The organism is Pelosinus fermentans DSM 17108 (assembly GCF_000271485.2).
Lineage (GTDB): Bacteria > Bacillota > Negativicutes > DSM-13327 > DSM-13327 > Pelosinus > Pelosinus fermentans.
In genome coordinates, this window is sequence record NZ_AKVN02000001.1 from 4,914,557 (window position 1) to 4,972,227 (window position 57,671).

Sequence of the window (57,671 nt, forward strand, 5' to 3'; positions counted from 1 at the left end):
TTGGCAAGTTCTCTCGGCTTTCATAAACATCCGGAATTTCTTATAATTGCTTCCCATTGGTTTCAATCACTTTTTTATACCAGAAATAGCTGTTCTTCTTAATTCGCCTCATATCTTTCTCACTATCTTCATCCCGGTTTATATATACAAAACCATAGCGTTTTTGATAACCATTTAGCCAGCTCAATAGATCTGTATAAGACCAAACGCAATAGCCTAATAAATCTACTCCGTCAGTAATTGCCTGCTGGCATTCTTCAAGATGTCTGCGAATAAAAGCAATTCGATATTCATCATTTACTACATCATTTTCTTCTAGAACATCAAAAGCCCCTAAGCCGTTTTCTGAAATAAGAATTGGCAGTCTGTACCGGCTGGTAATTCTGCGCAAGGCAATTCGTAAACCCATAGGATCAATTTCCCAATCCCAGTCTGTTGCCTCCAGATTGGAATTCTTAATAGTTTTAAATAAGCCTGGCACACCTGTATCCGGTGTGGTTCCTTTTTTGCCCGTCGTATTCATCTTACCGAAACTAACACCATCAAGTAGATTCCTCTCATAAGTAGTCGTCCGATAGTAATTGACTCCCATAAAGTCCGGCTTACCCTTTTTTAATACTTCCAAATCACCCTCTTCCAGGCTAGGGGCAAGCCCCTCTCTGGTAAGATAATTCCAAATTACCTTTGGATACTCACCCCAGGCATATACATCCATCCACCAATGATTGTTGAACTCTTCTGCATTCTCACTGGCCAGTACGTCCTCTGGCTTATCCGTATGGGCATAGGCAGGACCATAGGCAAAGCTCGGACCGATTTTTCCTTCAGGAACATCGTTTCTAAAGGACGCAATGACTTTTGCATTTGCTAAGCTGGCGATATGGTTTGCCTGATACATTCTCTTAAGATCGGCAACTTTAGGCGGATGAATGGCATTTAAATATCCATGCATAATAAAAACATTTTGCTCATTTAGTGTTATCCAATATTTAACTCGATCACCATACCTTTTAAAGAGGGCCACGGAGTAGTTATGAAAGTCTTCAATAATTTCCCGTGATTCCCACCCGCCATAGGCATCCTGCAGCTCCTGAGGCAAATCCCAGTGATATAAGGTAATAATCGGTTCTATCTGGTTCTTAAGCAGTTCATTAATTAGATCATCGTAAAATCGTAAACCAGCCTCATTAATCTCGCCTCGCCCTTTGGGGAAAATACGAGTCCAGGCAATGGAAAATCGATAGGCTTTCAGCCCCATTTGGGCCATTAACGCAACATCTTCTTTATAGCGGTGATAGTGGTCCACCGCCACATCCCCATTGGTTCCTTTAAAAGTTGTTCCAGGAAATCTTACATACACATCCCAATTAGATGGTCCCTTACCGTCTTCATTCCAAGCGCCCTCTACCTGATATGCCGCAGAAGCTGCTCCCCACAGAAACTCTTTCGGAAAATCTGCGATTGTTTTATGAATCATATCTTTACCTCCTTGTACTTTTTAAGTTTGAAAAGACCGTTAACAACTTGTTAGCGGTCTTTTGCATATGTGAATTAGAAGTGAAGGTCAAACTGGGTCCGGAACAGTTTTCTATTGTATTCTGCAGCGGAATTAGAAATATTTACTTTTTGATCAGAGTAAATATTGGTCCATTGAATATTTTTCCCAACCACATAATCCACACCTACCATCCAGCCCCTGGAATCACTTTTCAATGAATCCCACTCATCATCATGGGATGGATCGCCATTGGCACCAAATTTGAAGAATCTGGCATACACTCCATAAGATCCTGTTTTATTCAAATCTGTTCCCTTGTAATCCAGTCTGATGTGATGAGTTTTGTTGAAATCATCAGCGTTGGTTTTCGCATACGTCCCTGTCAATTTCAGATCTTGGGCTATCTTTGCAGCAACTGTCAGGCCGCCCCAGCGACTCATTTGCTGTTCACCATCATCTTTATTGCCACCCAAGAGTAAGTTCATATTTACATTTTTCGCTATGTCTCCGTTAAAGTTTGCGCCGTAAATATTGGTATCATAAGCATCCTTAAGACTTACTGCACCATTTCCTTGGGTAGGCTTGGCAGCAAATACACTCGTTTTAAACTTCCCTGTAGGAACATCCAGCCAAATCCCGGTTGCTTCATGACCCCACACCATATTATCCCCATACCCGAACCATTTTCGACCAGCTGCAACACCTACTTCACCAACAGAACCAGAGGCCCAGATTCTAAACCAGGTACCATCCCCCTCATTGGTATCAGGAGGGTTTACGCCGCCCCAGCCGCTAGTCGTGTAGTCATGTCTTGTTTCACTTGCGAAATGTCCTTCCCATCGATCATTGATTTTAGCAGTTCCTTCCAATGCCAAGAAATAATGCTTGTTACCGCCGCTAATATTATGACCATCACTGGTATCGCTGTCATATTTCCCGCGGACAAAGCCGCTCCATTTTACATTATCAACTTTATTTTCCACAGTCGTCATACGAGCACCCAATTTATCAAGCTCGCTGGCATATTCATTGGATAATCTTTCAATAAGAGCTTTGTTGCCTGCATCAGCTTGATCAACTTTCGACATTGCCTTTGCTACGATAATCGCCATTTCATAACGGCTGATGGTTTTATCACCGCGAAACGTTCCATCACCATACCCGTCTAAAATACCATCATGAGCCAACTTTGTAACAGCGTCATAAGACCAGTGTTTTGCAGGTACATCAGAGAAAGGATTTACTACCGCTGCGAAGGACGTACCTGCTACACCAAGTATCATTGCAGCTGCCAGGGAAGCGACTAACTTTTTTTTCATTTACAATCTCTCCTTAGGTTTAATTTACCTGTTCATTGCTTGTACGACTGACCTTTATTGGAGAGGGATCTATCTAAGTTTCTACATTTCCTTACATCTCCCCTAACCAACAAGCTCATATCTACCATTACCTCATTTACTGACCTTACGTCTAACATTAGGCCTCCTTCCTCGACCAGCATGATGCCATTAATGAACTTCATAAAAAGCTCTGGCATTGCCCTATGTTTCTTGGATTCAATCGTTCTCTTTATAATTGCTTTTTACATTCACTCTTACTTTTTGCAAGTACTATGCCAATGTTTTTAAAAGAATCTTTCATCTTTAAAGAAAAGTTCAAGAATGGCTCTTTCCTATAAAGGATACAAGCCTTGGGGGCCTTTTAAAAAATGAAAAAGCTGCCAAAATATGTATTGGCAGCATGAAATGATCTTCCGGCAAAAGATGTGTGTATTTTTCTAAATTTGAATGTGTATTCTTTTCGTCCTTTTTTCACTCTTTTACATCACATAGTGTATTAACTTTGGCAATTACAATATTCATCGAAAACGGAGACCACAGAGGCGCAGAGAAGAGAGAGAGAGGTGATAGAAATACACTCTGCTCTCTGTGCCCAGCATACTCTTAGAAGATATAACGTCTCAATATGATAAGAAAATGCTAAAACTAATATTGAATTCTTACTGGGGTACCGATAGATACCAACCGAGATAGTACAAGAACATCATTATTATGCATACGAATGCAGCCATGAGATACCGTCTTACCAATTGATGATGGATTATTGGTTCCATGGATTCCATAATGAGGAATATTTAACCCCATCCACATAACGCCAAATGCTCCACCCGGATTTGCCATCTTGCTCGCAATGTAATAGTTACCGATTGGTGTTGGAGTATTTTTTTTACCAACACCAACAGGGAAAGCTCGGACTTGGGAACCATCCCGATAGAGGGTAAGTCGCTTGGCTGACAAATTTACAGTAATTGAATACGCCAATTTATCACCTCCTCTATAACATATGCAAGTGGGCTATATAATGCCTAATCCAAAAACATAATTCTATTATGTAATATTTACCTGACAGATCCTGTCATTCTATATGACATAATAGATAGCATAAAAAATAGTCTGCTATCCAGGCAGACCATTTTTTATATGCTAAATAGCTATCATCAGAAAACTATTTCACTTATAATTCTTATAGTTAGCGATCAAGTGTTTCTTCTTCTGTGCAGGAAGCTCAATCTTTTTTTGGAATGGAGACTTTATATACGTATCGATAACTCTCCACATTAGTTTATTTTCTTCCTTTAATTCCTTAATTAATTGTATATGCTCTTCAACCAAGCTTTTATCTAAGGCGGTATTGGATTCCTGGTTCTCTGCGTTGTTCCCAGCTACTCCCAGATCTTTTAAAGTACTCCTGCTTTTTCTTTGATCCATTTGCTTTCTTATTTTCTGAACCCTTTGATTTGCCATAGGCTCTTGCAATACACTCCTTACTCCTGTAATTTCAGCAGAAAGCGAATCTAATGCCACAAGATCATCAGCGCTAAGCTCTTTTAAAGATGCCTTGCCTAAGGCGCGCATTGCTTCTTCCATTTCCAAAATCATGGATGTCAGCACATTTTCCACGCTGGTTGCAGCTTGATTAATATTAAGCTGCGTTTTTGTTGGGGAGTTATAATAGACCAATGTGGTGGGTGGCTCCCAAGGGATTACTTTTTCAAGTTGATTATGCCCTAGAGCAAAAAGAGGTACCGTCGCTAAATAAATTGCATCCGCTCCTAAAGCCAATGCTTTGAGGCATTGGCCAGGTGTAAAGTAACCGCCGGATATGATAATACTAACAGTGCTTCCCTGCAAAAAGCGTTTTGCACGTATTAGTGCAAGCAGGCTGGGTATGCCAAAATCATCCTGTTTGGTGGGTACTGTCGCATGAGATCCTCCCTCAGCCCCATCAATCACAATGGCATCAAAACCTAGTTCAACAGCAACAGAGAGCTCTTCTTCAAGACGGTCTGTCGCCATGATCTTTAATGCTATGGGAATCCCTTTTGCTCTTTGACGCAGCTTTTTCATAAAATTAGGCCAATCCTCAGGCTTCTGAACTCCCGGAGGCGCATTTAGAGCTACAGCAGGCTCGCCAGGTTCCAAACCGCCAAGGATGCGTGCTCTGCCCGCAAGCTCTGAAGCCTCTATGGTGGCGACCCCTATATCTGATCCTTGTCCCATTTGTACTTCTAGCATATCAGCAGAAGTAATTTGTTCATTCGTTCTCCCGCCCCATGACCAACGACAAATTTGTAATACGAACTTACCCGCTTCACCTGGCTCCTCGGGTAAAAAAGGACCTTCTCCAGAATTCGTAGCAGTTTGCAATGTTTTTGATGCTCTAGCCAATGCCAGCTTTGCTTCTTCGCTAAGTGCCAGTCCATAGGCCATAGCACCAATCATGAGAGGGATCTTTATCATCAGCGGTTTTTCTGCATTGCTGCCAATCACTACACTCATATCAATTTGCGCACTTTCAGGCAAGGATAATTGCGTCATTTGACGAGGAGAAAACATTAGCTGGTCATATCCCAGAAAATGCTTCGGCGACCCTAGAGGACGTGTTAACACTTTACCACTTTGCGCCCGCAAACTCATCTCAATGAAATTAATTACTGAAAAGCGCTTTAATGACGGCAGTGTCTCAGCAACATTCTGCGTATAATCATCCGAGAGCAGCTTTTTCACTGCATCATTTGCGACGATTTTAATAATATAACGCATAATTGGTTTTATTAAAATTAGAGCTGCGATTAACGCAAAAACTACTAAAAAGAATATTAAAAACGGCCAGTTTATAGAAGGTATAACAATTTGCATCTCTTTTTCCCCAATTATTTTCAAGCATTTTTCTAATTCCTTGTACTCTAGTATTCGATTTTCCAGGAAAAATTAAACCCTTCCTTTAAGAAAAAGGTTCCTTAAAAGTCAATAAAACATAAAGGAACCACAGAGGCGCAGAGAACACTGAGAAAGAATAGATACTTCTATGTGTCCTCTGTGAATCTCTGCGCCCTCTGTGTTTAACGTTCTCTATTTTCTAAGCTTACGATAAAATCTTACAATGGCATAAAACAAGGCATCGCCCCCATGGGTATTAAAAAAATGTAGAATAAGAATACTATCTCTTAGAAGGACTTTAAAACATTTTTATAGAATCAGTATCATACCTTTAAAGCTTTATCAAGATAAAAAGGATACTCATAAGTCCACTTCATCTAAGAGAGTCTATCATTAATCATAAAAAGGTATACAGTAAGTATGCCTTTTTATTGTATTCAGGAAGGAGAGTCCCCTATTTGCTACGCTACATGCTAATCCGCATCTTTAATTCTCTGTTAGTCCTGCTCGCCATCATTACGATTACATTTTTCTTAATGCATGCCATCCCAGGCGGACCTTTTACTAGCGAAAAGAATATTCCTGCAGCTGTTTTGAAAAATATTGAAGAGCGTTATCGCCTGCATGACCCATTATGGAAACAATACATAGACTATTTGGGTAATCTGATTCGCTTTGACTTAGGGCCTTCCTTTAAGTACGCAGGCCGTACGGTTAACGATCTCATTCGTGAAAGCTTTCCTGTCTCCTTGCAGTTGGGTGTGGTGAGCATTGCTTTATCTATTTTATTAGGAATTCCCGCTGGTGCCATAGCAGCCCTGCGCCAAAATAAGTGGCAGGATTATGCTACTATGTTCTTTGCCACCTTAGGTGTCTCTGTACCTAGTTTTGTTCTTGCTACCCTGCTTATCTATATTTTTGCAATCAAACTTTCCTTATTGCCTGCTGCCATGTGGGGCGGTATTACCTATATGATTTTACCAGCCTTAACCCTCGCGGGACAGCCGACAGCTTTCATCGCCCGGCTTACCCGCTCCAGCATGTTAGAAGTCCTGGCCCAGGATTATATTAAGACAGCCCGGGCAAAGGGGCTGTCTCCGTTCCTCATTCTCTACCGTCATGCACTGAAAAACGCCTTAATTCCAGTCATTACCTATATCGGTCCTATGGCTGCAGGGATTCTGACGGGAAGTTTTATTATTGAAAATATCTTTGCGATTCCTGGTTTAGGACGGCATTTCGTTACCAGTATCTACAACCGGGACTATACCGTAATTCTCGGTGTGACCATATTTTACAGCGTCTTGATTATTGGTTTAAATTTAATCGTGGATCTGATCTATCCGCTGCTCAATCCCCGTATTAAACTAAACGGGAAACAGGGGGAATAACAGCAATGAATCTTACTAGTCACTCATTTGAACCCATCCTGCAAAAGGATGCTGCCGCAAATCATATCCGTCCTAGTATGACCTATCGGCAAGATGCCTGGCGCCGTTTGAAAAAAAATAAACTTGCCATGTTTGGACTTTATGCCATACTGCTCATCCTTCTTATTGCCCTTGCAGGTCCCTGGCTTTCTTCCCTTTCTTACTCTGACCAAGATCTCATGGCAACCAACCAATCTCCCAGCGCTGAGCACTGGTTCGGTACGGATAATCTGGGTCGGGATTTGTTCATTCGTGTTCTGTACGGTGCACGAATCTCTCTGTCCATCGGTATTGTTGCCAGCATCCTAAATCTTACCATCGGTGTAATTTATGGAGGTATCGCCGGATTTTTGGGCGGACGTATTGATAAAGTCATGATGAATATCGTTGACATCTTATATGGTATACCTGTCTTGCTGTATGTAATATTGCTAATGGTAGTCTTAGAACCTGGCCTAATCAATATTTTTATCGCATTGGGCATTGCGTACTGGCTGCGCATGGCACGGATTGTCCGCGGTCAGATTCTGAGTCTGAAAGAACAAGACTATGTACTTGCAGCAAGAACTCTTGGAGCAGGCAGCTGGCGAATTTTATTCCACCATTTGCTTCCTAACAGTATGGGTCCCATTATCATTACCATGACACTGGCGATTCCCGAAGCCATCTTTACCGAAGCCTTCTTAAGCTTTATTGGCTTAGGAGTTGCCGCTCCTATGGCCAGCTGGGGAGTGTTGGCCTCTGAGGGAATTACCAGTTTGCGCTCCTATCCGTTCCAATTGTTCTTCCCAGCTATGGCAATCAGCATCACCATGCTGGCATTTAATTTTTTAGGGGATGGGCTGCGGGATGCCTTAGATCCCAGAGTACGGCGTTAGGAGGTATAGAATGAATAGTAACCCATTGCTTACAGTAGAAGAATTAACCGTGTCTTTTGATACCTATGCAGGTGAAGTAAAGGCAGTGGATAATATTAGTTTTCAGGTTTACCCAGGAGAAGCTATCGGCATCGTTGGCGAATCAGGCTGCGGCAAAAGTGTTACTGCCCATTCCATTATGCAGCTTATTCCTACGCCTCCTGGCCGCTATGCCAAAGGCAAAATCCTTTTTGGAAAAGATGATCTATTGCAGAAATCTGAGGAAGAAATGTCAAAAATCAGGGGCAATGATATCAGTATTATTTTTCAAGATGCTATGACGTCATTAAACCCGGTCCTTACGATTGGAATGCAGATTGGTGAATCCCTGCAGCTGCATCAGCATATGAATAAACAGGCTGCCTATGCACGGGCGATAGAAATGCTGCGTCTGGTCGGCATACCATCTCCCGAGGAGAGGATTAAAGAATATCCCCATCAATTCAGCGGCGGTATGCGCCAGCGGGTCATGATTGCCATGGCCCTCTCCTGTAATCCGAAACTATTGATTGCCGACGAGCCTACTACAGCCCTGGACGTTACGATACAAGCACAAATTTTAGATTTAATGAAAGATCTTCAGGGGAAACTAAATACCTCCATAATTTTAATTTCCCATGATCTTGGGGCCATTGCCAGTCTGTGCAGCCGTGTCATTGTAATGTATGCAGGTAAAATTGCAGAAGCAGGTACGGCAATGGACATATTTCACCAGCCCCAGCATCCTTATACTTGGGGACTCTTACAATCCTTACCTCGCATCGATATGATACAGAAACAAAAACTCGCGATCATTCCCGGCCAGCCTCCTGATCTTTTGTCACCACCCACCGGATGCCCCTTTCATCCCCGCTGCACTCACGCCATGTCTATCTGTCAGGAGCATTATCCTGAAACAACAGTGCTGACTAAGGAGCATATGGTACACTGTTGGCTGCAGCATCCCGATGCACCTAAGCCAAAACGGGAGGCAACAGCCTAATGGAACAGACAGCGCTATTGGAAGTGCGTAATCTTAAAAAGTATTTCATTACCGACACCGATTTTTGGGGACGCCCTGCTTCTTACCTAAAAGCGGTAGATGACGTGAGTTTTTCCATTAAAAAAGGCAAGACTCTTGGCCTCGTGGGCGAAAGCGGCTGCGGCAAATCCACCACAGGAAAAACAATTCTTCAATTGTATAAACCTACCGCTGGAGAAATTCTCTTTCATGGAAAAAATATCAATCATCTAATGGAAGAAAAGAAATTGCGACGTGAAATGCAAATGATTTTTCAAGATCCCTATGCATCGTTAAACCCTCGCATGACGGTAAGTGACATCGTCGGTGAGCCCCTGGACATCCACAGGTTAGCTTCCTCCGGGGAACGAAAAGAGAGAATTCTAAACCTCTTGCAAATGGTGGGACTCAGTGCAGAGCATACGAGCCGCTTTCCTCATGAGTTTAGCGGCGGACAACAGCAGCGAATCGGCATTGCCCGTGCATTGGCGGTAGAGCCAAGTTTTCTCATTTGCGATGAGCCGATTTCTGCCTTAGATGTTTCGATTCAAGCCCAAGTGGTTAATTTATTAGAACGCTTGCAGGACGAACTAGGACTGACTTATTTGTTTATTGCTCATGACCTAGCCATGGTAAAACATATCAGCAATAGGGTGGCGGTCATGTATCTCGGTAAAATTGTGGAACTGGCCAATAGCGTTGAATTATACCGCAGACCTCAGCACCCTTATACTAAGGCATTGCTATCCGCTATACCCATTCCAGATCCGTTAGCAGAGGCCAATCGGCAGCGTATTCCCTTAACAGGCGATGTTCCAAGTCCTCTTAATCCTCCTGCCGGCTGCCGATTTTCCTCTCGCTGTCCCCACGTCATGACCTTATGTTCTGAGCAAGAACCCGTCTTGCAAGATATCGGAGCCGGTCACATGGCAGCATGCCATCTCATTTCAAAAAGCATTTAAAAGACTCTACGATTTAGGAGAAAATAATGAAAGAATTGCAAAAAAAAATCGAAGCTACCTTAGCAGCATACAGGGGCCGCTGGGGAATGGTGATTCTAAATCATTCCAGTGGACAGCATTTCACAATAAACCCTGATATGGTCTTTCCCGCGGCAAGCATGATTAAAATTCCTATCATGTATGAAGCAATGCGCCAGGCAGCAGCCGGCAGAATCGACCTTGAACAGCTTCTGATTGTAAAGGATGAACTGCGCGTAGATGGAGCTGGTATTCTAAAAGAACTGCGGCCCGGTATCTCTATGACGATTCGAGAACTTGTCACCTTAATGATTATCCTCAGTGATAATACGGCAACCAATATGCTCATTGATCTTCTTAGTATGAGCGCGATCAACCAAACCATGGAGCGTTTGGGATTAAAATCAACAGTACTGCGCCGCCAAATGATGGATTTTGCCGCCGCCGCTGCAGGTCAGGAAAATAAAACCTCCTCAGCAGATATTATACGTTTATTAACAATAATCTACGATCACTCCCATCTTCCTGCTGATTATGGCAAACTAATGATCGATATTTTATCCAGGCAGCAGGTTAGGGATAAATTGCCCTTCTTCCTACCAGAAGAAATAGTAATTGCTCACAAAACAGGAACCCTCCCTGGGGTAGAACATGATGGAGGAATCCTCTTTTTACCCGGCGGTCCTTATATCATTTGCATCATGACTGCTGATCTTCCCGCTAATGTAGAAGGACTTCAGCTAGTTGCCGCTCTTGGCAAGGTAATATACGAACATTTTGGGCTTGCTCAAATCAACTAAGATTCTCTAGCAAGTCATTCATTCCTGATAGGACAGTAACTATGAGCATAACTAACTTTTGCCTGCTTACAGCTATATAGCTGTTTTTGAAAATTTTATTTTGACACTAAGGGGGAAAAACAATGTATAAGAAAATCCTTCTAGCTATGATGATGCTAGTAATGCTCCTTAGCCTAACGGTAGGCTGCAGTAAATCGGACAGCAACGAGCAGGTGCTTCGCTATGCCTTAGAGGCAGAACCGGCAACCTTAGATCCTGCTAAGTCCACAGCCATTCCAGAATCCCTAGTCGAACTGCAGATTTTTGAAGGTCTGACCCGCCTGGATGCAAAAGACCAACCTGCAGCTGGCGTGGCCGAACGCTGGGAGGTTACTCCTGATGGTCTTAAATATGTTTTTTATTTACGCCAGAATGCAAAATGGTCCAATGGTGATCCTGTAACTGCAGGGGATTTTGAGTTTGCCTGGAAGCGAGTCTTAAATCCGGAGTTTGCTTCTGAAAATGCCTATATGTTATTCTCCATAAAAAACGCCCAAGCCTACAATGAAAAGAAAACAGCAGCTGATACTGTAGGAGTGAAAGCCCTAAATGAGCATACCCTGGAAGTAACCTTAGAAAAACCTACAGCCTATTTTCTAAGTTTAGCAGCCTTTCATGCCTTTTATCCAGTTCATCCAAAAACAATAACTGCCAGTCCTGACAAATGGGCCAACGAAGTGAATACCTTAGTTGGTAATGGTCCCTTCAAAATAATCAATTGGGTTCACAGTGGTCAAATTCATTTTGCGAAAAATGATCAGTACTGGGATGCAGCGGCTGTGAAATTAACAAAAATGGAATGGCCAATTAGTGATTCTCAATCTACCCGGCTGTCGCTGATCGAAAATAAACAGGTTGATATGATGGTGGAACCGCCTGTTGTAGAGCATGACCGCCTGAATAAAGAGGGACTTCTCCAAATAGCACCTTACTTAGGCACCTATTACTATGTATTTAATACCCAAAAAGCTCCCTTTGACAATCCTAAAGTACGTAAAGCTCTTACCTTGGGCATTAATCGCGATGCACTCGTAAAAAATGTAATCAAAGGCGGGAAAAAACCAGCTTATGCTTGGGTGGCGCCAGGTCTTACGAATCCTTCTACTGGTAAAGATTTTCGTGAAGAAGGCGGAAATTATACCATTGAAGATATCGAGTCAGCTAAAAATCTGTTGACGGAAGCCGGCTACCCCGGCGGACAAGGATTGCCTCCCATTACTATTCTGTTTAATACTGGCGAGATGCATAAATCCATTGCCGAAGCGATTCAAGAAATGTGGAAACAGAACTTGGGTGTATCCGCGAGCTTAACCAATCAGGAATCAAAAGTATTCTTAGAATCACGAACCCAAGGTGAATTCCAAGTTGCCCGGGCTTCCTGGGTCGGTGACTATGCAGATCCCATGACCTTTATGGATGTATTTAAAGATCCCGGCAATGATGCCAAATACAAGAATCCAGCATATAATAACCTGATCGAAACTGCCCAATCCACAATGGATCAAAGCCTTCGCATGCAGGCCATGCATGATGGAGAGAAAGTTCTCTTTGATGATGCAGTGATCCTTCCCATTTACTACACAACCCAGCCATATGTGGCGAGACCCTATGTAAAAGGCTATTTCTGGTCTGTACTTGGTCTTGCTGATTTCAAAACTGCATATATAGAGAAGTAAGAAAATACTGCGCGTTAAAAATAAGATCTTTTGAAACGCGAAGATGCGAAGAAGAGGAAGAACACGAAGTAAACATACTCGACCTCTTAACTTCGCCTCTTCGCGCCTTCGCGTTTCGTATTTTTGCTCAAAAAATTATATAGGAGGTGATCTTATTTTTTCTATTCCTCAAATTAAACCGAAGCGCCTTTTGCCTGGAGACACGATCGGTGTGGTTGCTCCCGCCAGCCCTGGGGATGAAGAGTCCACCCTGGCAGGTATCGCATGGTTAGAAGCACAAGGCTTTTATGTTCATCTAGGTAAAACAGTCGACCAAACCTTCGGATATTTAGCAGGAGCAGATGCCTTGCGGGCAGCGGATATCAATACGATGTTTGCATCACCTGCCATTGACGGCATTATTTGCTTGCGGGGCGGCTATGGTACCATGCGGCTATTGGAATTATTAGACTATGACATGATACGCACCCATCCTAAAGTATTTGTTGGCTATAGTGATATAACCGCCCTGCACACAAGTATCAGGCAAAAGACAGGTCTCGTTACCTTTCACGGCCCCATGGTGGGATCCGATATGGGCAAAGGTCTGTCGGATTATACTTGGGACTATTTATCCCGAGCGATTACCGTTTCTGCGCCTCTCGGTTCCATTCTAAACCCTGCTGATTCATTGCCGCCCAGCTTTATCGCCCAGGGAGAGGCCCAGGGACAACTGACAGGAGGAAACTTAAGCCTCATTACCGCCACTCTTGGAACCCCTTATGAAATTGATACCCGGGGGAAAATTCTGTGTCTGGAAGAAGTCGCGGAAGCCCCCTACCGCATAGACCGAATGCTGACCCAATTGCTGTTAGCTGGTAAACTGCAAGATACAGCAGGAATTGTATTCGATGTATGCGCCAACTGTGAATTAGAATTAGAACCTCCTGACTTCACTGTGGAAGAAGTCTTGCGGGATCGTTTAGGAGATTTACAAAAACCCGTCCTCTATCATTTGCATTTTGGGCATACTGCTGATAAAGCAACGCTTCCATTAGGAGTCACAGGGGTACTCAATTCTTTTTTAAACAACTTCGAAATTATTGAAACCGCCACTACGAATTAAAGACTGGGGAACTGAGGTGAAAGACAATCATGGATAAAAAAGTATGGAAAGAACAAGTCATTGCCGCAGTGGATGCCATGGCTCCAGAGCTTATTGATATGAGCCTGTTCTTACACAAAAATCCTGAACTGAGCGGTCAGGAATACCAGGCAGCTCAACGACTTATCAGCGCAGCTGAAAAGCGAGGTTTTCTTGCAAAAAAAAATATTAGCGGTTACGAAACGGCCTTTATTGCCCGCAAAGGAACTACCGGACCTAAAATTGCTTTTCTCGCTGAATATGATGCGCTGCCAGGACTAGGTCACGCCTGCGGACACAATCTCATTGCTGCTATGAGCTGGGGTGCAGCAGCAGCATTTGCAGCGGTGGCAAAAGACCGGGCCGTTTCCTATTTGATTGGCTGCCCTGCAGAGGAGACCAGCGGTGCTAAAGTCTCCATGGCTGCCGATGGTATCTTTGATGACTTAAGGGCAGCCCTCATTATTCATCCTGGAGACAGTAACAACATGGGGGGCACGTCTTATGCCACTCATCCCTTAAAAGTAACCTTTCACGGACGCCCTGCCCATGTAGCCAGCAAAACAAATAAAGGGGTTAACGCTTTAGATGCCCTTATCATGTTTTATCAGGGCATTAAACCCTTACGCCAAACCTTTACGCAAGAAACCATCTTAGCAGGAATTATCACCAAAGGAGGAACAGCTCCTAACATTGTAACGGATGAGGCAGAAGGGAAATTCACCATACGGGCTTTATCATCTCACTATTTGGAAGAAACCGTTATTCCTGCCGTACGAAGGCTGGCTGATGGCATCGCACTTGCTACAAATACAAAGGTTGAAGCTGTACATTATGAGCCTTTGTTCAAAGAGCTGATCAATGATCCTGAGTTAATGAAATTCTTCCAAGAAAATATGACCTTGCTGGGTGAAAAAATTACCCTGTTAGAACCAAATGATGCCGATGGCTCCACCGATGTGGGTAATGTCAGTCATGCGGCACCTACCATCCATCCCGATATTTTCATTGGAAGCAGCCTTTCAGCACACACCCCGGAATTTGCCGCAGCAACAGGATCACCCTATGCTCAGGAGCGATTATTAATAGGAGCGAAAGCGATGGCCATGACGGCTATTGATCTGCTTGATTTATAGAGATTATATTTGCTATTACTAAAAAAATAAACATTTTGAACCGCGAAGGCGCGAAGACGGTGAAGAACAGGTCGGAATGTCCATACGATTCCGACCTGTTCTTTGTGTTTCTTCGCGACCTTCGCGGTTCATTATCTTTTTTATTAACGCTTTACATGTCGAAGCATTCCAATTACTTCGATACTTCCCGGAAGATCCATTTGATAGAATAAAGCCTCTTCCATTGCTGCTACAACTACAGTACTTGGTCCTGCAGATTTATGAATATCGATTTGTATCCCACTATGTAAAACCAATTGCATATTATTATTTTCAGCTAACTGATTCGCCTCATACAAGATTCCTTTAGAACCTACAGGAACCAATTCATATACACGTTCAGAGCCAAGCAACGTTTTTATCAATTGATAACCGGCGATACCCCCTTTTTCACTTTTTAGTACTTCTTCTCCAACTTTGGGTTTCCCAATAGTGATCAGCAAAGCATCCTGCTTAACATTATTCACTTTTAGATTTTTATTCTCAACAATTCCTACCGCAGTAACTCCAAAACCAGTTGCAAAAGTTGCAAAATTTTCTTCTGTACTTCCCGTCAATACAATCTTACCTATCCCAGCCTCTTCTAATTCTTCTTCAATACCGGCTATGATCTTCTTACCTGTGACTTCCATTTCATTGCAAATGGTATTAGCCAAACAAACAACCTCTGCCCCTGAACACAGAATCTCAAAAAGAGCAACTCTTGCGGTGTACTTTCCAGTAACAAAAGGCGAAACCTTAAGAACATCATACTCTTTCATTCCGATTCCGCCACAGCTGTCACAAGCAACTACTATGGTTTTTTCCTGATCCAAATCAATCAACGTCAAATCTCTTACTTTTTGTACCTTCATATCTTCTTCCTAACCTTTTTTATCCTATTGGGCAGCAACTTATATACAAGGCATGCAAGGACAATATTAAGTGCCGCAACTCCTGACACCACAGGCAAAAGCGTTATCATTCCTGCTAGCCCGATTGCCGGAAGCAGCAATGGAGTCAGCATGAGCAGTGAGACTGGTCCATTCATAATAACTCCCAAGACGCCCGCTAGGGTGATTGCTTTTAGAGAAAAATCCTCTTCCTCTGCCACCTTGCGGTAAACAAGACTAAAAATTACCATTGTTGCTGCCATATCGATCATAATGACAATATGAACAGGAAAAGATAATGGAAATCCAGACAGCAGCGCAGTCAAAAAATGTCCTATCATACCAATGAAAGCACCATAGACCGGACCAAGCAGCAATGCTCCCAAAAAGCCCGGCATAGAGTCAAAAGCAATGCTCCCCATAATCTTAATATTAGCTCCAATAAAGCTCAATGTAATAAATAGAGCCGCCGAGACGATTTCTTTTGTCTTCAATTTTCTTCTCCCGCTTTCTATATACTAAAAAATAACTATGATTCTGAAATTCTTATCTTACGGAAATAAATATTTTAATTTAGTTAGTTTAAAAAGGAGACCGGTTAAGGGTAGTGCCAGCACGGAAACTAAGATGAGATGGACTGCTGAAATGTTTCCCCCAGAGGGAACAAAAATATGATATTGCCCAAGAAACCAGTTGAATAGAACTAAAATAACGATCCCCATTAGCCGATAACGAAATCGTAATTCCAGGCCGATACACATCGTAATAATCATACTAGTGATCATTAAATGGAGAGCGAAAAAAAGCTGATGATCTTTCTCTGAATCTAAGAACCAATTAACATGAAATCTGAATAATTGTCCCCCTTTATTCAGAGTAAAGACTATTAAGTTGTGGATGAATGCATATATCATATAAATGGTAAGGAGCCTAAAAGCTAAAGAAGGCTCCTTGTCATGCAGCCCTCGCCAAATCCATCTGCTAATTGCATAAAGAATGCAAAGCCCAATCCCAGTATAAAAAGATTTCCACCAGAAGTGCTGATAGATTCCTATTTCTGTAAAATACCAGTCAATCCCCGTAAAAACAGCCGCAATACCAATTATATGGTTCCAGGAAATTGAAAAAGCATTGATTGCAACAGCAGAAGCCGGTACAATCAATGTATTGGATATATAGGAGCCTAAGTAGTTATCCAGCCTTGCATCCTGCAAAATACCAGGTAAGTATTGATATCCATTCAATACGATTAAAACGATGATCTCAAAGGGGTGAATCACAGCACTTGTCTGCAAATGCAATACTAAAATTTTCCAGTCCCTTTTATAAATGAACGATGCTGTTACAAGAACCAGGCTTATGATGATTAATCCATAGTACCAATAAGCAGAAGGCAACATTCCATCCCCTCACCTTTTAATATCGCTATGCGATCATTGATACTATTACCTGATTGGGATGAAATTAAACAATCCAAATACAGTTAAAAATAATTCTCATTCTTTTCCAATGATCCTGCTTGCATTCACACACGCTGCCAGAGGCTTATCTTCCAATCCTGCAAGAAGATTATCGACGGTAAGCTGTGCCATTGCAGTACGAGTTTCTACCGTTGCGCTGCCGATATGAGGTGTAATGAGAATGTTGGAAAGCGTCAACAAGGGATGATCCCGGGCCACCGGTTCCGGATCAGTAACATCAAGGGCCGCATAAGCAATTTCCCCTGTTTGCAAGGCCTCTACCAATGCATCGGTATCCACTACAGGACCTCTTGATACATTAATGAAATAGGCTGTAGATTTCATTTTACGAAACTCTTCCCTACCAAATAAACCTCTGGTCTCTTGAGACAGAGGAGTCAAGACGATGATCGCATCGGCTTTGTTCAATAGAGTCTCAAAAGATTGATATGCTGCACCAATCTTGTCATCATCATGACGGCGATTCCGATTATAATAGATCACATTCATGCCAAATGCCTTTGCTCTTTGAGCAACTGCAGCTCCAATTTGCCCCATACCGACGATTCCGAGAGTCTTGCCGGCAATATCAATACCAAAAGATAACTTATGACCGAGAGCCCAAGAGTTTTCCCTTACAAAATCCCATCCTTCATGAATTCTCCGTGCTGAACATAACAAAAGAGAAAATGCCAGGTCAGCAGTAGTATCAACAAGAACTCCCGGCGTATTGCCAAAGGGTACATTGTATTTCGAACAAGCTTCAATATCAATGTTGTCATATCCCACAGCCATCTGAGCAATCACTTTGAGCCTCGGTGCATTCTGTAACAATTCCTCATTTACTGCCACACTATTATTTACAATCAGACCTTCAGCATCGGCAACCCATTCCAATAAAATATCTCGGGGAATGTCATTTTCTTTCTTCCATTGCTTAATACTGCAAAAATTTTGCAGTCGTTCTAATGCTGGAGTCATCAGTCCACCAATGACCACTACATTCGGTTTACTCATCTTCAACACCTCTATCTTTATCTCAATATCTATATTCCTTCTATTTGCCAAGTCTATACAAAATCCTGCATGACAATAGGACTCTTTATGATTCTTATCTTTGATGAAGCAAACTTTTTTAAATGGACAGTTTCTTTGTGCCTTAAACATTTGATGCTAAAATACTGGCTTAACATGCAGACACCTTCCCAAGGTGCTGCCACTGCCTTTACCAGTGATTATGGACATAAAAACCAGAAGTCTTCACTGCTAGCAGCTGCAACTCCTGGTAGTATGTTTCATATCATCCAGCTTTTTCATGGCTCCCCATCTATCGCATAATGAATCCATCCAATCAATTGGCTACATATCATATAGCTCCCTAGCCAATTGATGATTTGAAATACTTGTATTCATAAAGCCTAGTGCCTTCCAAAAATCACATTTAAACTTTTCCATGATTATATGTATTGTTAGACCTTCCACCTTAAACTCATCTACGATTGTTCGATCTGCCAGATAGGTATCAAGTACTCTTTGTAAACTTGCATCAATGATATTTAATTCATTAAATATCATGTCGATCTCACCCTCATCTGAATACCCTTCTTCTAACAGTATCTTTTTAACAACAGCCTCATCAAAAATAATCATGCTTTTTACCTCCAAATCCCATTCTGTTTTTTATCTGCTTGACCTTGCTCTGAAATAGTTTCATTTTGTATATATCCACTCTTGCTGCACCGCTAACCATCATACAACTACCGAAGTTTTTTCTTTTTAATATACTTACCATTAGAATAAACCATTTTGAAAATCATTACCTCTCCTAAAAGGTGTATATTTTGACATTTTACTAAATTATTCATACAAAAAACTAGATTTGGTCTTCTAGAACATCTTTCCACCAAAATAAAAAACCAGAAGTCTTCACTGCAAGCAGTTACAACTTCTGGTATGATTGACTTTATGGCGGAGAGGGTGGGATTCGAACCCACGAGACAGTTTCCCGCCTACTCGATTTCGAGTCGAGCGCCTTCGACCAGCTCAGCCACCTCTCCGTGACCTGATCTACTTCAATGCTCATGTCTCAGGTATCTATATGGTTCTTATTCTTTTTTCGCCGTTGTTTAAAAAAATCTTTCATAATTTGCGCACATTCGTCTCTACGTATTCCCGATGTAACCACCATGGAATGATTTAATGCATCATTTTGCGCTATATTAAAAATCGATTCAATTGCCCCTGCTTTCACATCAGCACTGCCGTAAACCAATCGGTCAATACGGCTCATGACCAACGCACCAGCACACATCGGACAAGGTTCTATCGTAACATACAATGTAAGTCCAGTCAAACGCCATCGTCCAAGCTTTTGGCAAGCTTCCCGAATAGCAATCATTTCAGCATGAGCCGTAGCATCATGCCAGCTTTCACGCATATTGTGTCCTGCAGCCACTATCTGACTATCCAGAACAAGCACAGCTCCAATCGGCACTTCACCAATCTCATAAGCCTTTTGTGCTTCCTCTAATGCTAATCCCATATAATAATCATCATCCACTATCCGGTTCACCACACAAAATACAATGGTGCGCCCGGGAGGACTCGAACCACCGGCACACGGTTTAGGAAACCGTTGCTCTATCCGCCTGAGCTACGGGCGCAAAATATAATCAGCAACAAAAAATGGTGACCCCGGCAGGATTCGAACCTGCGACCTCTTGATTCGTAGTCAAGCGCTCTATCCAGCTGGGCTACGGAGTCATTCCTTCAATGGAACCCTTGTCCCGTCGACAAAAAACATCTTACCATAGTTATATAGCTAAAGTCAAGTATTTTTATTATTTCGTTCTCTAATTGTGGATAAAAGGATGTGGATAACTTTATCCACATCCTTTTATCCACATGTTTATTCCTCATGAAGCTATAAAATTCCCTCATTTTGAAGTGAAAATCAGAATATGTCCCCATAGTTATCCACATTTGTTATCCTTTTGTGCATAACTATGGGGATAACTAGTGAAATGAAGAGAAAATCAAGATAAAACAAGGCTTATACGAAAGTATAGGCCTTGTTCTTTAAAAATCTGCACCACCAGCTCGTTCTTGTGCTTCTTGATATAATTTTTGCTGACTATTAACGATCTTACCCCGGCGATATACCCGCCGATAGGTTCCGTCACTTTTCATCATATACGCTTTACGATTATCTTTTAGCATAATATGTAAAATATTTTTAATTCGTTCTAGAATTTCTGGATTATCAATGGGAAATAATAATTCGATCCTCTCACTTAAGTTACGATTCATCCAGTCCGCACTGGATAAATAAATTTTTTCCCTGCCACCATTTTTAAAATATAAAATACGATGATGCTCCAAAAAACGTCCTACAATGCTTCGCACCTTAATATTCTCGCTGACATGCTCAATCCCTGGTTTTAGAGCACAAATTCCACGAATAATAAGATCAATTTTAACCCCTTTGCTAGAAGCCTCATACAATTTAAGAATAATATCCTTATCCAGCAGAGAATTCATTTTAGCAATGATATGGCCGTTTTTTCCCTCTTGAGCCAAAGCAATTTCCCGATCAATCAGCTCTTTTATTTTCTCTCGCAAACCAACAGGAGCAACTACCAGCTTCTTCCACGATGGCGGTTCTGAATACCCCAACAGCATATTAAAAAAATCTGAAGCATCCGCTCCTATTTTTTCATTGGCAGTAAACAGACTCATATCAGAATATATGCGGGCTGTAATGTCATTATAGTTTCCCGTTCCCATGTGCACATACCGCTTAATACGAGCTTCTTCCTGCCGAATGATCAATGCCATTTTACCGTGGACCTTGAGACCTAACAATCCATAAATTACATGACAGCCAGATTCTTCTAATTTTCTGGCCCATAAAATATTGTTTTCCTCATCAAAACGAGCTCGAACTTCCACTACAACCGTAACTTGTTTCCCATTTTCAGCAGCTTGAGCCAGAGCGCGGACAATGGAAGAATTACCGCTCACTCTATATAAAGTCTGCTTAATCGCTAACACTTTAGGATCAACTGCTGCCTGACGAATAAAGTTCACCACAGGCATAAAAGATTCGTAAGGATGATGCAGTAAAATATCTTTCTCGCGAATCACGTCAAATAGATCCTCTGCATCGTTTAATCCGATGGGAATCTGTGGAATGAGGGGCTCATAACGCAGGTCATCAAAACCTTGAAGGTCCATGACCTTCATAAAACAAGATATATCAATGGGACCTGTCACTTCATACAAATCCTGTTCATCCATATTAAATATATCCAGCAAGAACTCTTTTAAAAAAGATTTGTTTGTTTTGGTCATTTCCAAACGTACTGCTTCGCCCCGTTTACGCTGACGCAGAGATTTTTCTACCTCGGCCAGCAGATCTTCGGCACCTTCACCATCAATTAACAAATCCGAATTACGCGTAATGCTAAAGGCTACAATATCCTTAATCGTATAGCCGCAGAATAACTCAGAACAATGTTTTTTTATAATGTCTTCTAATAATACAAATTGTTTGCCAACACTTTGGTCAGGCACTTCAATAATTCGTGGCAGTGCATTGGGAACGGGAAGAATTGCTGTCTGCAGCTCCTCTTTTCCCTTCGTTAGCAGCACTGCCAGATTTAAGCTACGATTAGCCAATAGAGGGAATGGATGACTGGCATTTACCGCTAATGGAGTAAGCAATGGATAAATCGTGTTATAAAAATGCTCTTCTACCCACTGCCGCCCGCTAACCGATAAGCTCTCCACATCACTTACATAAATATCATGATTTTGCATAGCACCAAGAATCTTCTTTAGATACCAATACTGCAGCCGCACCATCTCCCGCACTGCTTCATCGATTAACTGAAGCTGCTGTGCTGCATTAAACCCTGCAGGATCTCTCTTACCAATACCGCTTTCCACTTGCTGTTTCAGTCCAGCAACACGAATCATAAAAAACTCATCCAGATTAGAACTGGCAATCGCCACAAATTTTAATCGTTCCAGCAAAGGTTTTTCAGGATCATTTGCTTCTTCTAAAACCCGATGATTAAACTTCAGCCAGCTTAACTCCCTATTTAAGAAATTCTCTTGTTTATCAAACATGGCTTCAACCTGCCTATCTCAGAATTTGAAATTTGGCTTAACTCATTAACTCATTGTAGTAGTTTTCTTTCGACATAATTCCTTATATTACCTGCCGTTTCCTCTAGTATAAGAGCTGTATTTGAATAAATTTACAATAACTTAACAATCCGTTAATTAAGAAAATTATAAAAGAATATGCTTTCAATCCATTAAAATTTCTATAAATCAGCTCTTTTTTTCTCAATTATCTAAATTTTATAACATTTATTTTATCATAATAATCTTTCGTAAATTACTATTTAGGCAGAGGATTTTCCTAAAATATTGCTAATACATATTTTATAAAAGAATTGCACCCTGTACAAAGGAGAAAAGATTTCATGAATCAACGTATCGCGATTATCGATTTAGGATCAAACTCTGCTCGCCTTATTATCGTCGAAATCTATGCTAATGGTTCCTACAATCTAATTTATCATCAAAAAGATGCGGTTCGTTTGGGACAAGAGGCCGATAAAAATCGTCGGCTGCAGCCAGAGGCCATGTCTCGTACAATGAGCCTGCTAAAAAGCTTCGCTCATATGTGTCAAATCTTCAAAACGGATAAAATTCTAGGCGTAGGAACAGCAGCACTGCGTAATGCCGTGAATGGCTCAGAATTTGTAAAAAAAATTCAAAAAGAAACTGGCATTTCCATTAGCATCATTAGCGGAGAAGAGGAAGCAAAATTAGGTTACTTAGGAGCTATTAATACCCTTGATGTTACAGATGCCATATTATTTGACTTAGGAGGCGGCAGTACAGAATTAACATTGATAAAGAACCGCAAAGCTAAAGAAGTAATTAGTTTGCCCTTTGGGGCGGTTACGTTAACAGAACGCTTTAAACTGGAAAACAAAGCAACAGAGGCTCAATTAGCAGAACTTGATGATTTTTTATCCCAGGAGCTTGCTAAAGTACCTTGGTTGAAACACCTTGCTCTCCCTCTAATTGGCATTGGCGGAACCGCCCGCAGCATTGGAAAAATGGAACAAAAAAGAAATCATTATCCTTTATTAAAGCTGCACAACTACCGTACCAGCTCTCTTTCCTTCCACTCCTTATGGGAAGACGTCATAAAAATGTCCTGTGCTCAGCGCCGCAAAATAGCGGGTCTCAGCAGTGAACGTGCTGATATTATTATCTCAGGTTTAGCCATTGTTAAACACTTATTTGAAACAATCGATAGTACACAGTTAATTATTAGCAGCTGTGGTGTAAGGGAAGGATTATTTCTTCAATATTATCTTTCCCAAACTGGGCAAACAGAGCTGTTAGATCCGCTTTCCCATAGCACAGACAATATGCTGTCATTCTATAGCGGCAATACAGAGCACGCGGGTCAGGTAGCAAAGCTAGCTAATGGCCTATTTGATGATTGGCAGGAAATACTCGGCTTACAGCCGCGCAACAGAACACTCTTGCAAGTAGCCGCTTTATTACATGACATTGGCATTACAGTGAGTTATTATGACCATGCACGACATAGCGCTTATTTAATAGAAAATGCCCGTTTATTTGGTCTTTCCCACCGCGAGCAAATCATGGCCGCAATCATTGCCGGCTGGCATCACAGTCCTTCGGTAAAATATTCTTATAACAGAATTTATAATGAATTTCTAGATGCAGCCAACTGGCAAACAGCTCGAAAACTCGCATTATTGCTAGCTTTGGCGGAAGGTTTAGATACTACGCAAATGAGTCTGGTAGAAAAAGTCACAACGAACATCTCAAAAAAACAAGCACAGCTGATTGTAACAACCAAACAAGAATTATTATTGGAACTGCAGGCAGTAAAGAAGCACAGCAAATGGTTTAAACGTGAGACAGGTCTAGAATTAGCGGTCTCAACAGCCTCCTTATAGAATAAAGAAGAAAAGGCATAGCCAAAACGCTGTGCCTTTTCTTCTTTATTTCTCCGGATGTCAAGATACAAAACCGGACTGACTCTCAAAAGAATGCAGGCTTTTTAACAACATTTTGACAACATACAGCTTTGAAGCTTTACTTTTAAATCAAAATAATATTAAAATAAACTATATTCGTTCGCAATAAGGAGGCTATTATGAATTTCTTTGCTAAGTTCTATAGAGTACTCTCTTTAATTATTCCTTTTGTCAGAAGGGTCTTTCCCTTAGTTGACAGCGAACTGCACTACTGGTCTACAAAAGGAATAGCCCATGCCTGTCCCGAGCTTAAAGAACAGGCTCTTGCCAGCATTGCAAACAAAAAATTCCATTGCCAGGGAGGAAGCATTTACAGCCTCTACCCTGCAGTACATAAAACAGACTTTATTTCTCTCGTCGTCGCGTTACAAACCATCAGTGATTATTTAGATAACCTGTGCGATAACGCTGGAATAACAGATGAACAGGCCTTTCGCCAACTGCATTACGCAATGACAGATGCTCTTGACCCCAGCGCCCGCCTTAAGGATTATTATGCTTTTTATCCTTATAAAGAAGACGGAGGGTATTTGAAAGAGCTTGTACTGACTTGCCAGCAAAAGATAAATACATTGCCTTCTTATGATCTGGTAAAACCAAATATCCAGAAATTAGCCTGCCTCTACAGCGAATTACAGACCTATAAACACCTTAGTCCTAGCATTCGTGAAGAAAAAATGCTCACTTGGATTCACAAGCATCTCGAACACTACCCTCAGCTTATGCCTTGGGAATTCGCCGCAGCTACGGGCTCTACCTTAGGTATGTTTATGCTCTGTGCTGCTGCAAGCGATAAGAATCTCACCTCTGGCACAGTTTCAAAAATTGATTCCGCTTACTTTCCCTGGATTAGCGGCTTACATATCCTATTAGACTATTTCATCGACACTGCCGAAGACCAGCAAAGTGGCGATCTCAATTTTGTCGCCTATTATACTGACTCATCCCAAGTAATATCCCGTCTGACATTATTTATTGAGCAGGCTTTTCTTCAAGCCGGCACCCTGCCTGACCCGACTTTTCATAAACTAATCGTCCAGGGACTACTTGCTATGTACCTTTCTGACGCTAAAGCCAATCAGTTTAAAGAACAAATTATTAGCAATACTTTACTAAAAACAGCGGGCAGTACTACTAGATTCCTTTATCTGCTGTGTAAATTTCTTCGATTCAAAAACAAATTATAAAAAAACGAGTTTGAATATGATCTTACACTTAACCGATTATTATTCAAAAAAAACTTGGCGGCCTAATGCAGGCTGCTATTTTTTTCACTGCTGTAAAAATAGAAAGTAGAATAGTGATATTTTTACAAAATAAAAAATTAGAATCCTTATTTATTCTGAAATAGAAAAGTCAGATACTAGAGGTTATTTATCTGAATGTTCTGTACAATTATATTGTAGTTTAGGCAATCTAATAATTAAAGAAATGAGGTAGGAAATTATGTTAAACGGTGAAAGAAAAATTGCACGACCGTTTCGTTGGGCAATGGTCGGCGGCGGACGTACGGGGCAGGTTGGCTATAAGCACAGACTAGGCGCTCTAAGGGATAATACTGCATTCCAATTAGTAGCTGGAGCATTTGATATTGATGCAGCAAGAGGCAAAGATTTTGGTGAAAATATTGGTGTATCTCCAGAACGCTGTTATTCTGATTATAAAACTTTATTTGCCGAAGAAGCCAAACGCCCGGATGGAATTGAAGTTGTATCAATTGCTACACCAAATGGTACGCATTATGAAATTTGTAAAGCAGCTTTACATGCCGGACTTCATGTAATTTGCGAAAAACCACTGTTTTTTACTACTGCACAAGTGCAGGAAATAAAAAGCCTGGCGAAAGAGAAAGGAAAAATCATTGGTGTAACCTATGGTTTCTCCGGCAGTCAGATTTTATTACAAGCTCGTCATATGATTGCTAATGGCGATTTGGGTGACATTCGCATTGTCAACTTGCGCTATTCACATGGTTTTTCTGCTGCAGAATCTGCAGAAAAATATAGCGATGCAGCAAAATGGCGTGTAGATCCAAAAATTGCCGGACCGAGTTTTATTATTGGTGATATATCAACCCATACGTATTATATTTCAGAATTATTATTACCCCATATGAAAATAGAAAAATTATTATGCGACAGACAAAGCTTTATCAAGAGTCGGTCGCCATTGGAAGATAACGCACATATGCTTATGCATTATGATAACGGCGCAGTTGGTACTGCATGGTTTTCAGCAGTTGATACGGGGTATATGGGATCTCAGACCGTACGGATTGTCGGCTCCAAAGCAAGCATAGAGTTCCACGATTACAATCCCAATGAACTTTTATATCAAGTACAGGGGCAGCCATATCAAACTTTGCATCGCGGCATGGATTATTTAGATGCCAGTGCATTGGAAGATGAAAGATTGGGTGCATTACATACGGAAGGTTTATCAGAATCTTGGGCTAATATCTATTTAAAATTTGCCATAGCAATGGATGCGAAAAATCGTGGTGATGAAGACTTCTTAAAGAACTTCATATATCCAGGAATTGATGCAGGATTAGAAGGTGTTCGCTGGATTGAAAATTGTGTCCGATCCGCTGATCAGGGCGCGGTTTGGGTAGATTTTAAATAAGAAAAATGACAGTGTTATAAGAGTTTAGATACAGCAATTATGAATGGAATTGGAGGAATTGGGATGAAATTATCGTACGTAACAGACAGCCTAGGAAAATTACCCTTTGAAGAAATGCTGGACCGAGTTGAGGCAATGGGCATTGACACAGTGGAAATGACTACTGGGGGCTGGTCTCCCGCACCCCATCTAAGGTTAGATGAGTTGCTGGCAGATAAAATTAAAAGGATACATTTCCAAGATGCGCTGAAAAAAAGAAATATAGAATTGTGTGCACTAAATTGTTCAGGGAATCCATTAGATCCAGGGTCATTGGGAAAAATTCATCAGGAAGTAACCGAAAAAACCATGGAACTGGCAAATTTACTTGGTGTTAAAAAAGTAATTATGATGAGTGGTCTTCCGCCAGCGTGCGTGGAGGATAAGACTCCAAACTGGATTAGCTATACAATCAGCTGGCCGCCTGAATTAAAAGATATGTTGAATTATCAATGGAATGATGTAGCGATTCCGTACTGGAAAAAGCTCGTAAAAAAAGCAGCCTCTTGCGGCGTTGAAAAAATTGCATTGGAAAATTTTAGTTCTCAGCTTGTATATAACCCTCAAACCTTATTCAGGCTGCGCGATGCTGTAGGACCAGTAGTGGGATTAAACCTTGATCCTAGTCATCTTTTATGGATGGGTGCTGATCCGATTGCCTCAGCAAGAGCTTTAGGAACGGCCATTCACCATGTGCATGGTAAAGATGTCAGGTTAGAGCGCGGCATCGTTGATATTAACGGCGTGATTGAAACCCAGGAAGTTACGGATGTCGCTACCCGCGCCTGGAACTATGTGGCTGTAGGCTGCGGACAGGATCTTAAATGGTGGAAAGAATTTTTCTCCGTTGTAAGAATGATGGGATATAATGGTCCTGTTTCTTTGGAGATGGAAGATTTGACAATGTCGATAGAAGCTGGTATCGCAACATCTGTGGATGCTTTGAAACAAACGATCAGCCAATAAAAAGAAGTGGTGTTCTGCCAAACAGTGACACCACCTTTCTCCTAACCTGCATGAGTTTTTTTAAAAGTACGTTATCTTCTCTAATCATTTGTAATGAAGCGTTTATCTTTTTAGAATTCAGAGTTTTCTTTTAATTCTTATAATAATGATTTTTTGGATTTTCTTATCTTGTGAACTTATTTCATCCAGATATAGGAGTACGTTATACTGGCAAAATATCGATTAAAGTATGAGGAGGAAAAGTTATGGGTATAAATGAACCTGGAAAGCAGCAAACATCACAATCATTTTTACGAACCGTTATGATTATATCGACCTTCGGCGGACTGTTGTTTGGATATGATACGGGAGTGATTAACGGTGCATTACCGTATATGGCAGCAGAGGATCAATTAAATCTGACACCACTTACTGAAGGCATCGTAGTCAGTTCTTTACTGCTTGGCGCTGCTCTTGGATCACTAGTAGGCGGGAGTCTTTCTGATCGGCACGGCCGCCGAAAAAATATTATTCATTTAGCCCTATTGTTCTTTTTTGCTGCTATTGGCTGCACCCTGGCACCCAATGTAGAAATGATGGTTGCCTGCCGCTTTTTGCTCGGCCTGGCAGTAGGTGGTGCTTCCGTTTCAGTACCCACCTACTTGGCAGAAATGTCACCAATGGAAAATCGGGGTCGCATGGTTACGCAAAATGAGTTGATGATTGTCACCGGACAATTTCTAGCTTTTATTTTTAACGCAATTCTTGGAGTTACACTAGGGGACAACGAACATGTCTGGCGCTATATGTTAGTTATTGCCGCGATTCCAGCCATTGTATTGTATTTCGGTATGCTGAGAATGCCGGAAAGTCCACGTTGGCTGGTTAAGAAAGGAAAGATCAGTGAGGCATTGCAGGTTTTAAAACGAGCCCGTCACACCGAAGAAAAGGCTGTAGCTGAATTAAATGAAATTCAGGCTGCTGTTAACGAAGAAGCCCAGATGGAAAAAGCAACCTGGAAAGATTTAAATACCCCATGGGTGCGCCGACTGCTTTTTGTGGGAATTGGTGTTGCAATTGCAAGTCAAAGTACAGGCGTGAATACTATTATGTACTACGGCACCCAGATCTTGAAAGATGCTGGATTTAGTACAAAAGCAGCCTTAATTGGCAATACCGTCAACGGTTTGACATCCGTCGTGGCCGTTAGCGTCGGCATATGGCTGATGGGAAAAGTAAGACGCCGTCCGATGCTATTAACCGGACTGGCTGGAACGACCTCCGCATTATTCCTGATTGGTCTGTCTTCTATGTTGATGGCTGGATCTTCTCTGCTTCCATATATCGTACTTGCATTGACGGTAATTTTTTTGGCATTTATGCAAGGAGCAATTGGTCCAATATTGTGGCTGTTGCTTGCAGAAATTTTCCCGCTGCGACTGCGCGGTCTCGGCATGGGAATTTGCGTATTCTTTGTTTGGATGACCAATTTTCTGATTGGTCTAACCTTTCCTGTTTTACTTAGCTTGGGGTTGTATATTGCATTCTTTATATTTGTCGCGATTGGCATTATCTCCATGATATTTGTTAAATTATGCGTACCAGAAACGAAAGGACACAGCCTTGAAGAGTTGGAACATCGCTTCCGTAACTATAAGACTTCGCAGATATATAAAAATTGAACCATAATTGGTATAATGAATTTATACAATTTTCCTGCTACTATTATTTTTCTGTAATATGAATGCTGATCTAAACATACATTTTAATAATTATGGAAAGGAAAATATTATGGCTGTACAATTTTATGTAAAACAAAAATTTACACCAGGCTTCGAGAAACAGGTACGGTTGTTGTACGTTTGTAAAGCAGATCAACAACAGACCAGCTTACCTACAGTATTGCATTCACATGAAGATCGTTTGGAACTGGTTTATCTTTATAACGGTCAGGGTATTCATACAATTGGCGGTAATTTATATCACACCAGGCAAGGCAATTTATTAATCTATAACAGTGGTGTGATCCATGATGAATGTGCAACGCCTGATGTCGGGATGTGTGTATATAATTGTGCTGTCAGTGGATTGAAATTATTGGATCTACCAGACAATCATTTGATTGCGAAAGGCATTTGCCCTGTTTTAGATTGTGGCCCCCATCAGGAAACAATTGAGAATCTTTTCCAACTCATGCATCAACAAATTTCGGAAGGTTATGAAAGTGCAGAGGCTGTTTGTAATTATCTACTACGTGCGTTGCTGATGGTCGTATTGAATCAGATTGACTTTAAAATAGGCAATAATGAAATAGAAGAACATAGTTTACAGAAATATATAAAAGAATACATTGACGCACATTATTTAGAAGATTTAACATTAAGCTCGCTCTGCAAAGCTTTACATATGAGTCCTTCCTACCTTTCACACTTATTTAAACAAGAAACTGGTTTTGCGCCGATTCAATATATTATGCGTCGTCGGATCGGCAAAGCACAGTCTTTACTTATTAGTACTGATTATAGCGTTACGTTGATTTCCTCTATGATTGGGTATGATCATCCGAGCTATTTTAATGATCTTTTTAAAAAGACTGTGGGAATGTCCCCGAAAAAATACCGCCAGTATTATATTGGAAGAACTAGCTGTAATCAATTAAAAGTGGTGCGAGGATTAAAGCGTAAAATGATAGTATCATAAATTTATAATAAAGCGTCCTGTGATTTGAAACACAGGACGCTTTACTTTATTTTTTCATATTAGCTGCTGTTTTGATGAGAGCGGTCACTAATTCCGCACTATTATACAAGTCAATCTCTTTTATATATTCATCCTTGGTATGTACTTTACTCATACCCACTCCTAATACAGCTGTAGGTACACCATAATTATTAAAGAAATTCGCATCACTGCCGCCGCCTGTAGCTTTAATTTCTGGAATGAGGCTAATACTTTCCGCAGCCTTTACTGCCAAAGTTACTACAGGATCTGTTTCCGATAAAACATAGGGACCATAAGCAGTTTCTACCTTGACCTCGGCTTGGGCCCCGTTAGCAGTTGCCACTTGCTCAAAGGTTTCTTTCATATGAAGCGTCTGCACTTCTAATTTTTTCATATTTCGGCTGCGAGCCTCGCATTTTACTTCTACCAAATCAGGCACGATATTCGTGGCAATACCACCACTAATAATACCCGCATTGGAAGTTGTTTCAAAATCGATACGTCCAATCTGCATCTCGGCTAACGCTTTACCGGCTACTACAATGGCATTAATCCCCTCTTCTGGCGCTACACCTGCATGAGCCTTTCTGCCATGAATCAACACTGTAATGCTATTTTGACCGGGAGCCATCGTAATAATTTCGCCAGGTCCACCACCGGAATCAAGAGCATATCCAAAGTCAGCTTTTAATGCAGCGGGATCAATCGCCTTCGCACCATTTAAGCCGCCTTCTTCCGCTACGGTAAATACAACCTGAATGGGGCCGTGAGAAATATTTTCTTCATTCACAATACGCAATGCTTCTAAAATGGCTACAACTCCAGCTTTATCATCGGCACCAAGAATCGTATCACCAACGGACGTGATCACACCATCCTTAAGCTGAGGTTCTATCCCGCCACAAGGTTCAACACAGTCCATATGAGCGCTGAGCATCAGAGTAGGAGCATCCTGTATTGTTCCTGGCTTATAAGCAATCACGTTGCCACAATTGCCACCAATGATTTCCCCAACCTGATCTTCTGTCACCTCTAATCCCAATTCTGCTAAACGAACTTTCAGGACATCTGCAACTTCACGTTCTTCCCGAGTCGAACATTTAATCTTTACCAGTTCAAAGAATTCCGCTAATACACGCTCTTTATTAATCATCACCAAACCCCCTACAATTTAGCTAAAAATATTGTATCCATAGAACATTTCATCATACTCTAATCTAATTCTTACTTCGCAATTGTATTCCTGCTTTGAACAAATAAAAAGATATCTTTCCCTATAATCTATAAAGTCAGTACACATACTAGACTAAGAATGAAATAAATTAAAGGAAGATAGTAATGGACAAAACCATCGCATTGCAAGGAAACAACCAAAAACTAACCCATTTGTTGCAGCAGCAGGGCTATACTGTCATCGACATGTATCAGGCCCACCTGCAAAGAGAGTTCGTTGATGCGTATTTGTATACAACCTATCATCCTGCTGCTCTGACTACTTATCATAGTGTAGCCGAACCAGGAGATAGTATGCTAGATTCCGAAGAGGAACTTACTTCATATCCCAGCACTCTTATGCTGAATATTACCAACTTAACACCTAAGCAAATACTTCTCACTTTAGAACGGCAGCTACAAGCTCATTAGAAGCAGCATGCACTTTATTTCGGTTCTTTTCCATTGATCAATCGTCCTTTGGTCACAATGCCTGCGCCAAATCGATTCCTCAGTTTATCAATGGTTTCATACATGGCAGCACGCTTATCTTCCTGCTGATCAAATAAAGATAGCTGACCGCCGCCAGACTGGAGATTGGACACGGTGAGTCCCAGCAGTCGTATTCCCTCTCCCATGGGTATCTGATGACATATTTCCATAGCAACATTATAAATAACATCATCAAACTGGGTATAGTCTAACAAGGTCTTACTGCGAGTAATAGTTTTAAAAGAAGCAAAACGTACTTTAATGGTAATGGTTTTACCACTATAGTCGTACTGCCTAAGCCGCCAGCCGACTTTTTCCGCCAAGGCCAATAGTTCAGTTTCGATTTGAGATACCGTGATGATGTCAACAGGAAAAGTAAGTTCATTACCGATGGACTTAGGCTCAAGATCCGCGACTACTGGTCGATCATCCTGACCATGTGCTAACGCATGGATCTTATATGCCATCTGTCCGCAATGCTTTACTAATAACGCCACATTGGTCTGAGCCAACTGACCGATGGTATAGATTCCTAAGTTTTTTAAAACCTGAGCCATGGATTTACCGACTCCCCACATGGACGTAATCGGCAGATTCCGCAGCATCGCCTCTTCCTCCCCTGGATAAACTACAAACAGGCCATTCGGTTTTTTCATCTCAGAAGCCAACTTTGCTAAAAACTTATTCGGAGCAACCCCCGCAGAAGCAGTAAGGTGCAACTCACTTTCAATACGCTCCTTTATGCAAACAGCAATCTCTTCGGGACTGGCATAGAGCTGCTCCATTCCTGTAACATCCAGGAATGCTTCATCCAAAGACAGCGGTTCTACAACTGGTGAAAACTCGGAAAAAATGCGCTGTAATTCTATAGAAACCCGGCTGTATTTTGCATGGTCGCAGGGCACAAAGTTCCCTTCCGGACAACGGCGTCTCGCCTCCACCATGGACATGGCGGAGTGTACCCCAAAACGGCGTGCTTCATAAGAAGCTGTTGCAACCACACCTCGATTGCCAGTTCCCCCAACAATAAGAGGTTTTCCTCGCAGCGCCTCGTTATCACGCTGTTCCACAGCGGCAAAAAAAGCATCCATGTCAATATGTATAATCCATCGTTGCATGCATTTTCACCTAACTTTCCCATTTGTGCAGATCATACCTTATTTCATTATACAACAAACGCCTCCATCTTTTTAAAGATGAAGGCGTAAAATTTATAATGAATGGCGGAGCGACAGGGATTCGAACCCTGGCAGGCCTTACGACCTCTAACGATTTAGCAAACCGTCCTCTTGAGCCGCTTGAGTATCGCTCCGTATTAGAAATATGGCGGAGGGGGTGGGATTCGAACCCACGGACCCCTTTCGAGATCGCTGGTTTTCAAGACCAGTTCCTTGAACCGCTCGGACACCCCTCCGTGTCGGTTGACACGTTCCCGATGACACATTTACTAGTATACCAGCATTCTTTTTCCTTGTCAATACTAGTCAACATAAAAATTTATAATATATTTTATAAGTTCATTTGTCCACGATTCGCAATCACATGAATGATGCCGCTATCATATTTAAAAATAGGAATACGCCGCAATTCCAAATCTGGAGACTCCTTGATGCAGATACCTTCCCGAACCGTTAATCCGGTTACATAACCCACCTCTTTAGCAATATTTACCACCGTCTCATTATAACTGCCTCGAGGATACGCAATCCCATTTACGGTTTTCCCTAAAACACTTTCTAATGCCGCTTTGGAATTAACCAGCTCATCACGAATCGCTTCGGGGTCTAATGCTCCTAAATCTCTATGGGTCATAGTATGAGACCCGAAAGACATGCCGCCTTGAGACATTTCTACAATATTTTCAGGACTAAGCCGGTCTTGGGTCCACAGCATATCAGTAATCACAAAAAAACTCCCAACCATGCCATGTTTTCGCAGTATCGGATACGCATGTTCAAAATTATCCAAATACCCATCATCAAAAGTGATTAAAACGGGTCTCTCTGGCATTTCTACATTGCGATCATCCAAAAAATTCTGGAATTGTTCTAAGGAGATACTATAATAGCCTCTCTCTTGCAAACTGTCTAAATCACTAGAAAACCTCTCTGGAGTAACCGTAAGGGCATCTGTGGTATATCCCACACGATGATATACTAAAACAGGAATGTTCCGATTCCCCGACCCGCTGCTGGTAGGAGCCTGAAACAGCAATTGGGAACCACTGACAGCAACAATAGCACTAATACATCCTTTGATAAATCTACGCCGCGATATCATGCAATGACCTCTCTTCACTGTAAGAACACTTCATTATCGAATAATACTGTATACACACTTCTCATCATTATTGTAACACTATTTGCCTGCTTTGCACTTGTTTTTTTATTACATTTTTATTATATTTTTATTATATTTTCATATGTTTTGATTAGACTTTGATATTTTTTCTTTATTGCTTGTCTAAACGATAATAGGACCAAACACAATGCAGACCTCTTACAGTCCCACCACACTGACAATTCTCATGACCACATATCCGGGAGCAAACCGTATCGACTCCCGATCGGCTAACGCGCTCTGAAACCTGCTTGACTGGAAGAGCCGGCTGTCCAGCCTTTACTCGATATCCGACCTTATTCTCACCGATCTTACAAAACCAATTCCAAAGTTTCAAAGCTGTCACCCTCTTTTATCTCTTTTGCTTCTTATTATAAACGATTCATTTACTTTTGTACTATGATCTGTATCACAAAATAAGAAAAACCCTTCGTGTCCTTTGCATTTCTTCGCGATCTTCGCGGTTCACGGCGTTTTTCCTAACGCTCTGTGGTTAAAATCTATAGTATAATGATGATATAACCAATCTTTTTTTGTAAAGGGGAGGAACATCATGGAGCAAATGGATAAACATCGACGAGAAGACTTCGTTCAGGAATTATTCGGCAGCATCGCAAAACGCTATGATTTGCTCAATGCAGTCTTCACCTTAAACCAAGATTCCTACTGGCGCAGCTTCGCTGCTGATAAAGCAACTATAAAAATAGGGCAGTCCATCCTTGATGTATGCTGCGGCACAGGAAAACTTTCCATTGCATTAGCAGAAAAAGCAGGGCTTCAAGGACAAATTATCGGTCTTGACTTCTCTGAAAATATGCTGCTGCAAGCCAAAGAAAATATAAAGAAGACGCCCTATTCCCAACGGATAACACTCATGCAGAGCAATGCCTTAGATTTACCCTTTCCAGATCATACCTTTGACTGTACAACCATCGGCTTTGGCTTGCGAAACGTCGCAGATATACCAAGAACCCTGTCAGAAATGTACCGGGTAACAAAGTCCGGCGGTACCGTATTATCCGTAGAGTTATCCAAACCTAGCGCACCCATTCTAAAACAGCTTTATTTCCTGTACTTTGAACACCTGCTCCCTCTAATCGGCAATCTGGGGTTTCATAAAAACAAGCCTTACTATAATCTGCCCGCCTCCCTCAGAACCCTCCCTGAGCACTCTGTGATTCAAAATATCTTCCTACAAGTCGGTCTGGAGCAAGTTACTTCTTATCAATTAACAGGCGGTATCGCTGCGGTGCATCTAGGAATAAAATGAAGCTTGGCTATAATTTATAGCCAAGCTTCATTTACAGCCCGTCGATCAAGTGATGTCCAGCTATTGGCCCGTAAATCGGCAGGAGCAATATGACTAGTTGTTGGCCGAATGCATCTAAGTCTTTATTTTCTTTTATTTACTCTACAAATATGGGCAAATTCTCCTGTTGTAAAATAATTTTGAGGATTTTCGTATAACATATCTAAACACCTCTTGACCGTCCGGTTACGGTATACCTTATTGTAGAATATATGACAGGCTAAGGCAAGAAAAGGAGACAGGTATGCTCAAACTTTTTAAATTCTTAAAACCATACCAAATTTCAGTCGCCACAGTGCTTCTATTTACCTTTATAGAAACATTGGGTACATTGTATGTTCCAACCCTTACGGCTGATATTGTAAATAACGGTGTGACCCAGGGAAATATACCGTATATTATCAAGACCGGGGTATTCATGTTATTGGTTGCAATATTTACAGCAGGCACGGCAGTGTTAAATTCCCGACTGTCAGCCAATATTTCCTCCGGGTTTGCACGAGACATTCGGAAAGCATTATTTATGAAGGCACAGGCGCTTTCAATTAACGACTTTCATAAAATCGGCACAGCCTCAATGATTACCCGAACCACCAGTGATGTGACCTTAATCGGACAGACAACCGTTATGCTGATGCAAATGCTGCTTCCAGCGCCGGTAATGGCGGTTGCAGGACTATTTCTGGCTTTTTCAAAGGATAAGGGCATCGCCTTGATCATCGTAGCAACCATGCTTATTTTCTTGCTGATTGCTGCATTACTGGGGAAAAAAATCATCCCTCTGTTTAAGTTTATTCAGATCAAAATGGATAACATCACCCGTATCCTGAGGGAAATCATTATCGGTGTCCGTGTCATTCGTGCCTTTAATCGTGAGAACCACGAGAAAAACAAGATTGACACCGCAGTTACCGATTATGCCGCCAATTCGATCCGCATCAATAAGATGATTGCAACCTTGCTCCCTGTGGTCATGCTGGTGATTAACATGGGAATCATCAGTATTCTGTGGCTGGGCGGAAGAAGAGTGGCGGACGGGCAGATGCAGGTTGGCGATATTATGGCTTTAATTGAATACTGCTCCTTAATTCTGTTTTTCCTCATTATGGGAACGATGATGTTTATGTACATTCCGCGGGCCCAGGCATGTGCCGAACGAATCGATGAGGTTTTGAGCATGACGCCTGAAATTACAGATAAAAGCTCTAATTCACATCCCAGAGGCGACTATGCCCATATTGAATTTCGCAATGTAAGCTTTCGGTATTCCAATGCGGCGGAACCGATTTTGAGCAATCTAAGCTTTGAATCAAAATCTGGTGAGGTAACTGCAATCATAGGCGGAACCGGTTCAGGCAAATCCACTATTGCAAACCTGATTCCACGTTTTTTTGAGATCGAAAGTGGCAGTATTCTAATTAACGGAACGAACATACGCAATTTTTCCCAAAAAGAACTTCGGGATAAAATTGGCTTTGTTCCACAAAAAGCATTTCTTTTCAGCGGAACCATTGCAGACAACATCCGGGATGGAAAGGCTAACGCGACACAGGCAGAAATTGAACAGGCCGCACAAATCGCACAGGCGGATGGCTTTATCCGTGAATTGAAAAATGGATATCAGGCCTATGTTGCACAAGGCGGAAACAATCTGTCCGGGGGACAGAAACAACGCCTGACGATTGCCCGTGCTTTGATCCGCAAACCTGAAATCTATATTTTTGATGACAGCTTTTCTGCGTTGGATCTTAAGACGGATGCCATGCTGCGCAGAGCATTGAAAAAGGAAATTGGACGCGCTACTGTTATTATGGTAGCACAGCGCATCAGCACCATTATGGAAGCCGACCGCATTCTCGTGCTGGAGGATGGAATCATCACAGGAACCGGCCAGCATCAAGAACTGATGCAGAATTGTCAAGTCTACCGCCAGATTGCCGCTTCTCAACTCAGCGAAGCGGAATTGGCTTCATCATAACGGAGGATACTATGGAAAATTCTACTAATCAACTCATAGAATCAACAGATAACACTTTTGATGATGCAATTGAAAGAGCCAAAAATGTAAAGGCAGCAACGATTCGCTTAATTAAGCTGCTTGCAAGGCAGAGAGGAAAGCTCTTGCTGATCTTGCTTTCCGTACTGATCAGCGCCGCTCTGTCGATTGCGGCTCCTTTGGTAATGGGAAAGGCTGTGGACCAGCTATACGAAGGAATCAAGTCAGCTGCTGCAGCAGAAACAGCATTTCAGGTCAGTATTAATACAATGGGCGGTACCATCGGCATTCTGCTGCTTATTTATCTAGCCACTTCGTTATTTAATTATTTTGAGGAATATATAATGGCCAGCGTGTCGCAGCAGCTAACGCTCAGTATGCGCAAGGAATTAAGCGGCAAACTTAACCGCCTGCCGCTCAAGTATTTCGATTCTCACTCGAAGGGAGATCTATTAAGCCGTGTCACCAATGATATTGAGCGAATTGCAGACAGCTTGCAGGAGGGACTGATAAAATTTATTACCTCAGTCGTTACTATTTTTGCCTCCCTTATCATTATGACGTTTATCAGCCCGATCCTTACCAGCATTGTCATTACAACACTGGGACTCTCCCTATTTGTAACCACAAGGTTCTCACATAAAATAGAGGGATATTTTGCTGATAACCAAAAAAACCTTGGTGAACTCAACGGCAAAATTGAGGAAATATATACAGGCCAGCTTATCATTAAAGCCTTCAGCAAGGAGTCGGATACACTAAAAGCCTTTCAGGCTGCCAATGAAAAGCTGTATGATGCCAACAGAAAGGCACAGTTTTCCGTCTATGCCATTGATCCCCTGATCCGCTTCTTAGGCCGAATCGGCTATGTAATCATTGCAGTAGTCAGCGGCATCTTTGCCGTCCAGGGAACAATGTCGCTGGGCAATATACTGGCCTTTCTACGGTATGTGGGCAACTGCTCGGAGCCGATGACCGAAATTTCCTATATCCTGAATATGCTGCAATCCGCCGTGGCGTCGGCAGAGCGTATATTTGAGGTTATGGATGAAGAAGAAGAAAGACCGGAGCAAGTTCTTGACGAGCCGCTGAAAAGCCCGAAGGGCAAGGTCACCTTTAAACATGTAAAATTTGGCTATAGGGATGATGTCGTTTTGATGAACGACATCAATCTCCAGCTGAATGCCGGCGATACCATTGCTATTGTAGGCCCTACGGGAGCCGGAAAAACCACGTTGGTCAATCTGCTGATGCGATTTTACGAGCTTCAGGGCGGAACGATAGCCATTGATGGCGTTGATATTAAAAAGATGAGCCGCAGATCCCTGCGAAGGATGTTCGGGATGGTTTTGCAGGATACCTGGCTGTTCCATGGCAGCATAAGGGACAATATTGCCTACGGGCGTTTGGATGCCAGCCTAGATGAGGTAGTAAGCGCAGCCAAAGCCGCCCGTGCCGACCATTTTATCCGAACCTTGCCCCAGGGTTACGACACGATATTGGAAGCGGACGGCTCAAATATATCCCAGGGACAAAAACAGCTTTTGACGATTGCCAGAGCCATTCTCGCTAATCCATCCATTTTGATTTTGGATGAAGCCACCTCCAGTGTGGATACGAAAACGGAAGCTGAAATTCAAAAAGCAATGAGCAATCTGATGAAAGGGCGGACCAGCTTCGTAATTGCACACAGATTGTCCACTATCCGCGATGCGGATTTGATTTTGGTGATGCAAAATGGAACGATTATTGAACAGGGAAAACATCAGCAGCTGCTGGAACACCAAGGATTTTATGAACAGCTTTACAACAGCCAGTTTGCCAACAAGGTCTTGCTGGAAGGATAATAAATCCTTCTCTGTGTTCTCTGCGGATCTCTGTGCCCTCTGCGTTTAACGCTCTTTATACACTCTTTTCTAAAAAAAGCTCAGGAATACTACATTCCTGAGCTTTTTGACATCACTTATACAATTAATCTTCGATCAACTACATCCCAGTCAATATTTTTAAAGAAAGTTTCCAGATACTCTGGTCTTTTTAAACCAAAATCCATCATATACGAATGTTCCCAGGCATCTAATACTAACAACGGCTTATAATCTGCGGGAATCTCAGCCTGATGTTCATCAAGCCAAAGATTATTTAATTTACCACTGCTGTGATCCTGACACAATACGGCCCAGCCAACACCAGGAATACTTGCAGTCGTCTTAAAATCTTCTGCCCATGTCTTATAGCTGCCAAAATTCTCGGTCAATTTTTCGATTAAACAGGATCTACGATTCATCTCGCTCTGACCGCCTAAGTTTTCAAAATACAGTTCATGCAAACGCATATCATTCGATTGCCAGCTCAAACAACGCTTAAGACTCGCATACTCAGGGGTGTCTTCCTGTCCTTGTGCTGCTAATCCTTCAAGGTTGGCTGCAATTCGATTCCGATTTTCCACAAGTTCATGATACAAGGCAAAATGATGGTGCAGTAAGGTTTCACTAAAGCCTTGCATTCCTAAAAGATGGTCAAAATCTTGTACTTGATAAGACATGTTTCTTCCCCTCACTTAAAGTATTTTCACAGTGCACATACGTTCTTTTTCTATGCAGTAAAATTGTAATTCACTGCATTCGTTATAGTTTTCGTCTTTATTATATGTTATTATTTCTGTATTATATCATCTTAAAAGCGGCATTGCTTCCCCTATACAGCATTTATACAGTATACTTTATCAGAGGAATCATTTGACATTGTGCTATAATGAAAACAATTATCAATACGCTCAAGGAGGACAATGATGGAGGTTTTAAAATCTGCAGGCTATTTTATCTTGGCTGGTTTATTTGAAATCGGCGGCGGTTATTTAATATGGCTTTGGCTGCGGGAGGGAAAAGGAATTAGCTATGCAGTGTGGGGCGCTATTATTCTAGTGTTATACGGCGTCATCCCTACATTACAGCCAGCCAGCTTTGGTCGGGTGTACGCTGCCTATGGAGGCGTTTTTATCGTACTTTCCATTCTTTGGGGGTGGGGCATTGATAAAATTCCCCCAGATCGATTTGATATTATTGGCGGCCTCATTTCACTGGCAGGCGTCCTGATTATTATGTACTGGCCCAGATGATGGAAGCGCTCTTAATCACATTGTCATTGCGAGCACTAATCTCTCCCTTGCTAGGAATAGAACGATTTAACCGCAGAGACGCAGAGGACGCTGAGAGGGATTTTTACCCTATCTTTTCTCTGTGTTCTCTGCGTCTCTGCGGTTAAATTATTTTTCCCCCACGCATTTTTTATTTAGGATGGCTTTTCTTGATCATGGCATTAAAAAGTACTTATATTTATAATTTCTGAAACGCCTAAAAAGAAGCTGTCAAATCCTGACAGCTTCTTTTGTGCTAAATACGTATAAATATTTTTCGATTACCGGCTGTTTAAAAATTTTCTCTACAGCTTCTGCATACAGATTGAGCTGCACCGAATAACGGTCAATTAATTCACTGCTATCAGTCACCCAATCCGTCTTATAATCCACTAACACCAAACCATCCGCCTCATCAAACAATACATCGAGAATTCCTTGAATGAAAATACCTTCTCCCGCCCCTACCATATCATCATAAAATTTCTCAGCAGGAAGAACCAGACTAAAGGGCAATTCTCGTCGTACTTTCGGTGAAGCGCATAAGCGCTGACCAAGACTACTTTGGAAAAAGGCTGCCACGCCTTTAATATCCACAATTTCAGCATGTTCCGGCAAGATCATTTCCTTCTTCACCATCGCTGTGATTTGCTCTTTGATACCAGACTCAGACAAATTCCCCTGTAAATCCATCTGCTGCATGATACTATGCATTAACGTGCCTCGTTCTGCACCCGTAAGCCCCACTGACTGCTGAATGAACCTAGGACGCAGAGCAATGGATTTCTTAGCAAAGATTGGCTGGCTGCTGCTTTCTTCCACCTCTGTATCAAAACGCCGTTTGATTTCCGTCACAGACAATTTAGCAGGTTTGCCCACAATATGCTGATAAGCGTACTGCCAACCTAAGGTTTTCTCTACCCAGACAAAATCTTCGCCCCCCTCAACAGGCTGCAGGGTACGGATATTTTCTAACAATGTAGTCGTTTCAGACTGCTCTTCACCCGCCTCCAGCAATTGGCTGCGGGAATAAATATCCACCTTCCACGCTGACAGATCATCAGCAAAAATGTGGCTGGGCTCTTGTTCACATTCCCCATATTCTCGAAGAAGTGCTCCCCCCTCATGCCGTGCCACAGCGGGACATAGCCAATCCAAATAATTGCCAGCCCCTGCAATCATTGCATCTGGCAGAGTAGGCTGAAGACGATCCGTATATTGACACCATCCTGCCGCCTTTTTCGCCAGCTTGCTCACAGAACCTACGAGAATCAGTTTTTCCCTCGCCCTTGTTAAGGCTACGTAGAGAATGCGCAGCTCCTCCGCCTTGGTTTCCATGATGAGCTTATGACGAATGCCATGCCTTGCTAAAGTGGGATACCGAAAACGCAGTTCCGGATTGGTCACATAAGGACCCACCCCTAATATTTTGTGACTCAGTACCAGGGCTTTACTATCCTGCAAATTGATGTTCTTGCCTAAATCAGCCACAAATACCAGAGGGAATTCCAGCCCTTTACTCTTGTGGATACTCATAATTCGTACCACATCTTCACTTTCTCCCAAAGCCCTGGCAACGGCAAGGTCAGAACCTTTGTCCTGCATCCGCTCGACAAAGCGCAAAAAGCGAAATAAACCGCGAAAATTTGTCGATTCATATTGACGAGCCCGATCATACAGCGCCCGCAAATTTGCTTGCCGCAGCATTCCACCCGGCATGCCGCCTACATAATCATAGTACCCGGTATCCCGATAAATCTGCCAGATCAGTTCAGGTACACCCTTGCGCCGAGACAAATTACGCCATTTTTCAAACTGCCTCACAAAGGCTGCTAATTTCTTCTGCGTCTTTTCGTCTATGCTTTCCTGCTCTATCTCATAGCTCAAGGCGCTCCACAACTCTTCTCCCGGGCAGCACAAACGAACTTCTGCCAACTCTTCCGTCGTAAAACCCACTAAGGGTGAACGCAGCACCGCCGCCAAGGCAATATCCTGACGCGGATTGTCAATTACACTTAATAACGCTACCATGATCTGCACTTCAATTTCTCTAAAATAGCCGGCATCCAGTTCGGCATAAGCTGGTATGCCTGCCTTTCGCAGTACATCCAGCATGACATTCGCCTTGCCCTTTACTGACCGGAGTAAAATAACAATATCACGCCAAGCGAGATTGCGATATTGTTTTAAACTTTTATCATACACTCGATAACTGCCTGTCATATATTCAGCCATCTTTTTCGCAATCAAACGTGCCTCTAGCTCAAACCCACTGAGTTCTGCTTCTTCCATCAGCTCGGCCGCAGGACCATCGGGGGATTCTACGCCCTCACCATTATCCATTTCCCCTTCGGGAAGATCCATCGGTTCTTGGGCCTCATCCCGATCCACAATGCACAACTCTACAGGTCCTTCTAATAAAATCCCCGGCTCCTCCGGATAATCAGGACCAGGATTGAGTTTTTCTGCTTCCCCATACTCCAATTCTCCAATTCGCGGTGCCATGAGCTGCACAAAGAGAAAATTGACAGCGTGCAGCACCCCTGCCCGGCTGCGAAAATTCTGAGACAGATCGATGCGGGTATATCCGCTGCCAGCTGTAGGATAGTGACGATACTTTTCCATAAACAATTCTGGTTCAGCTAAACGGAAACGATAGATGCTCTGCTTTACATCCCCAACTAAAAATAAATTAGGCTGGGTACTGCTGGCTACCAAACGCAGAATGGTTTCCTGCACTCCATTGGTATCCTGGTATTCATCAACCATCACTTCTGCATAACGCTCCTGCAGTTCTATGGCAACAGAAGAAGGTTCGATCTCCCCTGACCGGCTTGTTGGTGCAAGCAATATTTCTAAACAGAAATGCTCCAAATCATTGAAATCCAATACATCCTTGCTGCGCTTCATTTTGGCAAATTCCTGACCAAACTCAATGACCAATTTGCCTAAGGTCTCCACCACCGGGGCAATGAGCCGCATATCTGCCAATAGTTCTTCTGCCGGACGATCAAAAAAGTGCACCTTGCAGTCATTGACTTTATCCTTTACCTTCTGCCTGCCCCGCTGAAAATATTTTTTCAGCGACTCATCCGTTCCTTTGGGTACAGCAGCAATCTTCTCAAACTTACAACTGGCTATTGCATCAGCCAGCCGTTCCCAGGAATGAGCAGCTGCAGACAGTACTTCATCTAGAACGGCCCGATCCGCCATGAAGGTATCTACGTAGGCTTCCACGCCGCCTGACTTTCCTGCTTCCAGGCAAAGAGCATCCAGCTGCTGACCTGCCTGTTCCAAATCCAATATGATCTTCTCCCGGATCAACTGAGACCAAGGTGTTTGATCAACCCTTGTCCCTTCCGGCAAGGCAAAACGCTTAGAAAGATCAGCCAGCCAGTCTTCTGGCCACGGATGACTCTGGGAAAAGTTATATAACCCTAACACCAGCTGATACAAAGAATCATCACTCTGCTCATCCCCGTAGTGTTCCACCAGATCCAAAAACGTCTCATCTCCTTGAGCATATTTGCTCTCAAAGAGGGCTTCTAAAACTTCGGTCTTCATAATCGTCACTTCTGCCTGACCCCCAATGCGAAACTGAGGATCTAAATCTAAGAGATGAAAATTCTGCCGTACAATGTTTTGACAAAAAGCATGGATGGTTGAAATAGCGGAGGAATTTAACAGTGCCAGCTGCCGCTGAATATGCTCAGAACGAGGCTGTTTCTTCAGGGCTTCATTCAACGCCGAGCCGATTCTTCCCCGCATTTCAGCTGCCGCCGCATTGGTAAATGTAACGACTAGTACCTTATCCACATCAATTGGCTGGTCTTTATCCAATATACGGGAAATGATCCGCTCAACCAATACAGAAGTTTTACCCGATCCAGCGGCTGCCGCTACCAATATATTTTTATTGCGAGTCTCAATTGCCAATAACTGCTGTTCAGACCAACTCATCAGGTTTCACCTCCTGCCCTTGGACAATTTTCCCCATAATACTGCTCTCGTCCGGCTTTGCCAGTCTGCGGTATTGATTTTCCGGCAATAAACTGTCAAACTGACACACTGAACTATACTGACAAAATCCGCATGGCGTTCGTTTATCTAAGGCATACGGACTAATTGCAATGTTTCCCTCCATAATCTCCCGTGCTGTATCCACTAATTTCTTCTCTACGTGACGGAGTAACAATTGAAATTCTTCCGGCTCTTTGACATAAGACAAGCAATTGCTATAAAAGGTATCATCCTTTTTCAAGGCGACCTTCAAGAATTCAGAATAGCCATCAATGCTTTGATCCAATAGCCGTATGACCTGAGAATCTGCTAACACCCAGCCGGGCATCTTCAAAAGACCATTGATTTTTTTGCAGATTTCATCTGCGCCTAATTTTATCTTATCGGATAAGTTCGGATTCTTTAAAAAATAATACAGCACTCCTGCGGGCAGACAATCTTCATATGCCTTACTCGCTACCAATAGATAGGTTAATAACTGCAGCCGCAGTCCATAATATACATCCACCAATTTCAGCCAAGCGCCCCCTGACTTATAATCAATGATGAGCATATATTTCTTGCCTTCTAAATCGGCAACATCCAAACGATCAATCTGTCCCACTATTTCCAAGGAAATATCATCAGGCAGCATATAAACGAGAGGCGGCAGCGCATCATCCCCCCGGCCAAATGACTTTTCCATTGCCATGGGTTTAAAGGTACTTACTCTGTCAAATTCCACCAGACGACGCACTGCACGAGTCACCGTCCGCTTCAGCCTGCCCACCAAATGCTTGTGCTGCTCCGAACTTAATAAAATCTCATTTTGCAGTTTTGGGGCCAGTTCTTCTACCACTTGATTGACAATTTCCTTGTACTCCCCTTCGCTCATACTGCCCCAATCCCGCCCGGCCTCTTGCAGGCTGTCGCCAAATCCTTTGAGAGCAGCATGCAAAAACTGTCCCCAGTCAGGAGCCTGCAGTCGAAAAACCGCTCGTTCCTTAAGACTAAGTCCATATTGAGCAAAGTGCTTGAAGGGACAAGCCTGATAGGATTCAAAACGGGTGACGCTGCCCCTAAGTTTATTCTTCTTCGGATATAAACGTCTCGCCAAATTTCCTGGCAGGGGCTCTACCTGGTTGTGATGAAACAATCCTGCTACCGCTCGCTGCACATACCACTCCAGTCCCTGATGCTGTATCGCCCAGTTATAAACATCCCACCACACACTGGCAATTGCCTCACCGCTCTTGTAGCTGCGGAGCACAGCCGCCAAAGAGGAAATACTGCGTTTCCCATGGGCGATATATTGTCGTTCACTTCCCGGCACAGGTTCTACAGGCAAGGAATGAAAGGGTACGTCTGCCAATTCCCGCACCCGTTTGATCAAAAGGGAAGGGCTTAGCCCCTTGCCTTCTTCATCTGCCAGAGGATAACTCAGCCACAAATAGTCTCTCGCCCTCGTTAAAGCTGTATAAACCAGAAACCGTTCTGCAAAAGAATCCGATTGAGAACCGGGTGCTAATTCCAGTCCCAGCTGGCTCATCTGACCTCGCTCGGCATCCGTTAATAAACCCTCGCCGCGACCACGCATAGGCAATACCCCATCATTTACGCCAGGGATATAAATACTCCGAATGTTTACCAAGCTGGTCTGCTCCATGGGAGAAACAGTAACATAATCAAGTCCAGGAGGTATGAGACTGAGGGTCAGTCCTTCCAAGCCTTCACTGAGCATAATTCCATAATCGGCGACTTTCATTTCTTCTGTTCCACAGATTTCCACCAGTTGTTCCATTAACTGAATGACTTGGTCCCATAGCTGACGATGCTCCCGTGCCTGCTCCAGATCTCCGGTTTCTTCGGCATGAACCGCCCACACTTCCAGTTTTTCAGGCACCATCAGCCCCACTAGAAATTCATATAGGGCCGTCGTCATCGCCAGTACCGTAGTTGCAGCTTTCATCTGCTGCTCAAAGACAATCAGGGGCGCGGAGGCTTTCATCCGTATCTCATTAATAGATTGCAGCTGCTCTTGCTGCACTTCATTCAATTCCTCATCTTCCCCTAAGGAAAAACGACGAATAAACGTCCAGGGCTGACCATTGGTCCATTTTGTACCGCGAATCCCAAACTCCAATACGTAGTTTTCCAATTTATCAATGTCATCCCGGGACAAATCAAATAAATCTGTCTTAAAACAGCGAAACAGCGGATCATAACTCCACCTTTCCGTGATCACTTCTAAAACAGAACGCAATAATTCTGCTAAGGGATGATGTACCGGCTGACGTTTGCGATCACTGAAAAAAGGTATCTCATAATCAGCCAGCACTGTTTCTACAAGTTCAGCGTAACTATCCCCATTCCGAAGCAAAACCCCAATATCCCGCCAGCGATAGCCTTCCTCCCGGCTTAAACGCAGCATATCTCTTGCCATACCCTCGATTTCTACCCGACGATTGGCAGCCTCTGTTACCACTACGCCTCGTACTTCTCCCGTCCAAACCATAGAAGGAAAGGTAAATAACTGCTCTTCTATATGACCAAGAAGTGGAGCGCTAAAGCGCTTAGTCTGAACTAGTTCCACTTCCTCAACCTCTGCTCCCATTTTCCTTGCCATGTCCAATAGCTTCCGCCGTGTATCCCACTGGCGATGAAACAAGGCTGTCTCACTTGCCTGCTCGCCAGACTTCGCATCTGCCAAACACAAGGTAATGGTTACACTGGCAGCATTCTGCAATAGCTGTGCCACCACACCTGCTTCTTGAGGATTAAACCACGTAAAACCATCAATCCACACCTCGGCCTGATGCAAAATAGCAGACTGAGGAATCTTCTCCGCCAGCAAAGTGAGATAGTCTTCAGGATCTGTATAACGCCCTTGCAAAAAGTTCTCAAAACCTTGATATACTAAGGCTAAATCATGCAGTTTATCACCAATCGGCAAATCCGAACACTGTTCTTCCACTTCCGCCAAAGACTCTGGTGATACACCATAGGCTTTAAATTCCTGAATCATGCTGACTAAAATATCGGCAAAACTTCGCTGGGCAGCCGCCCGATGAAAGATCTTAAAATCTGCTTGATGATCATGCAGCAATTTATTCAATACGATTCGTTTCCCCAGTTCCGTAATATGAGGACGAACCGCACCACCCGTTTCCATTAAAATCCGATGCGCCAAACGGCGAAAACCAAAGACATAGGCCCTCGTAAAGCCAGCAATGTCAGGATTGGATGCCAGCTCATGCTCCACCTGAAAGGTAGCATGCTCCGGCAAGATCATGATCATGGACCGGCCTTCCGGTGATGCTGCCAGCATCTGTCCCATTTCCTCTAAACAATACTGGGTCTTACCAGCCCCAGCCCTTCCTATTATTAAACGAAGCTTCACCTTATGTTTCACCTCTTACTTTGTATCTGCTATAAGCAGTAACATTCGGTATAAGAAGGGAAAAGTCCTACACGATAGGATTGCACAGAGAAAGTATTCATAGAAAGAAGTTTTTTTCAATCCCTCCAAGAAATTACACCTCCTGTAGCTACTACAAAAGAAAACAAGAGAGCTAATGCCTTTTATAAAGCTAGCTCTCCTTTTTCCAGGATTCTATGATCCTGCAGAAAATTTCAAATTGTAAAATATCAGCCCCAAAAGGGTAGAATAAAGACATAGGTTAAGTTATTTTTTATTTATGTAAAACGAAATTAAAGTTATCACTGCCATCTTTCAAATAAATTTTTCCGCGGTATGTTTTGTATCTTTCTTTACCTATCGTTACCCAATATGTTTTGTTTGTTGCTGGCAAAGAAATTGTATAATTACCTCGATTGTCAGTCTTTGCAATTTGTATCCCTTTCAAGCCGCCCTCCATTTCGAATACTACTTTTGCTCCATCAATTGGCCGCAAATTTGAATCCGTTATTTTCCCAGAAATAAGGTACTTGGCTGTTGCCCCCGCAGTGTTAAAATAAAACAAGTTCACGAAAAGAAAAGAACCGAGAATTAGCAGGAAAATCTTTCTGTTTTTCAAAACAAGCACTCCTCATCGATAATAATTTTGACACAAGCAAACAATATGATACTATACATTTGTGACGAGACTATGACAAAATCACGGCTTCTGCTTATGTAGAACGTTAAACACAAAGGACACAGAGATGTGCAGAGAAAAATTAAAATCCGCCTTCGTATACGTAAGCGTCTTCGCATTTCAACCGTTTGCTTTATCTCTCTGTCATTGCGAACAATGACAAATAGATCGAAAGATGTATTGCTAGATACACCCTTCGATCTGTATTCTTTGTGAATCTCTGTGCTCTCTGCATCTAACGTTGACCTTGGAAATTTAGGCTATCAAGAAGAAAACGAAAACTCTGTGAAGCTTAGCTCTCCAAGTTTTATGACTTTACTTTGTTGATTCATTTACATGTAAACTATAAAATACATTCCGCAGGGCGATGCCATCAAGTACCCCTTGGAGATATTCATGAGTGCTGATATAGTTTTGCTCTTGTAATACGACCGTTTCATACTGCTCTAACAACTCTGCGTTAAGTGAACTAAGTTGTTCTCGAAACCTTTCAATCTCTGCCGCCATCTTTTGATATTCCGCGGTTTTATAAAACTGCCGAAAAGCCCTAGTGCGTCGATCATCGATAAAGCTATCTAATTCTTCTACCAGATTTCTTACAAATTGATCTTTGATATAATTGTGCAAGAACTTCATAACAATCCCCTCCATTATGAACTTTCATAATCATTTCGTAATCTTTATGAATACTTTTAGAAAAGTAAATCCATTTCACCTCCGTAGATAGAGTTTTTGTATATTTTTAAACAAAACGTTTAATTAATTTTTATTATATATAAATGTTACGTTTAAGTCAATAATTTTTACACGTTTTGTTTAACTATGTTTTCATTACGTTTAAAAATGCTACAATTACAATGAGGATGTGAGACAATGCTTGGTCAAAGATTGCGTGAAGCTAGACAATTAAAGAACTTAAAACAAATTGATGTTGCTCCGCTTATCGGTATAACCAGCCAGGCATTATCAAATTATGAACGCGGTGACAGAGACCCCGATACAGATACCTTGAATAAGCTTGCTGGAATTTACAATGTAACTGTTGACTACCTTCTAGGTCGTGATACTCCCCTAATCCACTCAAAAGAAGAAAGAAACACCAAGGATCTAGGGAGATTCCTAGAACAGCCAGAAATCCTATTTAATGGTATACCATTGACAAAGGAAGATATAGAAAAAATCAAAGCATCTCTGGAAATCGTATTCTGGGATGCAAAGCAGAAAAAGAAGCGGGAAAAATCGTAAACGATTTTCTCCGCTTCTTTTCCCATCAAGTGATTCATTCTCACAATCTTTCTAATCAAGAAGATAGACACTTTATCTTAGATTATCTTTGTGCCTTTGCTTTTCAAGTTCCTGACGTTTATGCCATTCCCGCTCACTCTCATTTGGACGTCTCTTTATCTCACGCTCATGTCTTTCATTTTCAATCTGATTTCGATTATCCTGCTGCTGCACAGAGGATGGTTCAATATGTAACGGTGAAGCTTCTATTAACGATGTACCCAATCCGATTTGCATCATACCTGCCATTGACAATATAGCTATTTTTTTAACTATGCTTTTCATGAGAAATCCCCCCCTATCTAGTATTACTATTTATATTGTAATCCACTAATGTAACAGCATTGTTACAGATTAGTCACTTTTTTACCTAAATCTAAAATGCATTGGCTATCATCTGATAATAAAGAGTGTTAATCAATATCATATTGATTAACATAATCGATAAAAAAATAGCGATATTATATTATTTTACAATCGGCATAAAACTGAGTATAATAAGACTATACTAAACAAGCAACCGTTCCTGCTGCAAACAGGAACGGTTGCTATGGATAGCGGAGGCTACCTCAGTAGAATAGTGATTTTATCTGGTCGTAAAACAATTATTGTTAGTGCAATAATTAACCAAATAATCTCTCGTGGAGAAATCCACATGGTTTCACCTCCCCTATTCAGCTTTTGGGAGAGTCGTTCGCTCTCCCAAAAATCATTATGCCAAAAGCCTATTGGAGATAACCAACGGCTTTTGGTTTTATTTGTAAAAGAGTTAAGGGTATGCAAAATAGCATACCCTTAACTCTTTTTAATCTGGATATCTTTCAAATTCATATCTTCCAAAAATGGAACTATCATATAGTCATACGATACATGGCCAACTCTATATTCCAGCTTACATAAAACTCAACGCCTTCTGTTTTTACGTTGTGATAAGAAGATAACTCATTAGAATCATTCCCCAATATTCCGAACCCGAAAAATAAAATATCCTCACACTTCTTTCTAGGAAGTGCGAGGATTAAAATTAATTTAAAGCTGCAGGATCTATATAAACTCCTATAGATACCCCATACAATACAATTGCTGTTAAAGCAATCAGGAATAAGATATAACCGCCAATTATGACTTTCTTATTAAAGCTCTCATTGGGATCTTCTTTCCTTGTTGATTCACAATATCCGTCGTGACAATAGCTATTCGCCATTATAATCACTCCTTTCGAACTGAATGACTAGCTTTAAATTAAATATATAACCATCAATAATCATTGTCAATTAGAAAGTTTATTCCATTAAAAGGCACAATTTTGATAATTGTAAAAATTGTGCCTAAGCTTATCAGCATTGCTGCCATTTTATTTTTTTAAATCTTTCTATGGCTTCCTTTAATACTTCTTCTTCCTTGCAAAATGCAAATCGCAGCCAAACACTTTGCTTTGTTAAAGTTTCATTGGAATAAAAACCAGATAAAGGCCGCGCTGATACACCAATATGTTCTGTTATATATTTCGTGAAATCAAAATCATCCTTCCATCCGAAACCCGAGAAATCAACGAGTAAAAAATAGCCTCCTTCTGGCGCCAGATAAGGGATTTCCATTTCATCAAATCCCTTTTTCAATATATCCAGCCGTTTTCTATAGTCTTTTCTCAACTGAATGTAGTAACTTTCTTCACTGCCAACCGCTTCTACCATACCCATTTGCAATGGCAATGCAGAACTTAATGAAAATAATTATGCGCTTTTCGAATCCCTTTCGTTAGAGTCGGCGTTGCAATGACATAGCCCAGCCGCCAGCCTGTAACACTGTAGACTTTTGAGAAGCCATTGGTGAATTAAAAATAATTGCTTTTGTACGCTCTGTAATCACAGCTTCCACTTTTTCTTTTTCCAATCGAAAATCCGGCTGTGTCAATTCTACATAAACAGGTTTTCCACCACACAACTGTACATCTGCAGCATATGCTGCAAAGGCAGGTACCAATACAATCACTTCATCCCCTGGATCAATGACAGCTAAGAGTGCAGCGGCCATACTTTCTGTAACACCGCTGCAGATAGTAATTTCCAGCTCAGCATCAAAGTTCACTTGTGTTTTTTGCTGCAATCTCTTAGAAATTCCCTGTCGTAATTCTGTTATTCCCTGGGATGGAGCATATTGATTCAAATCATCTTGAATCGCCTGTATCGCAGCATCTTTAAACTCTGCATTCGCTGGAAAATCCGGCTTACCGCCCCCTAAGTCAATTGCTTGATGCTGCACCGCTAAATCCGCCAGTTGTTTAAAACTTGGTACTGTAATCTGAGTGATGCGGACAGATAATTTACCTTCCACATCAAATCGGTTTATCGCCATGGCTTTTTCCTTCTTTCTGCAAGAATTTTGATAAATAAACAAAAGGCTGGAAACATCCCAAGGGACGTTCTCCAGCCTTCATTTATCCTGATCAGCTTTATAACGATCGAATATAAAATTAGTTGTTAATAAGCATACCATATTTTCTTACATACCATCAACTCACATACCTTGGTGGCAACTACCGTCAATACTCTTTTTACTCCTTTTGATTCTTGTTATCTTTGCCCAGTGGTTTCATTGCTGGTTGCATCAATGGTGTTAAGGAGCTGTTAGAACATCCTAACTCATGTTTTTGTTCTATTTTTAAAATAGTAAGAAGGATCGCCCGCATCACGCTTGCGACGATTATCATAATAAAAAAGGTGTAGTAATACTGCCAATTGTACAACCGAAGAATATCAAATTTTACTAGCATGGGAAGAAGAAGAAAAGAGTAAGCCGCTTCAATGATGACGGTCCAAAGGAAGAATTTTTTCCACGACCGGCAATATTGATATACCAACATAAATCCTAATGGCACAATCGTTAAATCGTTCAAAAACAATGCCTGGCCAAAAGGCAATGGTTTTACGCTGTAGCCCCAAAGGGCGGCAGATGAGCCAGCATCATCCATAATTAACCTGAAAACCGCTATAAAGGAGCCAAACAAGAGAATTTGCGTTAAATGACGCTTATCTACATACTTCCACCAGAGACCATATGCGATAGCGATGCTGACAATGATAAGCCACCACCGAGCCGTAAAGAGATTCATGTGCCACTCGGTAAGCTGGTAGCCCCATAATTCAAATGTAGAGTTATGGATCATGTCAATAATATCCACGGAAGTCGCCTCCCTTTTTTATCATCAGCCTTAGATTACCCGAGGGTTGGATAATCTATGCGCAGACTAGATCTTACGTGGATATTGCATTTTACTAATGAATGACTCGAAACTGTTCCTTTACGATTTTTCTTGTACCAAATAGACAGATGAAGGTCGCTTTTTTTCTAAATTAGGATATATAATCCCTATGAGAATAAATAAAATGCCGACCCATTGTGAAAAGTGTACAGTTTCACGGAGAACCAGCGTTGACATAAGTACAGCCATTGGCAGTTCTGAAGCACTTAAGATATTACCTAAACTGCGCACTTTAGGCATACCAATATTGAACAATATTGGTGGAATCACTGACCCAAAGAGTCCTGTAAAAATCCCATAGCGAATAAGCCCCTTTTCAGGTACTCCATTAAACAGAAACGCCGGGGGCATCAGTACAAAAACAAGGATTGCCGCTCCACTCGTCATAATTGCACTTTTATAGATAGGATGAACGGGAATGCTGCTACGTCCGCTCACATAAATAAAGACGGCAAAGGATAACGCAGCAGACAGTCCCCATAGTATTCCGATCCAGGAAAAAGAAATGCCGCTGTTAAGAACGTCAGAAGCAAGGACCGAACCCGAAAGTATAACACCAATCGCAATAACGTTTTTTCGGCTCGGAATATTCTTATCAAGTACATACCGTAAACCAAGGCTTATCCAGATAAATTGCAAAAGTAGAATGATTGCCAAAGAAGCATTAATATATCCAAGAGATTGATTATAAAAAATACCTGTTAACCCCATTGGCATCCCGCTGATAAGAAGAAGCATCCACTGTCTTGCTGTTAATGCTATCTTAGAAACAAAGGCTGCTACCATCCATAGCATAACTGCTCCACAAAAATATTGACTGCCAGTTACCTCACTGACTATGAATCCATCTTGGTATGCAAGCTTCACAAAGGTTGAAACAACGCCATATGAACATCCACCAAGAAAAATTAAAATCGAATATTTCCAAAGTCCCATCATCCAAGCTCCTCCTGTTGTATAAAATAAAAACGCCACCCATCCCTTAATAAAGAGATGAGTGGCGAAATGAAAACTTAGATTCCCAGAAAATCCACCTACCGCATAACTGTTTATGCAGTTTTACGACTATACTATTTTTTACTTACTCATTATAGTCCCACTTATAGGAACTGTCAAGAATGGAATATGGCTTGAAAAGTCCTATTCTTGTGCCCTTATGACGATGAGACCATCAAAAAAATGTTTTATGAAGCTGTCGTTCTGGGCTATTTGCGACTAGCGCTAGTTTGGGTGCGATCATAAGGACTCCAGATGTAAGTGAACGATTTTGAATTACATGTTATGCTTTTACATCAACAATATGATTTGTTTTTGCGGTTTCTGGCTTACTCGCTTCAGCCTTTTTAGATATCAGATTCTTTTTTTGCAGATTCGTGTAATACAGGCTATTGATGTTTGTATTGATTGTTGGCATTGCCACTAATATTCTCCTCCTTTCCTTGTTACTACTATTATTGGGGGAACAATTACTGTATCGTTTTCTCAAATTTGAAATCCATTTAAATTTTTCTTTGATATTCCTTTGTGTCAAAAAAATTAAGCTTTTAGCGGTTTTCCCGAGCGGGACAAGGTACCTGTTCCCTTGTCCCAAATTGCAAAATATGCTTGACGTTTCTCCAATAGTTATATATAATCGACACAATATATGAATTGCACAGAATGTATAGCTGATCAGAAAACTGAAGGCTGATTTCTCTAAACGTTAGAGGAATCAGCCTTTTTTGATTTAGCTATTTTTCATTACTGCCAGGCACATTTACAAAAATAAAGCCGATCAATAAAAATCAAAGGCACATCAAAAGGAGAATGAAATCATGAAAACAGCAACAAAAAAAAGAGCACTACTAAACATATTTTTAGTTTTTCTATTACTTACAGGGCTAGCCCTCATCACAGGATGCGGTTCCAGCAGCGACAAACAGGCTGATGCGGCTAAAACCTATTATGTAGCAACCAGAGGAACATTTAAACCATTTACCTATATGGATGATAAAGATCAATTAACCGGTTATGATATTGAGATTTTAAAAGAAGTACAAAAAAGAAATAAAGATATTAAATTTGATTTTAAAACCATGAGCATTGAAAGTGCCTTTGTCAGTCTGACATCAAATCAGATTGATCTCATTGCAAACCAAATGGGGCGCAATGAAGAACGGGCCGCCAAATATACCTTTACCAAAGAAGTTAACAATTACACACGCACCAAAATTACAGTGAAAGGTGATCGAAATGACATCACTACACTGGATGACTTAAAAGGAAAAACGATGGTGTTAGTCCCTACCAGCGAGTCAGCCAGATTAATTAAAAAGTATAACGAAACTGCCGAGCCTAAAATCAATTTGATTTATACGGATAAAGGATCTGCTGAAACATTGAATTTAGTTGCCACAGGCCGGGCCGATGCCAGTGCCGACTATGAAGTTGCAGTAACAGAAGCAAAGAAAACCTTAGGTCTGGATGTGAAAAGTGTTGGCAAGGTAATTTCCGGCGTGCCTACTTACTTTATCCTAAGAAAAGATGATGAATCTCAGAAATTAGCTGACAAAATTGACGCCACATTAAAAGAAATGAAAGCTGATGGTACACTTCAAAAATTATCTGAACAATTCTTAGGGGCAGATTATACATCTTCCTCTAAGGAATAGAAAAGGGGTCTTATCTTGGGAAATTATTTTGATTTAGGCTACTTGATTAAGACGTTCCCGATCATACTGTCCTATGTGCATACTTCATTGCTGATTACCCTTGTTGCAGGGGTAATCGGCATTGTCATCGGAAGTATTGTAGCATTGATTCGTATTAATAAGATTACTGTTTTAGATAAATTGGCTGCCATCTACATCTCTTTCATACGAGGAACTCCCTTCTTAGTACAACTTTTCTTGGCTTATTTTGGTCTGCCCGAGCTTATGCAAAAATTAGGCTATCAAGGGATTCGCGAGATACCGACATTGTTTTATGTATTTATTGTATTTTCCCTCCATGTGGGGGCTTATATTGCAGAAATCATTCGCAGTGCTATTTTAGCTGTAGACAAAGGTCAATTAGAAGCGGCCTATTCCATCGGTATGGGAGCGATTCAAGCCTATAGCCGGATTATACTGCCTCAGGCCTTTAGTATTGCAATCCCTACCATTTGCAATATCATTATATCCACATTAAAGGGAACCTCCCTAGTCTTTAATGTGGGAGTGATTGATATGATGCGTAAAGCAGATTTGATGGGTGCAAACAGCCATCGAAGCTTAGAGCTGTATATTAATGTTGCCATAATCTATATTCTTTTGGTATTTATCATCAGTAAAGTATCAACATTTATCGAAAAAAGACAAGTCGGTTATCATCAAATGAGCAATCTATAAATAAAGATCATTGATATGGAGGTGAATCGATTATGAATGATATAAATGAAAAAATAAATGCACTTACCGCAGCTCTCTATCCTGAATTAGTTGCACTTCGCCATAGGATACACGAAAATCCGGAGCTCAGCAATCAGGAATATCAGACTGCTGAGCTAGTTGAAAAAGTGCTTACAGATTGGAACATACAATACACGAGATTGCCGAACAGTACGGCGATTATAGCCCAAGTGAAGGGAACTCTAGAGGGCGAGCAAAGCATTGGTATACGAGCTGATATGGATGCACTGCCAATTGATGAAGACACATCACTGGAGTTTTCTTCGAAAAATAAGGGTGTCATGCATGCCTGCGGACATGATCTTCATACCGTAAATCTTTTGGGTACAGGATATGTATTGTCCCAGTTAAAAGATCACTTTGCTGGTACTGTCAAATTAGTATTTCAGCCGGCTGAAGAAATCGGCGGCGGTGCCCAGGAAATACTTGATTTTGGTGTCTTAGAAAATCCAAAGGTAACAGCCTTCTTAGCTGCCCACGTTTCCGAAGATGTCAA

51 protein-coding genes, 5 tRNA genes and 1 pseudogene (1 of these 57 cut by a window edge) are annotated in these 57,671 nt (G+C 41.7%); 24 read left to right on the forward strand and 33 right to left on the reverse strand.

Features of this window, described 5'->3' with window-relative positions; all coding sequences use genetic code 11:
- Positions 1 to 40 precede the first annotated feature (40 nt).
- From FR7_RS22495 to FR7_RS22510, 4 genes are all read right to left on the reverse strand, one after another.
- Positions 41 to 1,477, reverse strand: a complete 1,437-nt coding sequence (locus tag FR7_RS22495; protein WP_007951103.1) for a glycoside hydrolase family 1 protein — start codon at positions 1,475 to 1,477, stop codon at positions 41 to 43.
- A 74-nt stretch (positions 1,478 to 1,551) separates the two neighbouring features.
- The gene (locus tag FR7_RS22500; protein WP_007935645.1) at positions 1,552 to 2,817 is read right to left on the reverse strand and encodes an S-layer homology domain-containing protein; all 1,266 of its coding nucleotides are present in this window, start codon (positions 2,815 to 2,817) and stop codon (positions 1,552 to 1,554) included.
- 666 nt (positions 2,818 to 3,483) lie between these two features.
- Positions 3,484 to 3,819: a L,D-transpeptidase gene (locus tag FR7_RS22505; protein WP_007935648.1), complete on the reverse strand. Its 336-nt coding sequence runs from the start codon at positions 3,817 to 3,819 to the stop codon at positions 3,484 to 3,486.
- Between the two features lie 189 nt (positions 3,820 to 4,008).
- Positions 4,009 to 5,697, reverse strand: a complete 1,689-nt coding sequence (locus FR7_RS22510) for an FMN-binding glutamate synthase family protein (RefSeq protein ID WP_007935650.1) — start codon at positions 5,695 to 5,697, stop codon at positions 4,009 to 4,011.
- Between the two features lie 479 nt (positions 5,698 to 6,176).
- Here FR7_RS22510 and FR7_RS22515 point away from each other — a divergent pair, with 479 nt between their 5' ends.
- The 8 genes from FR7_RS22515 (at position 6,177) to FR7_RS22550 (ending at position 14,819) form a co-directional block, all read left to right on the forward strand.
- Complete coding sequence (locus tag FR7_RS22515) at positions 6,177 to 7,109, forward strand: ABC transporter permease (RefSeq protein WP_007935652.1); 933 nt, start codon at positions 6,177 to 6,179, stop codon at positions 7,107 to 7,109.
- A 5-nt stretch (positions 7,110 to 7,114) separates the two neighbouring features.
- A complete protein-coding gene (locus FR7_RS22520) occupies positions 7,115 to 8,026 on the forward strand; it encodes an ABC transporter permease (protein WP_007935655.1) in 912 nt (303 codons plus the stop codon).
- 10 nt (positions 8,027 to 8,036) lie between these two features.
- Entirely contained in the window at positions 8,037 to 9,047 is a 1,011-nt protein-coding gene (locus tag FR7_RS22525) for an ABC transporter ATP-binding protein (RefSeq protein ID WP_007935658.1), read from the forward strand.
- A complete protein-coding gene (locus FR7_RS22530; protein ID WP_007935660.1) occupies positions 9,047 to 10,027 on the forward strand; it encodes an ABC transporter ATP-binding protein in 981 nt (326 codons plus the stop codon). Before FR7_RS22525 ends, FR7_RS22530 begins: the two co-directional genes overlap by 1 nt.
- A gap of 26 nt (positions 10,028 to 10,053) precedes the next feature.
- Complete coding sequence (locus tag FR7_RS22535; RefSeq protein WP_007935662.1) at positions 10,054 to 10,845, forward strand: serine hydrolase; 792 nt, start codon at positions 10,054 to 10,056, stop codon at positions 10,843 to 10,845.
- A 122-nt stretch (positions 10,846 to 10,967) separates the two neighbouring features.
- A complete protein-coding gene (locus FR7_RS22540) occupies positions 10,968 to 12,560 on the forward strand; it encodes a peptide ABC transporter substrate-binding protein (RefSeq protein ID WP_007935664.1) in 1,593 nt (530 codons plus the stop codon).
- A 190-nt stretch (positions 12,561 to 12,750) separates the two neighbouring features.
- On the forward strand, positions 12,751 to 13,665 hold the full coding sequence (locus tag FR7_RS22545) for a S66 peptidase family protein (protein ID WP_237769572.1): 915 nt from the start codon (positions 12,751 to 12,753) through the stop codon (positions 13,663 to 13,665).
- A 29-nt stretch (positions 13,666 to 13,694) separates the two neighbouring features.
- Positions 13,695 to 14,819, forward strand: a complete 1,125-nt coding sequence (locus tag FR7_RS22550; RefSeq protein ID WP_007951106.1) for an amidohydrolase — start codon at positions 13,695 to 13,697, stop codon at positions 14,817 to 14,819.
- Positions 14,820 to 14,962: 143 nt separating this feature from the next.
- Here FR7_RS22550 and FR7_RS22555 read toward each other — a convergent pair whose 3' ends face one another.
- The 4 genes from FR7_RS22555 to FR7_RS22570 form a co-directional block, all read right to left on the reverse strand.
- Complete coding sequence (locus FR7_RS22555; protein ID WP_007935678.1) at positions 14,963 to 15,712, reverse strand: AIR synthase related protein; 750 nt, start codon at positions 15,710 to 15,712, stop codon at positions 14,963 to 14,965.
- Positions 15,709 to 16,224, reverse strand: coding sequence for an ECF transporter S component (locus FR7_RS22560; RefSeq protein WP_007935679.1), 516 nt, complete (start codon positions 16,222 to 16,224; stop codon positions 15,709 to 15,711). The genes FR7_RS22555 and FR7_RS22560 overlap by 4 nt, the downstream gene beginning before the upstream one ends.
- Before the next feature lie 57 nt (positions 16,225 to 16,281).
- Entirely contained in the window at positions 16,282 to 17,130 is an 849-nt protein-coding gene (locus FR7_RS22565) for a hypothetical protein (RefSeq protein ID WP_007935680.1), read from the reverse strand.
- A gap of 96 nt (positions 17,131 to 17,226) precedes the next feature.
- Positions 17,227 to 18,207, reverse strand: a complete 981-nt coding sequence (locus FR7_RS22570; RefSeq protein ID WP_007935681.1) for a 2-hydroxyacid dehydrogenase — start codon at positions 18,205 to 18,207, stop codon at positions 17,227 to 17,229.
- A 69-nt stretch (positions 18,208 to 18,276) separates the two neighbouring features.
- On the opposite strand from FR7_RS22570, the gene FR7_RS22575 reads away from it, so the two are divergent.
- Positions 18,277 to 18,528: a hypothetical protein gene (locus tag FR7_RS22575; protein ID WP_237769573.1), complete on the forward strand. Its 252-nt coding sequence runs from the start codon at positions 18,277 to 18,279 to the stop codon at positions 18,526 to 18,528.
- A gap of 21 nt (positions 18,529 to 18,549) precedes the next feature.
- On the opposite strand, the gene FR7_RS22580 is transcribed toward FR7_RS22575, so the two are convergent.
- From FR7_RS22580 to FR7_RS22605, 6 genes are all read right to left on the reverse strand, one after another.
- A complete protein-coding gene (locus tag FR7_RS22580; RefSeq protein ID WP_007935683.1) occupies positions 18,550 to 18,840 on the reverse strand; it encodes a hypothetical protein in 291 nt (96 codons plus the stop codon).
- Positions 18,841 to 19,156: 316 nt separating this feature from the next.
- Positions 19,157 to 19,247 (reverse strand) — tRNA-Ser (locus tag FR7_RS22585).
- Positions 19,248 to 19,276: 29 nt separating this feature from the next.
- The gene (gene tadA / locus FR7_RS22590) at positions 19,277 to 19,753 is read right to left on the reverse strand and encodes a tRNA adenosine(34) deaminase TadA (RefSeq protein ID WP_081490004.1); all 477 of its coding nucleotides are present in this window, start codon (positions 19,751 to 19,753) and stop codon (positions 19,277 to 19,279) included.
- 23 nt (positions 19,754 to 19,776) lie between these two features.
- Positions 19,777 to 19,853, reverse strand: a tRNA-Arg gene (locus FR7_RS22595).
- Between the two features lie 23 nt (positions 19,854 to 19,876).
- Positions 19,877 to 19,953 (reverse strand) — tRNA-Arg (locus tag FR7_RS22600).
- Positions 19,954 to 20,268: 315 nt separating this feature from the next.
- On the reverse strand, positions 20,269 to 22,323 hold the full coding sequence (locus tag FR7_RS22605) for an RNA degradosome polyphosphate kinase (RefSeq protein WP_007935707.1): 2,055 nt from the start codon (positions 22,321 to 22,323) through the stop codon (positions 20,269 to 20,271).
- Between the two features lie 362 nt (positions 22,324 to 22,685).
- Between FR7_RS22605 and ppx the strand changes: the two genes are divergently transcribed.
- The 6 genes from ppx to FR7_RS22635 all read left to right on the forward strand — a co-directional run bounded on the left by ppx (position 22,686) and on the right by FR7_RS22635 (position 30,599).
- Positions 22,686 to 24,209, forward strand: coding sequence for an exopolyphosphatase (ppx, locus tag FR7_RS22610; RefSeq protein WP_007951107.1), 1,524 nt, complete (start codon positions 22,686 to 22,688; stop codon positions 24,207 to 24,209).
- Positions 24,210 to 24,409: 200 nt separating this feature from the next.
- The gene (locus FR7_RS22615) at positions 24,410 to 25,477 is read left to right on the forward strand and encodes a tetraprenyl-beta-curcumene synthase family protein (protein WP_007935714.1); all 1,068 of its coding nucleotides are present in this window, start codon (positions 24,410 to 24,412) and stop codon (positions 25,475 to 25,477) included.
- A gap of 259 nt (positions 25,478 to 25,736) precedes the next feature.
- On the forward strand, positions 25,737 to 26,915 hold the full coding sequence (locus FR7_RS22620; RefSeq protein WP_007935716.1) for a Gfo/Idh/MocA family protein: 1,179 nt from the start codon (positions 25,737 to 25,739) through the stop codon (positions 26,913 to 26,915).
- 63 nt (positions 26,916 to 26,978) lie between these two features.
- Complete coding sequence (locus FR7_RS22625) at positions 26,979 to 27,920, forward strand: sugar phosphate isomerase/epimerase family protein (RefSeq protein ID WP_007935717.1); 942 nt, start codon at positions 26,979 to 26,981, stop codon at positions 27,918 to 27,920.
- A gap of 245 nt (positions 27,921 to 28,165) precedes the next feature.
- Positions 28,166 to 29,581 (forward strand): sugar porter family MFS transporter, encoded by a 1,416-nt coding sequence (locus tag FR7_RS22630; protein ID WP_007935718.1) that lies wholly within the window; start codon positions 28,166 to 28,168, stop codon positions 29,579 to 29,581.
- Positions 29,582 to 29,690: 109 nt separating this feature from the next.
- Positions 29,691 to 30,599, forward strand: coding sequence for an AraC family transcriptional regulator (locus FR7_RS22635; protein WP_007935719.1), 909 nt, complete (start codon positions 29,691 to 29,693; stop codon positions 30,597 to 30,599).
- Between the two features lie 46 nt (positions 30,600 to 30,645).
- On the opposite strand, the gene FR7_RS22640 is transcribed toward FR7_RS22635, so the two are convergent.
- On the reverse strand, positions 30,646 to 31,773 hold the full coding sequence (locus tag FR7_RS22640; RefSeq protein ID WP_007935720.1) for a M20/M25/M40 family metallo-hydrolase: 1,128 nt from the start codon (positions 31,771 to 31,773) through the stop codon (positions 30,646 to 30,648).
- A 185-nt stretch (positions 31,774 to 31,958) separates the two neighbouring features.
- Between FR7_RS22640 and FR7_RS22645 the strand changes: the two genes are divergently transcribed.
- Positions 31,959 to 32,264 (forward strand): hypothetical protein, encoded by a 306-nt coding sequence (locus FR7_RS22645; protein ID WP_007935724.1) that lies wholly within the window; start codon positions 31,959 to 31,961, stop codon positions 32,262 to 32,264.
- Positions 32,265 to 32,278: 14 nt separating this feature from the next.
- Here FR7_RS22645 and dinB read toward each other — a convergent pair whose 3' ends face one another.
- From dinB to FR7_RS23420, 5 genes are all read right to left on the reverse strand, one after another.
- On the reverse strand, positions 32,279 to 33,442 hold the full coding sequence (gene dinB, locus FR7_RS22650) for a DNA polymerase IV (RefSeq protein ID WP_007935726.1): 1,164 nt from the start codon (positions 33,440 to 33,442) through the stop codon (positions 32,279 to 32,281).
- A 103-nt stretch (positions 33,443 to 33,545) separates the two neighbouring features.
- Positions 33,546 to 33,636, reverse strand: a tRNA-Ser gene (locus tag FR7_RS22655).
- 12 nt (positions 33,637 to 33,648) lie between these two features.
- A tRNA-Ser gene (locus tag FR7_RS22660) sits at positions 33,649 to 33,738 on the reverse strand.
- Between the two features lie 95 nt (positions 33,739 to 33,833).
- Complete coding sequence (locus FR7_RS22665) at positions 33,834 to 34,604, reverse strand: polysaccharide deacetylase family protein (RefSeq protein ID WP_007951108.1); 771 nt, start codon at positions 34,602 to 34,604, stop codon at positions 33,834 to 33,836.
- Positions 34,605 to 34,776: 172 nt separating this feature from the next.
- A complete protein-coding gene (locus tag FR7_RS23420; protein WP_007935735.1) occupies positions 34,777 to 35,001 on the reverse strand; it encodes a hypothetical protein in 225 nt (74 codons plus the stop codon).
- A 207-nt stretch (positions 35,002 to 35,208) separates the two neighbouring features.
- On the opposite strand from FR7_RS23420, the pseudogene ubiE reads away from it, so the two are divergent.
- The 3 genes and pseudogenes from ubiE to FR7_RS22680 form a co-directional block, all read left to right on the forward strand.
- Positions 35,209 to 35,934, forward strand: a pseudogene (gene ubiE, locus FR7_RS22670) (bifunctional demethylmenaquinone methyltransferase/2-methoxy-6-polyprenyl-1,4-benzoquinol methylase UbiE); the annotation flags it as partial.
- A gap of 283 nt (positions 35,935 to 36,217) precedes the next feature.
- The gene (locus tag FR7_RS22675) at positions 36,218 to 37,951 is read left to right on the forward strand and encodes an ABC transporter ATP-binding protein (protein WP_007935740.1); all 1,734 of its coding nucleotides are present in this window, start codon (positions 36,218 to 36,220) and stop codon (positions 37,949 to 37,951) included.
- Between the two features lie 11 nt (positions 37,952 to 37,962).
- Positions 37,963 to 39,816, forward strand: a complete 1,854-nt coding sequence (locus FR7_RS22680) for an ABC transporter ATP-binding protein (RefSeq protein WP_007935742.1) — start codon at positions 37,963 to 37,965, stop codon at positions 39,814 to 39,816.
- A 116-nt stretch (positions 39,817 to 39,932) separates the two neighbouring features.
- On the opposite strand, the gene FR7_RS22685 is transcribed toward FR7_RS22680, so the two are convergent.
- Positions 39,933 to 40,514, reverse strand: coding sequence for a superoxide dismutase (locus FR7_RS22685; protein WP_007935744.1), 582 nt, complete (start codon positions 40,512 to 40,514; stop codon positions 39,933 to 39,935).
- Between the two features lie 246 nt (positions 40,515 to 40,760).
- On the opposite strand from FR7_RS22685, the gene FR7_RS22690 reads away from it, so the two are divergent.
- Positions 40,761 to 41,087, forward strand: coding sequence for a YnfA family protein (locus FR7_RS22690; protein ID WP_007935745.1), 327 nt, complete (start codon positions 40,761 to 40,763; stop codon positions 41,085 to 41,087).
- A gap of 249 nt (positions 41,088 to 41,336) precedes the next feature.
- Here FR7_RS22690 and addA read toward each other — a convergent pair whose 3' ends face one another.
- From addA to FR7_RS22710, 4 genes are all read right to left on the reverse strand, one after another.
- Complete coding sequence (gene addA / locus FR7_RS22695; protein ID WP_007951111.1) at positions 41,337 to 45,065, reverse strand: helicase-exonuclease AddAB subunit AddA; 3,729 nt, start codon at positions 45,063 to 45,065, stop codon at positions 41,337 to 41,339.
- Complete coding sequence (addB, locus tag FR7_RS22700; protein ID WP_007935749.1) at positions 45,052 to 48,504, reverse strand: helicase-exonuclease AddAB subunit AddB; 3,453 nt, start codon at positions 48,502 to 48,504, stop codon at positions 45,052 to 45,054. The genes addA and addB overlap by 14 nt, the downstream gene beginning before the upstream one ends.
- A 292-nt stretch (positions 48,505 to 48,796) precedes the next feature.
- Positions 48,797 to 49,141 carry a carboxypeptidase-like regulatory domain-containing protein gene (locus tag FR7_RS22705; RefSeq protein ID WP_007935751.1) on the reverse strand — a complete coding sequence of 115 codons (345 nt, stop codon included), beginning with the start codon at positions 49,139 to 49,141 and terminating at the stop codon, positions 48,797 to 48,799.
- Positions 49,142 to 49,516: 375 nt separating this feature from the next.
- Positions 49,517 to 49,837: a hypothetical protein gene (locus FR7_RS22710; RefSeq protein WP_007951114.1), complete on the reverse strand. Its 321-nt coding sequence runs from the start codon at positions 49,835 to 49,837 to the stop codon at positions 49,517 to 49,519.
- Positions 49,838 to 50,074: 237 nt separating this feature from the next.
- On the opposite strand from FR7_RS22710, the gene FR7_RS22715 reads away from it, so the two are divergent.
- On the forward strand, positions 50,075 to 50,446 hold the full coding sequence (locus FR7_RS22715) for a helix-turn-helix domain-containing protein (RefSeq protein WP_007935754.1): 372 nt from the start codon (positions 50,075 to 50,077) through the stop codon (positions 50,444 to 50,446).
- Between the two features lie 72 nt (positions 50,447 to 50,518).
- Here FR7_RS22715 and FR7_RS22720 read toward each other — a convergent pair whose 3' ends face one another.
- From FR7_RS22720 to FR7_RS24010, 8 genes are all read right to left on the reverse strand, one after another.
- On the reverse strand, positions 50,519 to 50,770 hold the full coding sequence (locus FR7_RS22720) for a hypothetical protein (RefSeq protein WP_007935756.1): 252 nt from the start codon (positions 50,768 to 50,770) through the stop codon (positions 50,519 to 50,521).
- A 739-nt stretch (positions 50,771 to 51,509) separates the two neighbouring features.
- Entirely contained in the window at positions 51,510 to 51,689 is a 180-nt protein-coding gene (locus FR7_RS22725; protein WP_007935759.1) for a hypothetical protein, read from the reverse strand.
- Positions 51,690 to 51,822: 133 nt separating this feature from the next.
- Positions 51,823 to 52,197 carry an aminotransferase class I/II-fold pyridoxal phosphate-dependent enzyme gene (locus FR7_RS22730; protein ID WP_269085747.1) on the reverse strand — a complete coding sequence of 125 codons (375 nt, stop codon included), beginning with the start codon at positions 52,195 to 52,197 and terminating at the stop codon, positions 51,823 to 51,825.
- 8 nt (positions 52,198 to 52,205) lie between these two features.
- Positions 52,206 to 52,274, reverse strand: a complete 69-nt coding sequence (locus tag FR7_RS24695) for a hypothetical protein (RefSeq protein WP_139181583.1) — start codon at positions 52,272 to 52,274, stop codon at positions 52,206 to 52,208.
- A complete protein-coding gene (locus tag FR7_RS22735; protein ID WP_007935763.1) occupies positions 52,244 to 52,840 on the reverse strand; it encodes a pyridoxal phosphate-dependent aminotransferase in 597 nt (198 codons plus the stop codon). The genes FR7_RS24695 and FR7_RS22735 overlap by 31 nt, the downstream gene beginning before the upstream one ends.
- Positions 52,841 to 53,039: 199 nt before the next feature.
- On the reverse strand, positions 53,040 to 53,666 hold the full coding sequence (locus FR7_RS22740) for a CBO0543 family protein (protein WP_007935765.1): 627 nt from the start codon (positions 53,664 to 53,666) through the stop codon (positions 53,040 to 53,042).
- A 120-nt stretch (positions 53,667 to 53,786) separates the two neighbouring features.
- Positions 53,787 to 54,686 carry an EamA family transporter gene (locus FR7_RS22745; RefSeq protein WP_007935770.1) on the reverse strand — a complete coding sequence of 300 codons (900 nt, stop codon included), beginning with the start codon at positions 54,684 to 54,686 and terminating at the stop codon, positions 53,787 to 53,789.
- A gap of 340 nt (positions 54,687 to 55,026) precedes the next feature.
- Positions 55,027 to 55,167 (reverse strand): hypothetical protein, encoded by a 141-nt coding sequence (locus FR7_RS24010; protein WP_007935772.1) that lies wholly within the window; start codon positions 55,165 to 55,167, stop codon positions 55,027 to 55,029.
- 394 nt (positions 55,168 to 55,561) lie between these two features.
- On the opposite strand from FR7_RS24010, the gene FR7_RS22750 reads away from it, so the two are divergent.
- The 3 genes in view from FR7_RS22750 to FR7_RS22760 are tightly spaced (at most 32 nt apart) and all read left to right on the forward strand, a layout consistent with a single transcriptional unit that may run on beyond the window.
- Complete coding sequence (locus tag FR7_RS22750) at positions 55,562 to 56,398, forward strand: transporter substrate-binding domain-containing protein (RefSeq protein ID WP_007935774.1); 837 nt, start codon at positions 55,562 to 55,564, stop codon at positions 56,396 to 56,398.
- 15 nt (positions 56,399 to 56,413) lie between these two features.
- Positions 56,414 to 57,115, forward strand: coding sequence for an amino acid ABC transporter permease (locus FR7_RS22755; protein WP_007935775.1), 702 nt, complete (start codon positions 56,414 to 56,416; stop codon positions 57,113 to 57,115).
- Positions 57,116 to 57,147: 32 nt separating this feature from the next.
- Positions 57,148 to 57,671 carry the beginning of a M20 metallopeptidase family protein gene (locus tag FR7_RS22760; protein ID WP_007935776.1) on the forward strand. Its footprint extends 685 nt past the window's final position, so 524 of the gene's 1,209 nt are visible here — the first part of the coding sequence; the start codon lies at positions 57,148 to 57,150; the stop codon falls past the right edge of the window.

Bases quoted from the DNA above. Each gene is read 5' to 3' on its own strand.
- FR7_RS22495 (WP_007951103.1), bottom strand. From the start codon at position 1,477: ATGATTCATAAAACAATCGCAGATTTTCCGAAAGAGTTTCTGTGGGGA.
- FR7_RS22500 (WP_007935645.1), bottom strand. From the start codon at position 2,817: ATGAAAAAAAAGTTAGTCGCTTCCCTGGCAGCTGCAATGATACTTGGT.
- FR7_RS22510 (WP_007935650.1), bottom strand. From the start codon at position 5,697: ATGCAAATTGTTATACCTTCTATAAACTGGCCGTTTTTAATATTCTTT.
- FR7_RS22520 (WP_007935655.1), top strand. From the start codon at position 7,115: ATGAATCTTACTAGTCACTCATTTGAACCCATCCTGCAAAAGGATGCT.
- FR7_RS22525 (WP_007935658.1), top strand. From the start codon at position 8,037: ATGAATAGTAACCCATTGCTTACAGTAGAAGAATTAACCGTGTCTTTT.
- FR7_RS22530 (WP_007935660.1), top strand. From the start codon at position 9,047: ATGGAACAGACAGCGCTATTGGAAGTGCGTAATCTTAAAAAGTATTTC.
- FR7_RS22535 (WP_007935662.1), top strand. From the start codon at position 10,054: ATGAAAGAATTGCAAAAAAAAATCGAAGCTACCTTAGCAGCATACAGG.
- FR7_RS22540 (WP_007935664.1), top strand. From the start codon at position 10,968: ATGTATAAGAAAATCCTTCTAGCTATGATGATGCTAGTAATGCTCCTT.
- FR7_RS22550 (WP_007951106.1), top strand. From the start codon at position 13,695: ATGGATAAAAAAGTATGGAAAGAACAAGTCATTGCCGCAGTGGATGCC.
- FR7_RS22555 (WP_007935678.1), bottom strand. From the start codon at position 15,712: ATGAAGGTACAAAAAGTAAGAGATTTGACGTTGATTGATTTGGATCAG.
- FR7_RS22565 (WP_007935680.1), bottom strand. From the start codon at position 17,130: ATGTTGCCTTCTGCTTATTGGTACTATGGATTAATCATCATAAGCCTG.
- FR7_RS22570 (WP_007935681.1), bottom strand. From the start codon at position 18,207: ATGAGTAAACCGAATGTAGTGGTCATTGGTGGACTGATGACTCCAGCA.
- FR7_RS22575 (WP_237769573.1), top strand. From the start codon at position 18,277: ATGACAATAGGACTCTTTATGATTCTTATCTTTGATGAAGCAAACTTT.
- FR7_RS22580 (WP_007935683.1), bottom strand. From the start codon at position 18,840: ATGATTATTTTTGATGAGGCTGTTGTTAAAAAGATACTGTTAGAAGAA.
- FR7_RS22605 (WP_007935707.1), bottom strand. From the start codon at position 22,323: ATGTTTGATAAACAAGAGAATTTCTTAAATAGGGAGTTAAGCTGGCTG.
- ppx (WP_007951107.1), top strand. From the start codon at position 22,686: ATGAATCAACGTATCGCGATTATCGATTTAGGATCAAACTCTGCTCGC.
- FR7_RS22615 (WP_007935714.1), top strand. From the start codon at position 24,410: ATGAATTTCTTTGCTAAGTTCTATAGAGTACTCTCTTTAATTATTCCT.
- FR7_RS22620 (WP_007935716.1), top strand. From the start codon at position 25,737: ATGTTAAACGGTGAAAGAAAAATTGCACGACCGTTTCGTTGGGCAATG.
- FR7_RS22625 (WP_007935717.1), top strand. From the start codon at position 26,979: ATGAAATTATCGTACGTAACAGACAGCCTAGGAAAATTACCCTTTGAA.
- FR7_RS22630 (WP_007935718.1), top strand. From the start codon at position 28,166: ATGGGTATAAATGAACCTGGAAAGCAGCAAACATCACAATCATTTTTA.
- FR7_RS22635 (WP_007935719.1), top strand. From the start codon at position 29,691: ATGGCTGTACAATTTTATGTAAAACAAAAATTTACACCAGGCTTCGAG.
- FR7_RS22640 (WP_007935720.1), bottom strand. From the start codon at position 31,773: ATGATTAATAAAGAGCGTGTATTAGCGGAATTCTTTGAACTGGTAAAG.
- FR7_RS22645 (WP_007935724.1), top strand. From the start codon at position 31,959: ATGGACAAAACCATCGCATTGCAAGGAAACAACCAAAAACTAACCCAT.
- dinB (WP_007935726.1), bottom strand. From the start codon at position 33,442: ATGCAACGATGGATTATACATATTGACATGGATGCTTTTTTTGCCGCT.
- FR7_RS22665 (WP_007951108.1), bottom strand. From the start codon at position 34,604: ATGATATCGCGGCGTAGATTTATCAAAGGATGTATTAGTGCTATTGTT.
- FR7_RS22675 (WP_007935740.1), top strand. From the start codon at position 36,218: ATGCTCAAACTTTTTAAATTCTTAAAACCATACCAAATTTCAGTCGCC.
- FR7_RS22680 (WP_007935742.1), top strand. From the start codon at position 37,963: ATGGAAAATTCTACTAATCAACTCATAGAATCAACAGATAACACTTTT.
- FR7_RS22685 (WP_007935744.1), bottom strand. From the start codon at position 40,514: ATGTCTTATCAAGTACAAGATTTTGACCATCTTTTAGGAATGCAAGGC.
- FR7_RS22690 (WP_007935745.1), top strand. From the start codon at position 40,761: ATGGAGGTTTTAAAATCTGCAGGCTATTTTATCTTGGCTGGTTTATTT.
- addA (WP_007951111.1), bottom strand. From the start codon at position 45,065: ATGAGTTGGTCTGAACAGCAGTTATTGGCAATTGAGACTCGCAATAAA.
- FR7_RS22710 (WP_007951114.1), bottom strand. From the start codon at position 49,837: ATGAAGTTCTTGCACAATTATATCAAAGATCAATTTGTAAGAAATCTG.
- FR7_RS22715 (WP_007935754.1), top strand. From the start codon at position 50,075: ATGCTTGGTCAAAGATTGCGTGAAGCTAGACAATTAAAGAACTTAAAA.
- FR7_RS22720 (WP_007935756.1), bottom strand. From the start codon at position 50,770: ATGAAAAGCATAGTTAAAAAAATAGCTATATTGTCAATGGCAGGTATG.
- FR7_RS22725 (WP_007935759.1), bottom strand. From the start codon at position 51,689: ATGGCGAATAGCTATTGTCACGACGGATATTGTGAATCAACAAGGAAA.
- FR7_RS22735 (WP_007935763.1), bottom strand. From the start codon at position 52,840: ATGGCGATAAACCGATTTGATGTGGAAGGTAAATTATCTGTCCGCATC.
- FR7_RS22745 (WP_007935770.1), bottom strand. From the start codon at position 54,686: ATGATGGGACTTTGGAAATATTCGATTTTAATTTTTCTTGGTGGATGT.
- FR7_RS22750 (WP_007935774.1), top strand. From the start codon at position 55,562: ATGAAAACAGCAACAAAAAAAAGAGCACTACTAAACATATTTTTAGTT.